Annotated in this window: 54 protein-coding genes, 1 rRNA gene and 1 riboswitch (1 of these 56 only partly in view); of the genes, 36 read left to right on the top strand and 19 right to left on the bottom strand. The window is 71.5% G+C overall.

Going from position 1 to position 56,721, the window contains the following annotated elements:
• The first annotated feature begins 3 nt into the window (after positions 1-3).
• Positions 4-120 (top strand): 5S ribosomal RNA (gene rrf, locus G6039_RS12715).
• 540 nt (positions 121-660) lie between these two features.
• Here rrf and G6039_RS12720 read toward each other — a convergent pair.
• Together G6039_RS12720 and G6039_RS12725 are read right to left on the bottom strand one after the other, a co-directional pair.
• Positions 661-1,041: a hypothetical protein gene (locus G6039_RS12720; RefSeq protein ID WP_029540694.1), complete on the bottom strand. Its 381-nt coding sequence runs from the start codon at positions 1,039-1,041 to the stop codon at positions 661-663.
• 235 nt (positions 1,042-1,276) lie between these two features.
• Complete coding sequence (locus G6039_RS12725) at positions 1,277-1,618, bottom strand: YciI family protein (RefSeq protein WP_006930444.1); 342 nt, start codon at positions 1,616-1,618, stop codon at positions 1,277-1,279.
• 325 nt (positions 1,619-1,943) lie between these two features.
• On the opposite strand from G6039_RS12725, the gene G6039_RS12730 reads away from it, so the two are divergent.
• Positions 1,944-2,585, top strand: coding sequence for a GntR family transcriptional regulator (locus G6039_RS12730; protein WP_006930442.1), 642 nt, complete (start codon positions 1,944-1,946; stop codon positions 2,583-2,585).
• Positions 2,586-2,668: 83 nt separating this feature from the next.
• A complete protein-coding gene (locus G6039_RS12735) occupies positions 2,669-3,850 on the top strand; it encodes an MFS transporter (RefSeq protein WP_235194018.1) in 1,182 nt (393 codons plus the stop codon).
• Positions 3,851-3,854: 4 nt separating this feature from the next.
• Here G6039_RS12735 and G6039_RS12740 read toward each other — a convergent pair whose 3' ends face one another.
• Both G6039_RS12740 and G6039_RS12745 read right to left on the bottom strand, forming a co-directional pair.
• Entirely contained in the window at positions 3,855-5,216 is a 1,362-nt protein-coding gene (locus G6039_RS12740) for a M1 family metallopeptidase (RefSeq protein ID WP_006930439.1), read from the bottom strand.
• On the bottom strand, positions 5,213-9,127 hold the full coding sequence (locus G6039_RS12745) for a Pls/PosA family non-ribosomal peptide synthetase (protein ID WP_051359163.1): 3,915 nt from the start codon (positions 9,125-9,127) through the stop codon (positions 5,213-5,215). The genes G6039_RS12740 and G6039_RS12745 overlap by 4 nt, the downstream gene beginning before the upstream one ends.
• Before the next feature lie 248 nt (positions 9,128-9,375).
• Positions 9,376-9,491: riboswitch (SAM riboswitch) on the top strand.
• 66 nt (positions 9,492-9,557) lie between these two features.
• Between G6039_RS12745 and G6039_RS12750 the strand changes: the two genes are divergently transcribed.
• On the top strand, positions 9,558-10,877 hold the full coding sequence (locus G6039_RS12750) for an aminotransferase class V-fold PLP-dependent enzyme (RefSeq protein WP_029540699.1): 1,320 nt from the start codon (positions 9,558-9,560) through the stop codon (positions 10,875-10,877).
• Positions 10,878-10,932: 55 nt separating this feature from the next.
• On the opposite strand, the gene G6039_RS12755 is transcribed toward G6039_RS12750, so the two are convergent.
• The gene (locus G6039_RS12755; RefSeq protein WP_006930436.1) at positions 10,933-11,406 is read right to left on the bottom strand and encodes a YbaK/EbsC family protein; all 474 of its coding nucleotides are present in this window, start codon (positions 11,404-11,406) and stop codon (positions 10,933-10,935) included.
• A 65-nt stretch (positions 11,407-11,471) separates the two neighbouring features.
• Positions 11,472-11,993: a 2-oxo-4-hydroxy-4-carboxy-5-ureidoimidazoline decarboxylase gene (locus G6039_RS12760; RefSeq protein WP_006930435.1), complete on the bottom strand. Its 522-nt coding sequence runs from the start codon at positions 11,991-11,993 to the stop codon at positions 11,472-11,474.
• A 147-nt stretch (positions 11,994-12,140) separates the two neighbouring features.
• On the opposite strand from G6039_RS12760, the gene G6039_RS12765 reads away from it, so the two are divergent.
• Positions 12,141-12,971: a crotonase/enoyl-CoA hydratase family protein gene (locus G6039_RS12765; RefSeq protein ID WP_006930434.1), complete on the top strand. Its 831-nt coding sequence runs from the start codon at positions 12,141-12,143 to the stop codon at positions 12,969-12,971.
• 11 nt (positions 12,972-12,982) lie between these two features.
• Complete coding sequence (locus tag G6039_RS12770; RefSeq protein ID WP_043797634.1) at positions 12,983-14,092, top strand: SRPBCC family protein; 1,110 nt, start codon at positions 12,983-12,985, stop codon at positions 14,090-14,092.
• A gap of 54 nt (positions 14,093-14,146) precedes the next feature.
• Here G6039_RS12770 and G6039_RS12775 read toward each other — a convergent pair whose 3' ends face one another.
• Positions 14,147-14,638, bottom strand: a complete 492-nt coding sequence (locus G6039_RS12775; protein ID WP_043797631.1) for an inorganic diphosphatase — start codon at positions 14,636-14,638, stop codon at positions 14,147-14,149.
• Positions 14,639-14,808: 170 nt separating this feature from the next.
• Between G6039_RS12775 and dacB the strand changes: the two genes are divergently transcribed.
• Genes dacB through hpt form a run of 4 tightly spaced genes read left to right on the top strand, consistent with a single transcriptional unit; the run spans position 14,809 to position 18,822 of the window.
• The gene (dacB, locus tag G6039_RS12780) at positions 14,809-16,215 is read left to right on the top strand and encodes a D-alanyl-D-alanine carboxypeptidase/D-alanyl-D-alanine endopeptidase (protein ID WP_029540702.1); all 1,407 of its coding nucleotides are present in this window, start codon (positions 14,809-14,811) and stop codon (positions 16,213-16,215) included.
• Complete coding sequence (locus G6039_RS12785; protein WP_006930430.1) at positions 16,206-17,246, top strand: zinc-dependent metalloprotease; 1,041 nt, start codon at positions 16,206-16,208, stop codon at positions 17,244-17,246. Before dacB ends, G6039_RS12785 begins: the two co-directional genes overlap by 10 nt.
• 2 nt (positions 17,247-17,248) lie before the next feature.
• Entirely contained in the window at positions 17,249-18,247 is a 999-nt protein-coding gene (gene tilS / locus G6039_RS12790) for a tRNA lysidine(34) synthetase TilS (RefSeq protein ID WP_006930429.1), read from the top strand.
• A gap of 20 nt (positions 18,248-18,267) precedes the next feature.
• On the top strand, positions 18,268-18,822 hold the full coding sequence (gene hpt, locus G6039_RS12795; RefSeq protein ID WP_006930428.1) for a hypoxanthine phosphoribosyltransferase: 555 nt from the start codon (positions 18,268-18,270) through the stop codon (positions 18,820-18,822).
• Here the strand turns inward: hpt and G6039_RS12800 are convergent.
• Positions 18,810-20,978 (bottom strand): protein kinase domain-containing protein, encoded by a 2,169-nt coding sequence (locus G6039_RS12800; protein ID WP_029540708.1) that lies wholly within the window; start codon positions 20,976-20,978, stop codon positions 18,810-18,812. The two genes, hpt and G6039_RS12800, sit on opposite strands and share 13 nt — an antisense overlap.
• 224 nt (positions 20,979-21,202) lie before the next feature.
• Between G6039_RS12800 and ftsH the strand changes: the two genes are divergently transcribed.
• The 16 genes from ftsH to G6039_RS12880 all read left to right on the top strand — a co-directional run bounded on the left by ftsH (position 21,203) and on the right by G6039_RS12880 (position 37,738).
• On the top strand, positions 21,203-23,509 hold the full coding sequence (ftsH, locus tag G6039_RS12805; RefSeq protein WP_029540710.1) for an ATP-dependent zinc metalloprotease FtsH: 2,307 nt from the start codon (positions 21,203-21,205) through the stop codon (positions 23,507-23,509).
• 32 nt (positions 23,510-23,541) lie between these two features.
• On the top strand, positions 23,542-24,195 hold the full coding sequence (folE, locus tag G6039_RS12810) for a GTP cyclohydrolase I FolE (RefSeq protein WP_006930424.1): 654 nt from the start codon (positions 23,542-23,544) through the stop codon (positions 24,193-24,195).
• A gap of 32 nt (positions 24,196-24,227) precedes the next feature.
• Entirely contained in the window at positions 24,228-25,049 is an 822-nt protein-coding gene (gene folP, locus G6039_RS12815) for a dihydropteroate synthase (protein ID WP_044475554.1), read from the top strand.
• Positions 25,046-25,414, top strand: coding sequence for a dihydroneopterin aldolase (gene folB / locus G6039_RS12820; RefSeq protein WP_006930416.1), 369 nt, complete (start codon positions 25,046-25,048; stop codon positions 25,412-25,414). The genes folP and folB overlap by 4 nt, the downstream gene beginning before the upstream one ends.
• Positions 25,411-25,935, top strand: coding sequence for a 2-amino-4-hydroxy-6-hydroxymethyldihydropteridine diphosphokinase (folK, locus tag G6039_RS12825; protein WP_029540712.1), 525 nt, complete (start codon positions 25,411-25,413; stop codon positions 25,933-25,935). The genes folB and folK overlap by 4 nt, the downstream gene beginning before the upstream one ends.
• Complete coding sequence (locus G6039_RS12830) at positions 25,935-26,399, top strand: DUF3180 domain-containing protein (protein ID WP_037200442.1); 465 nt, start codon at positions 25,935-25,937, stop codon at positions 26,397-26,399. Before folK ends, G6039_RS12830 begins: the two co-directional genes overlap by 1 nt.
• A gap of 124 nt (positions 26,400-26,523) precedes the next feature.
• The gene (locus G6039_RS12835; protein WP_029540713.1) at positions 26,524-27,348 is read left to right on the top strand and encodes a DUF6779 domain-containing protein; all 825 of its coding nucleotides are present in this window, start codon (positions 26,524-26,526) and stop codon (positions 27,346-27,348) included.
• A gap of 129 nt (positions 27,349-27,477) precedes the next feature.
• Positions 27,478-28,413 carry a Rossmann-like and DUF2520 domain-containing protein gene (locus tag G6039_RS12840; RefSeq protein WP_006930399.1) on the top strand — a complete coding sequence of 312 codons (936 nt, stop codon included), beginning with the start codon at positions 27,478-27,480 and terminating at the stop codon, positions 28,411-28,413.
• Positions 28,406-29,347, top strand: a complete 942-nt coding sequence (panC, locus tag G6039_RS12845; RefSeq protein WP_006930397.1) for a pantoate--beta-alanine ligase — start codon at positions 28,406-28,408, stop codon at positions 29,345-29,347. The genes G6039_RS12840 and panC overlap by 8 nt, the downstream gene beginning before the upstream one ends.
• Positions 29,348-29,379: 32 nt before the next feature.
• A complete protein-coding gene (panD, locus tag G6039_RS12850) occupies positions 29,380-29,817 on the top strand; it encodes an aspartate 1-decarboxylase (protein ID WP_029540720.1) in 438 nt (145 codons plus the stop codon).
• Between the two features lie 2 nt (positions 29,818-29,819).
• Entirely contained in the window at positions 29,820-30,662 is an 843-nt protein-coding gene (locus tag G6039_RS12855; protein WP_029540725.1) for a type III pantothenate kinase, read from the top strand.
• A gap of 87 nt (positions 30,663-30,749) precedes the next feature.
• Complete coding sequence (locus tag G6039_RS12860; protein ID WP_006930391.1) at positions 30,750-31,193, top strand: rhodanese-like domain-containing protein; 444 nt, start codon at positions 30,750-30,752, stop codon at positions 31,191-31,193.
• A gap of 126 nt (positions 31,194-31,319) precedes the next feature.
• Entirely contained in the window at positions 31,320-32,828 is a 1,509-nt protein-coding gene (gene lysS / locus G6039_RS12865; protein WP_006930389.1) for a lysine--tRNA ligase, read from the top strand.
• A gap of 102 nt (positions 32,829-32,930) precedes the next feature.
• Positions 32,931-33,287 carry a histone-like nucleoid-structuring protein Lsr2 gene (locus tag G6039_RS12870; protein ID WP_006930387.1) on the top strand — a complete coding sequence of 119 codons (357 nt, stop codon included), beginning with the start codon at positions 32,931-32,933 and terminating at the stop codon, positions 33,285-33,287.
• A gap of 238 nt (positions 33,288-33,525) precedes the next feature.
• Positions 33,526-34,956 carry a phospholipase D-like domain-containing protein gene (locus G6039_RS12875; RefSeq protein WP_043797627.1) on the top strand — a complete coding sequence of 477 codons (1,431 nt, stop codon included), beginning with the start codon at positions 33,526-33,528 and terminating at the stop codon, positions 34,954-34,956.
• A 256-nt stretch (positions 34,957-35,212) separates the two neighbouring features.
• Positions 35,213-37,738, top strand: coding sequence for an ATP-dependent Clp protease ATP-binding subunit (locus tag G6039_RS12880; protein ID WP_029540728.1), 2,526 nt, complete (start codon positions 35,213-35,215; stop codon positions 37,736-37,738).
• 70 nt (positions 37,739-37,808) lie between these two features.
• On the opposite strand, the gene G6039_RS12885 is transcribed toward G6039_RS12880, so the two are convergent.
• On the bottom strand, positions 37,809-38,402 hold the full coding sequence (locus G6039_RS12885) for a TIGR03086 family metal-binding protein (protein WP_029540731.1): 594 nt from the start codon (positions 38,400-38,402) through the stop codon (positions 37,809-37,811).
• 93 nt (positions 38,403-38,495) lie between these two features.
• On the opposite strand from G6039_RS12885, the gene G6039_RS12890 reads away from it, so the two are divergent.
• On the top strand, positions 38,496-39,443 hold the full coding sequence (locus G6039_RS12890) for a helix-turn-helix transcriptional regulator (protein WP_006930367.1): 948 nt from the start codon (positions 38,496-38,498) through the stop codon (positions 39,441-39,443).
• Positions 39,444-39,452: 9 nt separating this feature from the next.
• Here G6039_RS12890 and G6039_RS12895 read toward each other — a convergent pair whose 3' ends face one another.
• Complete coding sequence (locus G6039_RS12895; RefSeq protein WP_043797624.1) at positions 39,453-40,217, bottom strand: PIG-L deacetylase family protein; 765 nt, start codon at positions 40,215-40,217, stop codon at positions 39,453-39,455.
• A 106-nt stretch (positions 40,218-40,323) separates the two neighbouring features.
• On the opposite strand from G6039_RS12895, the gene G6039_RS12900 reads away from it, so the two are divergent.
• The gene (locus G6039_RS12900) at positions 40,324-41,523 is read left to right on the top strand and encodes an acyl-CoA dehydrogenase family protein (protein ID WP_043797622.1); all 1,200 of its coding nucleotides are present in this window, start codon (positions 40,324-40,326) and stop codon (positions 41,521-41,523) included.
• Between the two features lie 24 nt (positions 41,524-41,547).
• Here the strand turns inward: G6039_RS12900 and G6039_RS12905 are convergent, their stop codons facing one another.
• Positions 41,548-44,406, bottom strand: coding sequence for an ATP-binding protein (locus tag G6039_RS12905; RefSeq protein ID WP_043797620.1), 2,859 nt, complete (start codon positions 44,404-44,406; stop codon positions 41,548-41,550).
• A gap of 48 nt (positions 44,407-44,454) precedes the next feature.
• The gene (locus tag G6039_RS12910; RefSeq protein ID WP_006930360.1) at positions 44,455-45,072 is read right to left on the bottom strand and encodes a YrhK family protein; all 618 of its coding nucleotides are present in this window, start codon (positions 45,070-45,072) and stop codon (positions 44,455-44,457) included.
• A gap of 209 nt (positions 45,073-45,281) precedes the next feature.
• On the opposite strand from G6039_RS12910, the gene G6039_RS12915 reads away from it, so the two are divergent.
• The gene (locus G6039_RS12915; RefSeq protein ID WP_006947898.1) at positions 45,282-45,722 is read left to right on the top strand and encodes an OsmC family protein; all 441 of its coding nucleotides are present in this window, start codon (positions 45,282-45,284) and stop codon (positions 45,720-45,722) included.
• Positions 45,723-45,801: 79 nt separating this feature from the next.
• Here G6039_RS12915 and G6039_RS12920 read toward each other — a convergent pair whose 3' ends face one another.
• The gene (locus tag G6039_RS12920) at positions 45,802-46,305 is read right to left on the bottom strand and encodes a DUF1990 family protein (protein WP_043797619.1); all 504 of its coding nucleotides are present in this window, start codon (positions 46,303-46,305) and stop codon (positions 45,802-45,804) included.
• Between the two features lie 10 nt (positions 46,306-46,315).
• Positions 46,316-46,642, bottom strand: a complete 327-nt coding sequence (locus G6039_RS12925; protein ID WP_006947900.1) for an antibiotic biosynthesis monooxygenase family protein — start codon at positions 46,640-46,642, stop codon at positions 46,316-46,318.
• Positions 46,643-46,674: 32 nt separating this feature from the next.
• On the opposite strand from G6039_RS12925, the gene G6039_RS12930 reads away from it, so the two are divergent.
• The gene (locus tag G6039_RS12930; RefSeq protein WP_006947901.1) at positions 46,675-47,415 is read left to right on the top strand and encodes an alpha/beta fold hydrolase; all 741 of its coding nucleotides are present in this window, start codon (positions 46,675-46,677) and stop codon (positions 47,413-47,415) included.
• On the opposite strand, the gene G6039_RS12935 is transcribed toward G6039_RS12930, so the two are convergent.
• Positions 47,416-48,306, bottom strand: coding sequence for an HhH-GPD family protein (locus G6039_RS12935; protein WP_029540757.1), 891 nt, complete (start codon positions 48,304-48,306; stop codon positions 47,416-47,418). It abuts the gene before it with no gap.
• A gap of 95 nt (positions 48,307-48,401) precedes the next feature.
• Here G6039_RS12935 and G6039_RS12940 point away from each other — a divergent pair, with 95 nt between their 5' ends.
• Together G6039_RS12940 and G6039_RS12945 are read left to right on the top strand one after the other, a co-directional pair.
• Positions 48,402-49,028, top strand: coding sequence for a carbonic anhydrase (locus tag G6039_RS12940; RefSeq protein ID WP_006947904.1), 627 nt, complete (start codon positions 48,402-48,404; stop codon positions 49,026-49,028).
• A 58-nt stretch (positions 49,029-49,086) separates the two neighbouring features.
• Positions 49,087-49,863: a hypothetical protein gene (locus G6039_RS12945; RefSeq protein WP_006947907.1), complete on the top strand. Its 777-nt coding sequence runs from the start codon at positions 49,087-49,089 to the stop codon at positions 49,861-49,863.
• A 42-nt stretch (positions 49,864-49,905) separates the two neighbouring features.
• Here G6039_RS12945 and disA read toward each other — a convergent pair whose 3' ends face one another.
• Complete coding sequence (gene disA, locus G6039_RS12950; protein WP_006947908.1) at positions 49,906-50,991, bottom strand: DNA integrity scanning diadenylate cyclase DisA; 1,086 nt, start codon at positions 50,989-50,991, stop codon at positions 49,906-49,908.
• A gap of 97 nt (positions 50,992-51,088) precedes the next feature.
• Between disA and G6039_RS12955 the strand changes: the two genes are divergently transcribed.
• Positions 51,089-51,649, top strand: coding sequence for a PaaI family thioesterase (locus G6039_RS12955; protein WP_006947909.1), 561 nt, complete (start codon positions 51,089-51,091; stop codon positions 51,647-51,649).
• A gap of 9 nt (positions 51,650-51,658) precedes the next feature.
• On the opposite strand, the gene dinB is transcribed toward G6039_RS12955, so the two are convergent.
• The 3 genes from dinB to G6039_RS12970 form a co-directional block, all read right to left on the bottom strand.
• Positions 51,659-52,906, bottom strand: a complete 1,248-nt coding sequence (gene dinB / locus G6039_RS12960; RefSeq protein ID WP_006947910.1) for a DNA polymerase IV — start codon at positions 52,904-52,906, stop codon at positions 51,659-51,661.
• Between the two features lie 25 nt (positions 52,907-52,931).
• Entirely contained in the window at positions 52,932-54,350 is a 1,419-nt protein-coding gene (gene radA / locus G6039_RS12965) for a DNA repair protein RadA (RefSeq protein ID WP_043797668.1), read from the bottom strand.
• A gap of 92 nt (positions 54,351-54,442) precedes the next feature.
• Positions 54,443-55,081: a copper chaperone PCu(A)C domain-containing protein gene (locus tag G6039_RS12970; RefSeq protein ID WP_006947912.1), complete on the bottom strand. Its 639-nt coding sequence runs from the start codon at positions 55,079-55,081 to the stop codon at positions 54,443-54,445.
• A 287-nt stretch (positions 55,082-55,368) separates the two neighbouring features.
• Here G6039_RS12970 and carD point away from each other — a divergent pair, with 287 nt between their 5' ends.
• The 3 genes in view from carD to ispF are tightly spaced (at most 27 nt apart) and all read left to right on the top strand, a layout consistent with a single transcriptional unit that may run on beyond the window.
• A complete protein-coding gene (gene carD / locus G6039_RS12975; protein ID WP_003935974.1) occupies positions 55,369-55,857 on the top strand; it encodes an RNA polymerase-binding transcription factor CarD in 489 nt (162 codons plus the stop codon).
• Between the two features lie 27 nt (positions 55,858-55,884).
• The gene (gene ispD / locus G6039_RS12980) at positions 55,885-56,577 is read left to right on the top strand and encodes a 2-C-methyl-D-erythritol 4-phosphate cytidylyltransferase (protein ID WP_006947915.1); all 693 of its coding nucleotides are present in this window, start codon (positions 55,885-55,887) and stop codon (positions 56,575-56,577) included.
• Positions 56,578-56,721: the beginning of a 2-C-methyl-D-erythritol 2,4-cyclodiphosphate synthase gene (gene ispF / locus G6039_RS12985; protein ID WP_006947917.1), read on the top strand. The gene runs 333 nt beyond the window's last position; the window shows 144 of its 477 coding nt (coding positions 1-144); its start codon is at positions 56,578-56,580; its stop codon lies off the right edge, out of view.

A 56,721-nucleotide genomic window follows, 5' to 3' on the forward strand; every position in this document is an offset into this window, starting at 1 on the left:
AGTTACGGCGGCCATAGCGGAGGGGAAACGCCCGGTCCCATTCCGAACCCGGAAGCTAAGCCCTCCAGCGCCGATGGTACTGCACCCGACAGGGTGTGGGAGAGTAGGACACCGCCGAACACCCGTTACCGGAAGCCCCCCAACCTCGTTGGGGGGCTTCCGGCATTTTTCGTGTCTATTCCGGGGCGTCGCCATTCCCTTCCGGAAACCTGCGTTCACGGCCGTGACCGGGCCCCGTGAACTGCTCCGTTTCGTGTGAGAGTCGGTCATTGCGGTGCAGGCACCAGGTTGTACCGCTGGTAGCCCACGGGCATTGCCTCCTCGAGTTCCACTCGATGAGGGGACGGGCCGCCGTGCGCGGTGTGTCGGTGTTCGCCGGCTGGTTCGGGATGCTGAACGACGAATTTCTCCTGCCCTGGAGGTCTATCTCAGCGGAACAGCCCGGCGGGCTGGAGGCGAAGGCGACAGGAGTGGAGCGCACCCATGGTCATCGTTGCAGGACACCTCACCGTCGAGCCGTGGCGGCGCAAGTCCTACTGAAGCACAGGCGATAGGTGCCCCAGTCGGTGAGAGTCGATCAGGGAGAGGTGCGGGTTGGCGCGTAGACCGCCGGCGGCTACCTGCCCGGGTGCAGCGTGTCGACGACCTTCTCCAGTCCGATCAGCCTGCCAGTGCCTCGCGCCGCCGCCACAGCCGGGCAACCGTCCATGGCCCGAACACGAGCGAGATGATGTTGATCCCGGTCTCGACCGCCATGTCCGCAGTCATGTGCCGGTAGCTGCCGTGCTCGAGGTTCCACAGCGTATCCATGGCCCCGAGGAATGTCATCGCGCCGCCGGCCGCGATCCCCAGCGGGATGGCGACCGCTCGTCCCCTTGTCAGGTGCCAGGCACTCGTTGCGAAGCTCGCGGCCATCAGTCCGTCGGCGGCCGGAAAGGCGTTCTCGAACGCGATATAGGCGGCATCGTCGGACGACCTGACATGTCCGGCAGTGAAGTAGTCGAGCCAGTACGCCGCGACGCCGCCGGCGACGCTGCCCATCGCAACCGCGTGCAGCCGATCGCCCCACGTCGGCGGTGGTTTCATCACGCTCCCTTCAATGCATCCGAGTATGGCGGCTGCTCTTCGCAGTTGAGGGTGTAGGGCTGGTCGGCGCGTCGGTGGCCGGGTCGGCCGGCGAGGTGCCGCCGGTCGGGGTCACCCGCCCTGTGCGCTGCTGCACGCCTTTCATTATGGGCGCGCGACGCACGACCGGCTCCGGCTGGGGTTGCCCTCGTCAGCGGGCCGGGTCGTCCTGGAACTGCCGGACCTCTTGCGAGCAGCGGCAGGCGACGGCGATCTTCGCGGCCCACTCGAGTGCCGCCTCCCGCGAGGGCAGCTCGAGAACGGTGTAACCGCCGTTGGGCACCTTGTGGCCGGGGTACGTGCCCTCGGTGACGGTGCCGTCACCGGCCACGAGCACCGGGTCTACGTCCTCATCGATCCCTCCGGCGAAGACGTACACGCCCGCCGCCTTGGCCTCGTCGATGACGGCATGGGAGGCTTCGACCACCGCCTCGAAGTCCTCCTCGGGGAACACCATGGCCTCGCCAGGGAACGAGATCAGGTACTTCGCCATTCGAGGACTCCTCTGCTCCTGCCGCGTCATCCGCCGGCTCTTCTCTACGGCACCGCTCGAATGCCCAGCCCGATTGTGGCTCCGGCGCCCGACATGTGCTCGAGGTAGGGCGTCGCGACGGACCCGCAGAACCTCCTCGACGCTCTCCCCACGACCGCTTTCGCCTGTTGCGATGGACGGGTTCACCGGATTCGAGGCCGCCGCCGCGAAGAGCTCCCCGAGGCGGTCGCGGTCATGGCTCCCTTCCACCTTGCCCTCCTGGGCAAGCCGGCAGGGCCGCGTGGTGCCCCACCGTCGGCCTACGGTATAAATACATCTTGTGTCTATGTCGTATTCAGCCGCCGAGGCGGCCTACCGCGAGGTCAAGGAGCTGATCCTCTCGGGTGAGCTGCCCGGCGGGGATCTGATCAGCGAAGGGGAGATCGCCGCACGGATGTCGTGCAGCCGCACCCCGGTGCGCGAGGCCTTCCTCCGGCTCGAGGCGGAGGGCTGGATGCGCCTGTACCCCAAGCGGGGCGCGCTCGTCGTCCCGGTGGCGGACGGGGAGGCCGAGCACGTCGTCGATGCGCGACGGCTGCTGGAAACGCACGCCGTGCGCGCCGTCGCGTCGGCTCCGCAGGCGCGGGAACGGCTCGAGCGCACGTTGCGCGAATGCCTGGACACCCAGCGGGAGCTGGCCGAGCGCGGGGACGTCGGCGCCTTCAGCGGCGCCGACGCGGACTTTCACCGCAGCATCGTCGCGGCGGGCGGCAATCCGCTCCTCGACAACTTCTACGCAAGCCTGCGTGAACGCCAGCGACGGATGACGGCGCGTTCGGTCGCTCGTGATCCGGCGCAGCTGCAGAAGATCATCGCCGACCACACGCACCTGGCGGATCTCGTCGCCGCCGGGGATGCCGACGCGTTCGACGAGGCGCTTCAGGTGCACATGCGTGAGGTGCACGGACTCGGAGGGGGACGACTGTGACCGCTACTACCACCGACCCCGGTCGGCTGCCGACACTTACGGAAACGGTCCCGCGCGGGACGTGGCTGCTCGTGGCCGCCGCGATGTTCACCGTCGCGTGGGGTGGCAACGAGTTCACGCCGCTGCTCGTGATGTACCGGCTCGAACACGGTTTCGCGCCGGTCGTCGTCGACCTGTTCCTCTTCGCGTACGTCCTGGGCATCGTGCCGGCCCTGCTCGTCGGCGGCCCGCTCTCCGACCGGCTCGGGCGGCGACCGGTCATGGTGCCCGCGCCGTTCGTCGGCCTGGCCGGTTCCGCGGTGCTCGCCCTCGGGGCGGACTCCGCGCCGCTGCTCATCCTCGGTCGCATCCTCTGCGGGATCGCCCTCGGTCTCGGCATGGCCGTCGGCGGCAGCTGGCTGAAGGAACTGTCCGATCCGCGCTGGGATCCGCGCGCGACTCCCGGTGCCGGTGCGCGACGGGCCGCGATGAGCCTGACCGCCGGCTTCGGGGTCGGGGCCGGGGTCGCGGGGGCCCTCGCGCAGTGGGCGCCGATGCCGAGCGCCCTGACCTACCTCGTGCACATCGGGCTGAGCGTCGGCACCGGTGCGGCGCTGCTCCGGACGCCGGAGACCCGCCCGGCGCAGCCGGAGGTGGAACGGACTCCGCTGCGGGAGGATCTGAAGATCCCGGCGGCCGGGCACGCCCGCTTCCTGTTCGTGATCGCCCCCGTCGCCCCCTGGGTGTTCGGTGCCGCGAGTTCGGCCTACGCGATCATTCCGGCGCTGATGACCGGGCACAGCGGCGACGCGCCGGTCGCGTTCTCGGCACTGCTGTGCGTCGTGGCCCTCGGTGCCGGTTTCGCGATCCAGTCGCTGGGCCGCCGGATCGACACGCCGGGCAACGCCCGGGCCGTGGTGGTGGCGCTGACGCTGCTCGTGGTGGGGATGGTCACGGCGGCGGTCGCGGCCGCGGCACTGACCGTGCCGCTGGCGCTGCTGGCCGCGGTCGTCCTGGGGTGCGGCTACGGCATGGCACTGGTGTCGGGTCTGCAGGAGGTGCAGCGCATCGCCGGCCCCGACGACCTCGCCGGGCTCACCGCGGTGTTCTATTCGCTGAGCTATCTCGGTTTCGCGGTGCCCGCCGCCATGGTGTACCTGTCGCAGACGTACCCGGTCCTGACCTACCCGGCGATGTTCGTCGTGGGCGCCGTCGCGGCGGCCGCGTGCCTGGTGCTCGTCCTGGTCAAGTGGCGGGCGCACCTGCCGGAGCGAGCACAGGCCTGACGCCTCACGGCTCGGGCATCGGCGGCAGTGCCTTCTCGGCGAGCCACGCGTCCCACAGCGGACGCAGCGGTGCATCCGCGAACCGCGCCGCCAGATCGGTGAACTGCTCGGTGGTGACGGTCCCGTGCCGGTGCTCGGCGGTCCACTGCCGCAGCAACGCGAAGAACTTCTCGTCGCCGAGGCGCAGGCGCAGCGCGTGCAGGGTCAGGGCGCCGCGCTTGTAGACGCGGTCGTCGAACATCAGCTCCGGACCCGGGTCGCCGAGGAGGAGGTCCTGGGGTTTGCGGCCGAGCCCCCGGTGCGCGTCGGCGGCGATCGTGTGCGCCGACGGGCCGTCGGAGTTCTCCGACCACAGCCACTCCGCGTAGCAGGCGAAGCCCTCGTTCAGCCAGATGTCGCGCCACCGCGACAGGGTGAGGCTGTTGCCGAACCACTGGTGGGCGAGCTCGTGCGCGACGAGCCGCTCCTCGCCGCGGCTGCCGTCGCAGTGGTTCGCGCCGAAGATCGACAGGGTCTGCGCCTCGATCGGGATCTCGAGCTCGTCCGCGGTGACGACGACGCTGTAGTGCGTGAACGGGTAGGGCCCGAAGAGCCGGGAGAAGACGTCCATCATCTGTGGTTGCCGGCCGAAGTCCCGGTCGAAGTTCGCCTTCAGGCGCGGGGGATGCACCGCGTAGAGGGGCACCGGCCCGTCGGACACCCTGCGGGTCTCGTAGTTTCCGATCTGCACGGTGGCCAGGTAGGTCGCCATCGGTTCCGGCTGTTCGTACTCCCAGGTGGTCTGGCTGGCCCTCGTCGTCCTGCGCACCAGCGTGCCGTTCGCGATCACCTGGAAGGGCGAGTCGGCGGTGACCGTGATCCGGTAGCTGGCCTTGGCGCCGGGATGGTCGTCGCAGGGGAACCACGATGCGGCGCCGTTGGGCTGACTCGCGACGAGCGACCCCTCCTCGAGTTCCTCCCAGCCGACCTCGCCCCAGGGGCTGCGGATCGGTTTCGGTGTTCCGTGATAGTGAACGACGATCGTCAGGACCCCGCCCACGGGAATCTTCCGGGCCGGGGTGACGACGAGCTTGCCGTCGCGCTGGGCGTACTTGGCGGGCCGGGATCCGTTGACCGACAGTTTCGTCACCCGCATCGTCGGTGCGAGGTCGAGCGCGAACTTGCCGCGTGCGTCGGTGGTGGTGGCGATGACGGTGGCCGTGCCGGTGAGCCGGTTGGCCACCACCCGGTAGGTCAGGTCGAGCTCGTACCGCGACACGCGGTACCCGCGGTTGCCGCTCCGCGGCAGGTACGGATCGATCGGGGCGTCCGGCTTCGCGGTCCTGCCGTTGTCGCGCGACTTCTTCGGGTCGTTCCCCGGCTTCACTGCGGGGACCAATCGCTCGGGTGTGACCACGGTGCGATCGGATTGCCTTGCCATCTGCTCGAATCCGGAACGACGTCGCCGCGCATCACCAGCGAGGCGGGACCGACGGTGGCGCCGGCTCCGATTCCGGCCGCGGGCAGTGCGACGCACTGGGGGCCGAGGGTGGCGCCGGCGCCGAGCGTGACGGTGTCCATGGACATGATCCGATCATGGAACAGGTGCGTTTGCACAACACATCCGCGTTCCACCGTCGCGCCGTCGCCGAGGGTCACCAGGTCGGCCTCCGGCAGCCAGTAGCTCTCGCACCACACCCCGCGGCCGATCTTCGCGCCCAGGCCCCGCAGCCACAGGTTCATCACGGCCGTTCCGGTGGCGGGCCGGGCGAACCACGGCGCCGCGACGGTTTCGACGAACGTGTCGGCCACCTCGTTGCGCCACACGAACCAGCTCCACAGGGGGTGCTCCTCGCGGCCGATGCGCCCGACGGCCACCCACTTGGCGGTCACGGACACGATGCCGGCCACGGCGCCGGCAAGGATGAGCACGAGGCCGCTCAGCGCCGCGGCCGGGCCGTATCCCGCCGCGCCGGCCAGCGCCTGCAGGGCGAACAGGACGCCGAGGCCGATGCCGAACGTGACGATCATGGGGAGCAGGCGGAAGGTCTCGACGAAGCCGCGTGCCACCCGGAGCCGCAGCGGGGGCGCGAACGTGCGGCTCGAGTCGCCGTCGTTCGCGGCGCGGCGCAGCCGCACCGGTGGGCTGCCCAGCCACGAGGAACCCGACTTGGCCTTCGACGGGGCAGCGGAGAGCACGGCGACGAGCCCGTACTTGGGCACCCGGCGCCCGGGGGCGGCCATGCCCGAGTTGCCGAGGAACGCGCGCTTGCCGACCTTGGCCCGGGAGATATACAGCCAGCCGCCACCGAGTTCGTAGCTGGCGACCATGGTGTCGTCGGCGAGGAAGGCGCCGTCGGCGACGCGGGTGAACTTGGGCACCATCAGCACGGTGGAGGCTTCGACGTCCTTGCCGATGTCGGCGCCGAGCAGCCGCAGCCAGCCGGGGGTGAGCATCGAGGCGTAGAGCGGGAACAGGAACGTGCGCGAGCTGTCCATCAGGCGCTCGGTCGCCCACACCTGCCAGCCGACGCGGCTGCGGACGGGGTGGTGGCCCTCGATCATGCCGAGGGACAGGGCGCGCACCGACAGCACCGTGAGCGCGGCGAACACGAACAGGGTCAACAGTGCGGCCACCGGCAGGATCGCTGCGCTGCGGAGCAACGCGTCGGTCAGGTCGGCGGTGTCGCGGATCCACCATCCGACCAGCGTGAGGCCGGCGGCGATCGAGACGATCGGCAGCGAGGCCAGCGCCACCGACGTGAGGCCGAAGACCGGCACCCACCACGCGGCGCGGCGCGGCGGCTCGTCGGGCCACGGATGTACGGCTTTGCCGACCTTCCGCGCAGGGGAGCCCGCCCAGTGCTGGCCGGCCTTGACCCGGCCGAAGACGGCGGAGCCGGCCTCGACCTCGGCGTTCTTGCCGATCTTGGCGCCCGGGGCGAGCGTCGAGCGGGCACCGACGGTGGCGCCGGCGCCGATCCGGATGGTGCCGATGTGGACCTCGTCGCCGTCGACCCAGTGGCCGGACAGGTCGACCTCGGGTTCGACGGAACAGCCGTCGCCGAGTTCGAGCATGCCGGTCACCGGCGGCAGGCTGTGCAGGTCGACGCCCTGACCGACCTTCGCGCCGAGGGCGCGGGCGTAATACAGCATCCACGGCGCCCCGGACAGGTTCACCGCGCCGCTGGCCTCCGACAGCCGCAGCGCCGTCCACAGCCGCAGGTGTTCGCTGCCGCCCCTCGGATAGGTGCCGGGTTCCAGGTTGCGCAGCAGCAGCCGCGTCCCGGCGACGGCGACGGACATCCGGCCGAGCGGGGTCAGGAACAGCAGGATGCCGAGCGCCACCCACCACCACGACACCGGCGCGAGCCACGGCAGGTCGACGAACAGCGCGAAGACGTTGTTCGCCGTCGCCAGCCATGTCACCCATTGCAGTCCGGTCAGGGTGGTGAGCGGCACCGTGATGGCCAGCTGCAGCAGCTGCGTCCGGCGTGGGACGGGGGCCACCTGCCGCGGCGCGACCACCGCGGACGGTGCGAGGTCGTCGAGGTACCCGGCCAGCGAGCCGAGCCGCGGATGGTCGTACAGTTCGGCGACGGTCATCGCGGGGTAGCGCTCGCGCAGGGCGGTCACCAGCTGGGCCGCGGAGAGGGAGCCGCCGCCGAGTTCGAAGAAGTCGTCGTCGATGCTCTCGATCGGGGTGCCGAGGATCGACACCCACAGTCCGGCGACCCACTCGGCGGTCGGGTCGAGACCCAGGGCCTCGGCGGAGTCTGCCTCGGCGCCGGGCAGCGGCCACGGCAGCGCGTTGCGGTCCACCTTGCCGGAGGTGCGGGTGGGCAGCTCGTCCACCAGCGCCAGCCGCGGCACCAGGGCCGCGGGCAACTGCTCGCCGAGCAGGTCGCGCGCGGAGGCGAGATCGAACTCCGGGTCGGTGCTGGCGATGTACCCGACGAGGATCGAGTGCCCGGCCGCGGTCTTGCGCACGGCGGCCGCGCCGCCGGCGACGCCGGGCAGGTTCTGCAGAGCGTTGTCGACCTCGCCGAGTTCGATGCGCCGACCGCCGATCTTGACCTGATCGTCGGCGCGTCCCTGGAACAGCAGGCCCCTGCGGTCGAGGGTGACCAGGTCGCCGCTGCGGTACGCGCGGTCCCAGCCGAGGGTGGGCATGGGGGCGTATTTCTCGGCGTCCTTGGCCGGGTCGAGGTAGCGAGCCAGTCCGACGCCGCCGATGACGAGTTCGCCGGTACCGCCCTCGGGCACGGGCCGGCCGTCGGCGTCCACCACGGCGAGGTCCCAGCCGTCGAGCGGCAGACCGATGCGGATCGGGCCCTTGCCGTCCATGGTTGCCGCGCATGCGACGACGGTGGCCTCGGTCGGCCCGTAGGTGTTCCACACCTCGCGACCGGGCACGGCCAGTCGCTCGGCGAGGTCCGGCGGGCAGGCCTCGCCACCGAAGATCAACAGCCGCACCGCTTCGAGCGCCTCGGCGGGCCACATCGCCGCGAGGGTGGGGACGGTGGAGACGACGCTGATGTCGCGGGAGACCAGCCACGGCCCGAGGTCCATCCCGGACCGCACGAGCGAGCGGGGCGCCGGCACGAGGCACGCGCCGTGCCGCCACGCCAGCCACATCTCCTCGCAGGAGGCGTCGAAGGCGACCGACAGTCCTGCCAGTACGCGGTCGCCGGGCCCGATCGGGTTCTCGCGCAGGAACAGCCGGGCCTCGGCGTCGACGAAGGCGGCGGCGCTGCGATGGCTGACCGCGACGCCCTTGGGGGTGCCGGTGGAGCCGGAGGTGAAGATGATCCAGGCGGCGTCGTCGAGGCGCGGGCCGCGCAGCTGTGGCGCGGGCGACGGCGGCGCGGTGCCCGGGCCGATGCCGTCGGCGGTGACGACGGCGGTGACCATCGCCTCCCCGAACACGAGTTCGGCGCGTTCGTCGGGGTCGTCCGCGTCCACCGGCACGTAGGCCGCGCCCGCCGCGAGGATGCCCAGGATCATCACGTACAGGTCCTTGGAGCCGGACGGCATGCGCACGCCGACGCGGTCACCGGCGCCGACTCCCGCGTCGGCGAGCCGGTACGAGCAGGCGATGACCTCTTCGACGAGTTCGGTGTAGCTGAGAGTGACGGTGCCGTCGTCGACGGCCGGGGCGTCCGGGTGGGTGTCGGCGGTGGCCCGCAGGATGTCGACGAGGGTGCGGGGGGCCGGGGCGTGGGAGGAGCGAACGAACTCCTCGGGGATGCGATACGACCGATCCGGATCCGTCGTGGGCTGGGCAGGCAATCGCATGTCCTTCTCTCGGCCTGGTGATGCGTTCGTCCGGTTATCTCACGGTCAGATGGACGGAGGGTGAACATCGGGTGTGTCGGTGCCCACTCCATCGGTGGAATCTCCCGCTCGACCCGACGTCGCGCTCCGCGGCGCGGCGTCCGATTCCGCTCGAAAAACCTTATCTCCCTGAAACTTCCGTTTGCGGGACGACGGCCGCCGCGATTCCGGTTTGACATCCGTGCGCGCTCCTGCAATCCTCTTCGGCAGGTCACGAGAACCAGCGACAAGCCCCGGCTAGCTGGTCGGCAACCCTCCTCCGCGGTGGGGTGCTCCGGGTGACGACCAGGCCGTGTTTCCACACCGGACACGGCAAGCGCGGATTCGGACCGTGATCGCACTCGGGCGACGAGGCGACCACCGGCGAATCCCTGAACGACGAGGGAACGTCATGACTGCTGCCGTACTGACCGCCGACACCTGCATCGCCCCGTTCGCCCGGGTCACCGGATGTGACCTGCAGGTACCCCTGGTCCAGGGTGGTACCTGCACCTACGCCAACTTCGACTACGCGGCGAGCGCGCCCGCCCTCGAAGCGGTCACCGAGCGGATCGCCGAGCTCCTGCCGTACTACGCCAGTGTGCACCGCGGTGCCGGTTACGCCTCCCGGATCTCCACCTCGAGCTACGAGCAGGCTCGTGAGTCGGTGGCCCGATTCGTGTGCGCCGCAGACGATCAGGTGGTGGTGTTCACCCGCAACACCACCGACTCCCTCAACCTCCTGGCCGGAGCCGTACCCGGCGACGTCGTGGTGCTCGACGTCGAGCACCACGCAAACCTGTTGCCCTGGAAGAATGCCCGCGTCGTCGAGGCCGCGGACACCGTCGCCGAGACGGTCCGCCGGCTCGTCGCCGAGCTGTGCAGCAAGCCCGCCGCGCTGCTCGCCGTCACCGGCGCCTCCAACGTGACCGGCGAGGTCCTCCCGATCGCCGAACTCGCCGACGTGGCGCACGCCTGCGGCGCCCGGATCCTCGTCGACGGAGCGCAATTGGTGCCGCACCGGCGGATCGACCTCACCGCTCTCGGCGTCGACTACCTCGCGTTCTCGGGTCACAAGCTCTACGCCCCGTTCGGTGCCGGCGCTCTGGTCGGACGCCGGGACTGGCTCGACGTCGCGGAACCGTATCTCGCAGGGGGCGGTGCGGTCCGCGAAGTGCGTCTCGGTCACACCGAATGGGCGTGCGCCCCGGCGCGGCACGAGGCCGGCACGCCGAACGTGCTCGGCGTCGCGGCCCTCGCCGCGGCGTGCGACGCGCTCGCCGGTTTCGACGCCGACGCCGTCGCCGAGCACGAGGAGGCGCTGTGCCGGCGCCTCCTCGGCGGGCTGCGCGACCTCGACGGCGTGGAGATCCTGCGGCTGTGGAGCGACTCGCCGGACTCGGTCGGCATCGTCACCTTCACGGTCTCCGGATTCGAACCCGGCGAGGTGGCGTCGTACCTGTCCGCCGAGCACGGAATCGGTGTGCGCGACGGCCGGTTCTGCGCACACCCGCTGCTCGCGCGGGTCGGCCTGCCCGGCGGTGCGGTGCGCGCCTCCCTGGGGCTCGGCAGCTCGTCCGCCGACGTGGACCGCCTGCTCGACGCGCTGCGCGGGCTCGTCGACGCCGGTCCCGGCTGGACCTACGCCAAGACCGACGGCCTGTGGGGACCGTCGCCCGAGACCCGTCCGGGCCTGGTGGAGTCCACCGCCGGCGCCGCGCAGTGCAGCTGACCGATTCCCGGGCGGACCGCCGGACAGGCACTGCCCGCCGGTCGAGCCGGCAGGTCTAGTCGACGTCGACGTCGACGGCCGCCGTGATGCGCATCAGCTCGCGGAACGTCGTGCGGAACAGCGTGCGCGGATGCCCGCCGGAGGCCCACAGCTCGGGGAAAGCGGCCAGGGCGGTGTCGACGTACGTGGTCAGGTTCGTCGGATGCCCGAGCGGTGCCACCCCGCCGACGGGCTGCCCGGTGACCTCGGTGACCACGTCCGGGGGCGCCGCAACGAGCGCACCACCGAGGCGTTTGCCCGTCCGTTCCGGGTTCACCCGATGCGCACCCGAGACCAGCAGCAGCACCGGTTCGTCGTCGAGCAGGAACACCAGCGACTTGACGATCGCACCCACGTCGACCCCGAGTGCGGCCGCCGCCTGCTCCGCGGTGTGCACCGACTCCGGCTGGGTTGTGATCAGCCCGTGATGACCGCGCGCGATGAGCGTGTCGGCCACCCGAGCGGCATTCGGATGCAGTGTCCCGGACATGGTTCCAGCCTAGGAGCCCACCGCCGTCCGTGGCCCCGATCGACAGGGCTGCCCGCAGTCGGCGGTCAATACAGGGGAAAGCCGTCCTCCGGTCCGAGCATGCGCTCGAGCCGGGTACGGGTGATCTTGGCCAGTTCCTCCGTGCACGCTTTGCGCTCCGCCTCGGGTTCGTGCGCGAGGCGGTGGTGAAGATCCGTCAGCAGTTCCCCCGGCCCGCGTCCCTGGGGGCACCACAGGTAGCGGTAGCCGAAGCGCTCCTCGTAGGCGGCCGCCGCGGCCGTGATCGCGGTCATCAACGCCTCGTCCTCGTCCCACAGCGAGCACTGCTCGAGCCGCGAGGCGGTGCTGCCGCGCCGGCGTCCCACCACCGGGTGGCAGTCGAGGGCCTCCGCGATCTCCGCGTCGCCCAGCGAGAACAGGGCGGCGTCGGCTCGGGCGAACAGTTCCGAGTAGCTCGCGTAGGGCCGCCCGGCCGCCACCGACTGGGCCCAGGTCAGCGACGCGCAACACTCGTACAGCGCGTGGGTGGCGCCCCGCCGGGACAGGGCATTGAAGGCGCCCAGACCGATGCCCTGATGCATCAACATGGCAGTCGCTCCTTTGCGAGTCGGACCGTTCGTGTCCTCAGGATCCGTCCGGTTCGCGGCGGTCACCAGTGGGGTAGCAGGGAATTTTCGAGGCTGTAACGAGCGGCCCTCGTCGGCCGTCCGAAGCGCAGACATTACTGTTGAGTAATGACTGCAGATTCCCGCTGGAAAGCGTTCACCGTCGACGTCGCCGACCACGTCGCCCGCGTCACGCTGGTCGGGCCCGGTAAGGGCAACGCGATGGGTCCCGACTTCTGGACCGAGCTGCCCGTGCTGTTCGGCGAGCTCGACGCCGATCCGGACGTGCGCGCCGTCGTGCTCGCCGGCGCCGGCAAGCACTTCTCCTTCGGCCTCGACCTGCCCGCCATGAGCGGCGACCTGGGCAAGGTCCTCGCCGACAAGGCGCTGGCCGCCCCGCGCACCGAGTTCCACGAGATGGTCAAGCGGATGCAGGCGGCGATCACCGCGGTCGCGGACTGTCGCAAGCCGGTCGTCGCGGCCGTGCAGGGCTGGTGCATCGGCGGCGGCGTGGACCTGATCTCGGCGGCCGACATCCGCTACGCCAGTGCCGACGCGAAGTTCAGCGTCCGCGAGGTCAAGGTCGGGATGGTCGCCGACGTGGGTAGCCTCGCCCGCCTGCCGCTGATCATCGGCGACGGGCACCTGCGCGAACTCGCCCTCACCGGCAAGGACATCGACGCGGCACGTGCGGAGAAGATCGGTCTGGTCAACGACGTCTTCGCCGACGCCGACGCCGTTCTGGCGGCCGCGCAGGCCACCGCCGCCGAGATCGCGGCGAACCCGCCGCTGGTCGTGCACGGCATCAAGGACGTCCTCGACCACAGCCGCTCGGCGCGCGTCGACGACAGCCTGCGCTACGTGGCGGCCTGGAACGCGGCGTTCCTGCCGTCGGAGGACCTGACCGAGGCCATCACGGCAGTCTTCGAGAAGCGGCCCCCGGAGTTCCGGGGGCGGTAGAGGATGGACGGGTGCGACGGCATCCGGCCCTGACGTGGGGCGGCCGGCTGGTGCCGGTCGTCCCACTGTTGTATCTGGCGGTCTATCGGCCGTGGCAGCTGCGCTGGGGTGCGACCAGGACCGAAGTGGCTCAGCGGGTTCCGGGTGATGAGATCGTGCCCGGTCCGCACTGGTCGGCGACCCGTGCGGTGTCGATCGCGGCCGACCCCGAGGACGTGTGGCCCTGGCTGGTCCAGATGGGGGCGGGGGACCGTGCCGGCTGGTACAGCTACGACCTCGTCGACAACGGCGGGAAGCCGAGCGCCGGCGAGATCCGGCCCGAACTGCAGCGGCTCGAGGTCGGCGACCCCGTCCGGCTCATCGCGGGTTCTCCGGCCGCCTTCCGGGTGGAGTCGATCGACCCCGGACGTTCGCTCGTGTATGCCCACTCGCACGACGGTGGCACGGTCACCGCCGTGCTGGTGCTGCGCCCGGACGGTCCCGGCCGTAGCCGGCTGGTGCATCGCGTGCGATTCCGCATCCCTCCGTCGCCGTTCGCTGTCGGCTGGGCCGCCCTCATGGACGCGGGGGACTTCGTGATGTCCCGGCGGATGCTGCTCGGCATCCGGGACCGGGCCGAACGGCATGCCCGACGGCGCCGGGGCGGGCCGCCGCCTGTCGACGAAAGTCATGGGGTCACAATGGATTTCCGGCTCATGATCCCGGTGCGCCGACCGCCCGGTGCGGCGTTCGCGCTGCTCGCCGACGTTCAGGAACACGTGGGTGCACCGGCGCGCACGGGCGTCCGGATGAGCAAATCTCCACTCGGTCCGACCGCCGAGGGCACCCGGTGGCACGAGCGGGTGCGGCTCGCGCCGGGCTGGTGGATGTCCGTCGACAGCGTCGTGACCGCGATCGAGGAGCCGGAGCTGCTCGGGATGGACTTCCGGAGCGCCTGGTTCACCGGTCACCTCGACTACCGGATCGAGCCCACCCCGGGGGGATGTCTCCTGCGGCAGCACTTCGTCATGCAGTTGCCGCGCCCGCTGCAGTCGTGGTCGGCGCGGGTGGACGCCCGGCTCCGCCCGCGCCTGCTCGATCGGCTCGCCGAGGTCCGGGACGCGATCGAGCAGGGCGTGTGAGAACGCGTTCGGGCTCCGCAGCCGGCGGCCGCGGAGCCCGAACGATGCGTGGTGTCAGTGCCCGCCGTCGGCCTTCAGGCGCTCGATCGACGCGGAGACCTCGGCCTCGGCCTCGGCGCGGCCGACCCAGTCCGCGGCCTCGACGTGCTTGCCCGGCTCGAGGTCCTTGTAGTGCACGAAGAAGTGCTTGATGGCGTCCAGTTCGAACTGCGAGACGTCGCTGATGTCCTTGACGTGGTCCCAGCGCGGATCGTCCGCGGGCACGGCGAGGACCTTGTCGTCGCCCCCGGCCTCGTCGACCATCTTGAACATGCCCACCGGGCGGGCCTCGACGATGACGCCGGGGAACACCGACTCGGGCAGCAGCACCATGCAGTCCAGCGGGTCGCCGTCCTCGCCGAGGGTGTTCTCGATGTAGCCGTAGTCGGCGGGGTAGCCGAACGAGGTGTAGAGGTAGCGGTCCAGCTTCACACGGCCGGTTTCGTGATCGACCTCGTACTTGTTGCGCTGTCCCTTGGGGATCTCGATGGTGACCTCGAACTCCACGCCGTGTCCTCACTTGTAAGTCGATACGACTGCCGTATCTGCGGTGATGGTCCGCACAGAGGATAACGGGTCGGCGCTAGGCTGGTGGCGCAGGTGCCGGACCAGCGGGGCGGCCACCAGGGCGCGGGTTTCGCCGGAGCGGACGCCGCGGGATTCGACACAGCGGAGGCGTGTTGGCGGGGCAGGGCAAGAAGAAGCTGGGCACACTGGCGGGACGGCGCCGCCGGAACCTCCGGATCCTGTTCACCATCTGGGGAGCGGGAACCGTCGCGCTGCTCGTGGGGGGAGCCTTCGCGCTCTCCGACGTCCGCAGCGGGGAGGCCGCCGCCGCGATAGCGCCCGCGCCGGCGCCCGTCACCGCAACCCCGCAGGTGGCGCCGGTACCCGCCGACGCGCTCGCCCCCACTGCTCCCGCGCTGGCGGCCACGCTCGCACCGGCGCTGGGGAACGCGGGACTCGGCAACTTCACCGGCTCGATCACCGACGCCGCCACGGGCACCGTGCTGTGGTCGAAGGATCCCGCCCGGCCGATGATCCCGGCGTCGACGACGAAGGTCCTCACCGCCGCTGCGGCGCTGCTCGCCCTGCCGGCCGAACACCGCGTCACCACCAAGGTCGTCGAGGGTGGCCGGCCGGGGGAGATCGTGCTCGTCGCCGGCGGCGATCCCACCCTCACCGCCCGGCCCGTCGGCGAATCCGGCTTCTACGCCGGCGCCCCGCGCATCGCCGACCTGGTGCAGCAGATCCAGCGGAGCGGCACCGTCGTCGACACGGTGCTCGTCGACGCCGGTGCCTACGCCGGCGACCCTCTGGCCCCCGGCTGGTTCCCGGCCGACATCGCCGGCGGTTCCGTGGCCCCGATCGAACCGGTGATGCTCGACGGCGGCCGCCTGAACCCGCTCGAGGACGAGTCGCCGCGCACGCCCACCCCCGCCCTCGACGCCGGTCGGGCCCTCGCCGCAGCACTCGGCGCCGACCCCGCCCGGGTCGCCGCCGGCACCGCCCGGCCCGGAGCAGCCCCGCTGGCCGCGGTCCAGTCGGCGCCGCTGCGCGACCGGCTCGGGCAGATGATGGGCTACTCCGACAATGTCCTCGCCGAGGCCGTCGGCCGCGAGATCGCCGCGGCCGAGGGCGCCGAGCCGTCGTTCCGCGGCGCGGTCGACAGCGTCTCCGCGGTCCTGCGCGAGGCCGGATTCGACCTGACCGGGCTCACCCTCCACGACGTGAGCGGGCTGTCCGTCGACAACCGGATTCCCGCGCAACTGCTCGACGGGGTGATGGCCGCCGCCGCCGGAACCGAACAGGCGTCGCTGCGCCCGATGCTGGACTACCTGCCCGTCGCCGGCGCCACCGGCACCCTCTCCGAGCGCTACGCCTCGACCAATCGCGACGGGGCGGGTTGGGTCCGCGCGAAGACGGGCACTCTGTCACAGGCGAGCGGCCTGACCGGATTCGTCGTCGACACCGACGGACGGGTGCTGACGTTCGCCCTGTTGTCCAACGACCGTCCGCCGGGCGAGAGCCGGCCGGCCCTCGACGCGGTGGCGGCGACCCTCCGAGGATGCGGATGCCGATGACCGACCAGGACCGGACGCTGGGTGACGCGATCGACTGGAAGCTCGCGGCCGGGATCGGGGCGCGCCTGACCCGACCGGGCCCGGCGATGTCGCGCTACACCGCCGAGACCGTCTCCGCCGAGCTGGCGTCGGCCGCCGACCGCGCCGAGCCGCCGGTGCGGGAGCTGACCGGACTCGGTGACGGGCGGGACGTGCCGCCCGCCGCGGTCGTCGACCGGTCCGGCTGGGTGCACGCCGCCGCCAGGTCGATGGCAGACCTCACCGGTTCCGGGCCCGCCGACGGCCGCTGGGTCGGCAAGCCCGCCGGCGTGCAGGCCGGTGCGATGCTCGCGTACCTTTCCTCCGCCGTGCTCGGTCAGTACGACCCGTTCTCACGGTCGCTGCTGCTCGTCGCGCCGAACGTCGTCGCGGTCGAGCGGGCGCTGCGGGTGCCCACCGCCGACTTCCGGCTGTGGGTGTGCCTGCACGAGGTCACCCACCGCGTGCAGTTCGCCGAGGCGCCGTGGATGGCAGATCTGATGCGCGAGGCCGCGGCGGAGCTGGGCCGGACCGCGGAAGAGTCGTTCACCGACCTGGCCGGCCGGATCACCGGGGTCCTGCGCGATCGCCGGCCGGGCGAGGAGAAACCCATGGCCGAGCGCGGCGTGCTCGGTCTCGTCCGAGCGGTGCAGTCCGAACCCCAGCGCGCCGCACTCGACCGCATGCTGGCCCTCGGCACCGTGCTCGAAGGCCACGCCGACCACGTGATGGACGCGGTCGGGCCCACCGTGGTGCCCGCCGTCGCGCAGATCCGCCGGGCGTTCGACAACCGCCGGCGCCGGGCCGTGAACCCCGTCCACCGCATCATCCGCGCACTGCTCGGGATGGACGCCAAGATGGCCCAGTACGTGCAGGGCAAGAAGTTCGTCGACACCGTCGTCGAGCGGGCGGGCATGGCCCGGTTCAACGTCGTCTGGAGCGGTCCGGACGCGATGCCGACCCTCGCCGAGATCGACGACCCCCACGCGTGGATCGCGCGGGTGCTGGGCTGACGGTGTCGTCCGAGCGGCCGCTCCTGCCCGAGACCCCTGCCCTCCACGAGGTGCGCCTGGCCGTGCGGCGGTGGGTCGCGGCCCACGGCCGGTCCGTCGCGGTCGGCCTGTCCGGCGGCGCCGACTCGTCGGCCCTGACCGCCGCCGCCGTCGCCGAGGCGGATTCGGTGCGGGCCGTCGTCGTCGACCACGGCCTGCAACCCGGCTCCGGCGACGTGGCCGCCCTGGCCGCGGAGTTCGCGCGATCCGCCGGGTGCGGATCGGTGCAGGTCGTCCGCGTCGCGGTGACCGGCCCCGGCGGACTCGAGGCGGCTGCGCGCGCGGCCCGCTACCGGGCGCTCGGCGAGGCCCGGGCGGGGTTGCCCGTGCTGCTCGGGCACACGCTCGACGATCAGGCCGAGACGGTGCTGCTCGGGCTGGGCCGCGGTTCCGGTGCCCGGTCCCTCCGCGGCATGTGCGAGTTCGACGATCCGTGGGGCCGCCCCCTGCTCGGGGTGCGCCGCGAGGTCACCCGCCGGGCATGCGCGGAACTGGGGTACGCGCCCTACGAGGACGCGCACAACAGCGACCGGCGCTTCACCCGGGTGCGGCTGCGTGAGGAGGTGCTGCCGCTGCTCGAGGAGGTGCTCGGGGGTGGGGTCGCTTCGGCCCTGGCGCGCACGGCCCGGCAGTTGCGCGAGGACGAGGACGCATTGGAGGAGCTGGCCCTGCAACTGCTCGCGGAGGCCCGGGCCGGGACCGGCCTGGCCGTGGACGCCCTCGCCGGCACTCCCGTGGCGGTGCGACGGCGGGTCCTGCGGCGATGGCTGCTCGACTCGGGGGCGTCGGCGCCGACGGACCGCACCCTGCGGGCCGCCGACGAGCTGATCGGCCGGTGGCGCGGGCAGGGCGCGGTGGCCGTGGGCGGCGGGCCGGAGCCCGGCGTCAGGTTGGTGGTCACGCGTCGGCGTGGCAGGCTGATCGTCGAGTTCGTCGGCCGGCGACAGGGCGCGGACGACTGAGGGAAGGCAGGAAGAACCCGGTGTACGAGAACGACATCGCGTCGGTACTGATCTCCGAGGACCAGATCAAGCAGCGCACGAAGGAGCTGGCCGAGACCATCGCCACGCGCTACCCGGTGGGCGCACCCGAGGGTGACCTGCTGCTCATCGGCGTGCTCAAGGGCGCGATCTTCTTCATGACCGACTTCGCGCGGGCACTGCCGATCCCCACCCAGATGGAGTTCATGGCGGTCAGCTCGTACGGGTCGTCCACGTCCTCGTCCGGTGTGGTGCGCATCCTCAAGGACCTCGACAAGGACATCGCCGGCCGGAACGTGCTGATCGTCGAGGACATCATCGACTCCGGCCTGACGCTGTCCTGGCTCATGCGCAACCTCTCCTCGCGCAACCCGGCGTCCCTCGAGGTGGTGACGTTGCTGCGCAAGCCGGAGGCCGTGAAGGTCGACGTCCACGTCGCCGACGTGGGATTCGACATTCCGGACGAGTTCGTCGTCGGCTACGGCCTCGACTACGACGAGCGCTACCGCGATCTGCCGTACATCGGCACCCTCGACCCGAAGGTCTACACCGGCTGATCCGAGGTCGGCCCCACCGGATCGCGCGTCGACCGCGTCGGGGCCATGCCGCGCTGCAGCGCCCGCAGGTCGTCCTCCATGATGCGGAACAACCAGTACACGAGCACGAACGCGGCGATGCTGCCCACCGCCAGCACCCGGACCGCGACGAGAACCTGCTGGATCTCCTCGGGCGAGAGATACGTCACGCCGGCGACCCCGACGAGCGGCACGGCCGCCGCGAGCGCCAGGTAACGCACACTGCGCCGGTGCAGCCCCTCGAGTTCGCGGGCGTCCGTGGCGTCGGTCGCCCCGTGCGGCAGGAACGCCGGATACAACGATCGCACCATGTAGAAGGCGACCAGGAAGAACGGGTAGGCGACGGCGATCGCGCCGCACACCAGGATCGACGTGAGGAAGTGCGCGGCCGAGGGGCCGTCGATGTTGCCGCCGACGAAGTGCAGCGCGACGGGGAACGCGATGCCCGCGACCGTCCACAGGGTCATCACCACCGCGGCGACGCGGTCGCTGATCAGCAGCGCGTCGTGCCGGGCCCGGGCGAGTTCCACCGCGTTGTAGCTGCGGCCGCGGTGGAGGCCGCGCGGCACGGTGATCAGCCGTCGGCACAGGTACACGATGATCACCGTGCCGAGGGGGAAGGAGATCCCGTTGATGATCAGCGCGAGCTGTTCGAACTCGCGCTGGGTGTCCGGTGGGAGCCGGTCGACGATCAGGTTCGCGTTGTGCTGGTAGTTGTACAGGGCGGCCAGCACGTTCGGGATCGCGATCGCGGCCGTGAGGATCGGCACCACGGGGCGGCGCAGCCGGGCCCGCCAGCTGTGCGGCGGCGGGTCGACGAGGTCCCGGGCCCGCGGATCGAGGCATAGGTCGAACTGCTGGGCCAGCTCCGCGCCCGACGCCCACCGGTCCGCCGGATCCGGCTCGAGGCACTTCGCGAGCACCCGGAGCAGGGTCTGGGGGCAGTCGGCCGGGACCCGCTCGCGTGCAGCCGCGGTCAGTCCCGTGCGGCGCCGCGCGAGCATGGTCTCGAGCGCGGGCAGGGTCTCGGCGCCCAGATCGTCCTCGCTGTTGGGCCGGCCGCCGGTGAGCAGTTCCCACAGCATCACCCCGAGCGCGTAGATGTCGCTGCGGGTGTCCATGTCCGCGGCGGTGCCGGGCAGCCCGGGATGGCACGCCTCGAGTTGTTCGGGCGACATGTAGGCCAGGGACCCGCCGAGGTACGCCACGGCGGACGTGCCGCCGACGGACTCGGCGAAGCTGATGTTGAAGTCGGCGAGCTTGGGCACGCCCTCCGCGGTGAGCAGGACGTTGGCCGGCTTGACGTCGCGGTGGAGCACGCCGCGCCGGTCGGCGTAGTCCAGCGCGGAGGCGAGCCGGCGGCCGAGCCACGCGACGGTCTCGGGCCAGGTCAGGCTCTCGAGCCGGCTGCGCACGGTCGACTCGGCGGGCCGGATCTCACCCTTCTCGGCGAGGGTCTCGTCGACGACGTCGAGCAGGAGCCGGCCGCTGCGCTGCTCCGGCGGGGTGGTGCGCACCCGGTGCAGCACCCGCAGCAGCGTCCCGCCCGGCAGATACTGCATGTACAGCAGCCGCAGGCCGTGTTCCGGCAGGATCCGCTGGTCGAAGACGCGGACGATGTAGTCGTGGTCGAGCTGGGCGAGGGTCTGCGCCTCGGTGCCGCGGTCGGGGGAGATCTTCACCGCGACGAGCCGCTGCATCGAGTGCTGCCGGGCGAGGAACACGCGGCCGAAGGCGCCGCGGCCGAGGTTGGTGAGCAGGTCGAAGTCGTCGATCCGGTTCCCGGCCTCGACGTCGTCGATGCCGGCGGGGACGCGGACCGGGAAGGGCTCGGTCGTCGCCTCGCCAGGAAGGACGGCCGCAGCCGTGCGGGTCGGCTCGGTGGTCGCATCGGCCGTGCGCGTGAGGTCAACAGGTGCGGTACGGGTGGGATCGGCCGCAACCGTGCGGGTCGGCTCGGCCGCAGCCGTGCGGGTCGGCTCGGCCGCAGCCGTGCGGGTCGGCTCGGCCGCAGCCGTGCGGGTCGGCTCGGCCGCAGCCGTTCGGGTCGGCTCGGCCTCGGTGATCCGGGTCGGCTCGGCCTCGGTGATCCGGGTCGGGTCGGCCTCGGTTGCAGCGTCCGGCTCCTGCATGGCCATGCGAAATGATAACCACGTCGTGGCCCGTGACCGCAGGCACCTGACGCGACCGGGAACCCCCGGGTGGTCCCGGACGTTGATCCTTCGGACCGTGCGGCCGCGCGAGGGCAACGCTGCGCGTCCACGCGGTAACCTTGCGGTGTCCGGTTCGTCGCCGGACTCCTCGGGACGACCACGATGATGACCGCACTATCGAAAGGACCGGCCGGCCGGGCCGAACCTGTATGAACCGCAAGACAGTGTTCCGTAATCTGGCGATCGTCGCCGGCATCCTGTTGGTCATCTACGCCTTCAGCTACTTCGGCGACGACACCCGCGGTTTCGCCAAGGTGGACACGTCTGTCGCGATCGCCCAGCTCGACGCGAACAACGTCAGCCGGGCGCAGATCGACGACCGCGAGCAGCAGGTCCGCCTGTGGCTGAAGAGCGGCAACGAGGCGACCGGAGACAACACCGAGATCCTCGCGAAGTACCCGGAGTCGGCGTCCGAGCAGATCTTCGACAAGGTCGCCGGCGCGGGCCTCGAGAAGTTCGACACCACCGTCACCCAGGAGAGCTGGCTGACGTCGATCCTGCTGTTCGTGCTCCCGATGATCATCCTGCTCGGGGTGTTCTTCTTCGTGATGAGCCGCATGCAGGGCGGTGGCCGCGGCGGCATGATGGGCTTCGGCAAGTCCAAGGCCAAGCAGCTGTCCAAGGACATGCCCAAGACCACGTTCGCCGACGTCGCCGGTGCGGACGAGGCGGTCGAAGAGCTGTACGAGATCAAGGACTTCCTCCAGAATCCGGCGCGCTACCAGGCCCTCGGCGCGAAGATCCCGAAGGGCGTGCTGCTGTACGGACCTCCCGGTACGGGCAAGACGCTGCTCGCCCGCGCGGTCGCCGGCGAGGCCGGTGTCCCGTTCTTCACCATCTCCGGTTCGGACTTCGTGGAGATGTTCGTCGGTGTCGGCGCGTCCCGCGTGCGCGACCTGTTCGAGCAGGCCAAGCAGAACAGCCCGTGCATCATCTTCGTCGACGAGATCGACGCGGTCGGCCGCCAGCGTGGCGCCGGCCTCGGCGGTGGCCACGACGAACGTGAGCAGACGCTCAACCAGCTGCTCGTCGAGATGGACGGCTTCGGGGACCGGCAGGGCATCATCCTCATCGCCGCCACCAACCGTCCCGACATCCTGGATCCGGCCCTGCTGCGTCCGGGCCGGTTCGACCGGCAGATCCCGGTCAGCAATCCCGATCTCGCCGGGCGCCGGGCGATCCTGCAGGTGCATTCCAAGGGCAAGCCGCTCGACCAGAACGCCGACCTCGAGGGGCTGGCCAAGCGCACGGTCGGCATGTCCGGTGCCGACCTGGCCAACGTCGTGAACGAGGCCGCGCTGCTCACTGCGCGCGAGAACGGCACCGTCATCACCGAGGCCTCGCTCGAGGAGTCGGTGGACCGCGTGATCGGCGGCCCGCGGCGCAAGAGCCGCATCATCAGCGAGCACGAGAAGAAGATCACCGCCTACCACGAGGGCGGGCACACGCTCGCCGCCTGGGCGATGCCGGACATCGAGCCGGTCTACAAGGTGACGATCCTCGCCCGTGGCCGCACCGGTGGTCACGCGATGACCGTCCCCGAGGACGACAAGGGCCTGATGACCCGCTCGGAGATGATCGCCCGCCTGGTGATGGCCATGGGTGGCCGCGCCGCCGAGGAACTCGTGTTCCACGAGCCGACGACGGGTGCCTCCTCCGACATCGACCAGGCCACCAAGATCGCCCGGGCGATGGTCACCGAGTACGGCATGAGCGCCCGCCTCGGCGCCGTCCGCTACGGGCAGGAACACGGCGATCCGTTCCTCGGCCGCTCGATGGGCGTGCAGTCCGACTACTCGCACGAGGTGGCCCGCGAGATCGACGAGGAGGTACGCAACCTCATCGAGGCCGCGCACACCGAGGCGTGGGCGATCCTCAACGACTACCGCGACGCGCTGGACCTGCTCGCCGGTGAGCTGCTCGAGCACGAGACCCTCACCCGCAAGGACCTCGAGCGGATCCTCGCCTCCGTCGAGAAGCGGCCACGGATCACCGAGTTCAACGACTTCGGTGGACGCACGCCGTCGGACAAGCCCCCGATCAAGACGCCGGCCGAGCTGGCGAAGGAACGCGGCGAGCCGTGGCCGCCGGAAGCGGTGCGCCCGTCCTTCACCAAGCCCGCCCAGCCGCAGCCGCAGCCCGCGGCACCGACGAACGGGCATCCGGCGCCGGTGCCGGCGCCCGCCTCGGAGCCCCTGCCGGGCTTCGGGCAGCCGCCGCACCCGGGTGGGCCGCGTCATGCGACCCGGCCCGACTACGGCGCGCCGGCCGGCTGGTCGGCACCCGGTTGGCCGCCGGCCGAGTCCGAGCAGCCGCCGCAGAGCACCTATCCTGGGTATCCGCAATGGACCCAGCCCGCGCGCCCGGCCGACGACGACGAGCGGCAGGCCGGTAGGAACGTGGCTCCCGAGCCACCGCCGACACAGCCGTGGGAGGGGCCGACCGGTCCGCGCTGAGCCCGAGTCAACGAGAGTGGAGGTACGGTCTGGTGTCGGTGAATCACCTGGATTCCGAGACGGATTCCGCGTCGATCGGCGGTGACGGCGAGGTCCTGCGCAGCCTGGAATCGGGCCGGGTCTTCGATCAGGCCCGCGCGGAGGCGGCCGTCCGGGAACTGTTGATCGCGGTGGGGGAGGACCCCGAGCGCGAAGGTCTGCTCGACACCCCGGCCCGCGTCGCGCGGGCGTACCGGGAGATGTTCGCCGGCCTGTACACCGACCCGGACTCGGTCCTCGACAAGACCTTCGACGAGGGCCATCAGGAACTCGTCCTGGTGCGTGACATCCCGATGTACTCCACGTGCGAGCACCACCTGGTCTCGTTCCACGGGGTCGCGCACGTGGGCTACATTCCCGGCCGCACCGGCCGGGTGACCGGGTTGTCGAAGCTGGCGCGGGTGGTGGACCTGTACGCCAAGCGCCCGCAGGTGCAGGAGCGGCTGACCAGTCAGATCGCGGATGCGCTCGTGCGCAAGCTCGATCCGGTCGGGGTGATCGTCGTCGTCGAGGCCGAGCATCTGTGCATGGCCATGCGGGGCATCCGCAAGCCCGGGGCGAGCACCACCACCTCGGCGGTGCGGGGGCTGCTGCAGTCCAACTCGGCGTCGCGCGCCGAGGCTCTGGATCTGATCCTCCGCCGGTGAGCGCGCTCCCGAACCCCGGGCGCCCGGTGGTGATGGGCGTGCTGAACGTGACCCGGGATTCGTTCTCGGACGGTGGCCGGTACCTCGACCGCGACGCGGCGATCGCGCACGGTCTGGAACTGCGCGACCTCGGCGTGGACATCGTCGACGTCGGCGGCGAATCCACCCGTCCCGGAGCGGCCCGGGTCGACCCGGAGGTCGAGGCCGGGCGCGTCGCGCCGGTCATCGCCGCCCTGAGCGCCGCCGGCATCCCCACGAGCGTCGACACCATGCGCGCGTCCGTGGCCGAGGCCGCGATCGAGGCCGGCGTCACCATCGTCAACGACGTCTCGGGTGGGCGCGCCGACTCCCGCATGGCCGCGGTCGTGGCGTCGGCAGGCGTGCCGTGGATCCTCATGCACTGGCGGCCTGCGGGCGGCTTCGTGCACGCCGGCGGGTCCACCCACTACGACGACGTGGTCCGGGAGGTCCGCGATGAGCTGATGGTGCAGGTGGATGCCGCGCTCACGGCAGGCGTGGAGCCGGCGAACATCATCCTCGATCCCGGACTCGGTTTCGTGAAGGACGCCGACCACAACTGGGAACTGCTGCACCGGCTGCCCGAGCTGACCGAGCTCGGCTACCCGGTGCTGATCGGCGCGTCGCGCAAGCGGTTCCTCGGGTCCCTGCTCGCCGCCCCCGACGGCACGATCCGGCCACCCGGCGGCCGCGAGGTGGCCACCGCGGTCGTGTCGGCGCTCGCGGCGGAGCGCGGGGCCTGGGGGGTGCGCGTGCACGACGTGCGGGCGTCGCTCGACGCCGTCGCCGTCGTCGGCGCGTGGCAGCGCGGCAGTGCGGCGGGAGGACCGGCGTGAGCGACCGGATCGAACTGCGCGGACTGCGCGTACGCGGCCACCACGGCGTGTTCGACCACGAGAAGCGCGACGGTCAGGACTTCCTGATCGACATCGTCGCGTGGCTCGATCTCGCGCCGGCCGCGGCGAGCGACGCCCTCGACGACACCCTGCACTACGGCATCCTTGCCGAGCGGGCCGCCGCGATCGTCGCGGGCCCGTCGCGGGACCTCATCGAGACCGTCGCCGGCGAGATCGCCGACGACGTCCTCACCGATCCGCGGGTCACCCGGGTCGAGGTCACCGTCCACAAGCCGTCGGCGCCGATCCCGCTGACCTTCGCGGACGTAGCGGTGGTGGTCGATCGCACCCGGAGCGGCTCGTGAGCCGGGTGGTGCTGTCCATCGGGTCGAACATCGGGGACCGGCCGGCGCACCTGCGCTCGGTCACCGAGGCCCTCGCCGACCGGATCGTGGCCGTGTCGCCGGTGTACTCGACCGCGCCGTGGGGCGGGGTCGAGCAGCAGGACTTCCTCAACGCGGTCATCGTCGCGGAGGACCCGTCACTGGACTGCCGCGGCTGGCTCGAGCTGGGCCGGCAGCTCGAGGCCGCCGCCGACCGGGTCCGGGAGCAGCGGTGGGGCCCGCGCAGCCTCGACGTCGACGTGGTCACCTGCCACGACTCGGACGGCAGCGAGGTGCTCAGCGACGATGCCGAACTGACCCTGCCGCATCCGCGCGCCCACCTGCGCGCCTTCGTGCTCGTCCCGTGGTGGGACGTCGAACCCCAGGCGACGCTGACGGTCGACGGCACGCGACGACCGTTGACGGAGTGGCTCGCCGCTCTCGACGTCGACGAACGCGAAGGGGTGCGCCGCACCGAGTACCGGCTGGAGCCGCCGCGGTGATGAAGGCGACGCGTATCCGGGACCTGCTGGCGCTGGCGGTGCTCGCCGCCGTCGCGGCGTGGTTGCTGGCGCGCGGCCTGTACGGCACGTTGCCGCCGATCCCCGTCTACGCGGGGGCGTCGCTGTACCCGGTGGCGATCGTCGAGGTGGTGCTGGCGTTCATGATCCGTTCCCGGGTGGGCAAGCACGAGATCGGCGACGGGCCGCACCAGTTGCATCCCATCACGGCGGCCCGCGCGGTGGCGCTGGCGAAGGCGTCGGCTCTGGTCGGGGCGGCCAGCGCGGGCATCTGGGCAGGATTCCTGCTGTACCTGGTTCCGCAGCGGCCGGTGCTGCAGGCCGCAGTCGAGGACAGCGCCGGGGTGATCGTCGGGCTGCTCGCCGGCGTGGCGCTCGCGGCTGCCGCGCTGTGGCTCGAACACTGTTGCCGGACACCGGAAGACCCGGACGAGCCCGCGACCTGACCGGGGCGGCGAATCCTGTGCGCTCGACTCTCGGGACCCGGCGGCCGCGCCCAGTAGTCTGGAACGCATGGGGACTCCGGTGCGAACGAGGAAGGGCCGTCGGTCACGGCGCAGCGCGAGTTCTGTGATCGTGGCGGCGCTGCTCGCCCTGGCGTTGATCGCGTCGCTGTTCCTGGTCTTCAGCGACAGCGTCCAGCTGCTGCGCGTCGGTCTGGTCGTCGCGTTGTGGGCCGCCACCGTCGGCGCGATCGCGATGACGAAGTACCGTCGCGAGTCGGCGCTGGACCGTGCCAAGGTCCGGGATCTGCAGACCGTGTACGAGTTGCAGCTCGAACGGGAGATCGCGGCGCGGCGGGAGTACGAGCTGACCGTCGAGGAGAAGGTCAGGTCGGAGCTGCGGATCGATGCCGACCAGATGGCGGCCCTGCGCGCCGAGCTCGGTGCCCTGCGCCGCAACCTCGAGGTGCTCTTCGAGGGCCGGCTGCCCGAGGACCGCGCGGCGTTGTGGGCGGGCCGGGGACAACTGCAGGAGCTCGGCGGCGGGAACTTCCGGGTGACGGCCGCGCCCCGTCCGGCAGGCCCGTTCTTCGCCTCGCCCGACGACGAGCCGGTGACCGCCGAGACCACGGTGGTCACCGACGGCGACACGCCGACGGCCGTGCCCCGCCGGCCGGCGGGCGCGACGGCCGCTCCCGGCGGATCCGAGGACACGGAACGGCGGGACCGGACCGAGCCGGAGGAACCGGCCGAACCGGAGGGCCGGGCCGAGTCCGGGTCGCAGCCGGAGGAACCCGAGGAGCAGGCCGAGGCCCCCGAGGCGGACGACGACGCCGAGCCCACGGGCCGACGCGCCCGGCGACGGCGGCCGGACGGTGCCGGCGGCGAGGGGGCACACAGCCAGGGCCGCACGGTCGCGGAGATCCTCGCCGCCCTGTCCGCCGAGCGCTGAGCGTTCGCCGCGCCGGGTGAGGCGCAGATCACGTTCCCCGGCCATGGCCGGGGTTGCTCGGGCCGCGCTATTGTCGGTCGGAACGTCTGGTACCCGCCGAGCGGGACTGGAACGAACGAGAGGACTCCCGTGACCTCCTTCGGGATCACAAACGAGCCTGCGCCTGCACGACTGACGGTCGGAATCGTTTCCGCCGGGCGGGTGGGCACAGCGATCGGCGCGGCACTCGAACGCGTCGGCCACCTGGTCGTGGCCTGTTCCGCGGTATCCGAACTGTCCAAGCACCGCGCCCGCACCCGGCTTCCGGACACCGAGGTTCTCCCCGTCGACGAGGTCGCCGCCCGCTGCGACCTGCTGCTCCTCGCCGTTCCGGACTCGGAACTCGGCTCGCTCGTCCGCGGGCTCGCCGCCACCGGCTCCGTCTCGCGCGGCACGATCGTCGCCCACACGTCCGGCGCGAACGGCGTCGGCATCCTCGCTCCGCTCACCGAGCAGGGCATCGTGCCGCTCGCCATCCACCCGGCGATGACCTTCACCGGCCACGACGAGGACACTGCCCGGCTCGCCTCGGCGTGCTTCGGCATCACGGCCGCCGACGACATCGGCTACGCGATCGCCCAGTCCCTCGTGCTCGAGATCGGTGGCGAACCGGTGCGCGTCCGCGAGGAGCGGCGCGCGCTGTACCACGCCGCGCTCGCGCACGGCAGCAACCACCTCGTCACCCTCGTGGTGGATGCGGTGGAGGCGCTGCGGGTGGCGCTCGAGGGCGACGAACTGCTCGGCCAGCAACTCGTCGACGACGCGCCCGGCGGTGTCGCCGAGCGGGTGCTGCAGCCGCTGTTGTCGGCGGCCCTCGACAACGCGTTGCGCCGCGGGCCGTCCGCGCTGACCGGACCAGTCGCCCGCGGCGACGCACAGGCCGTGGCCACGCACCTGCGGGTGCTCGGGGAGGTCGATCCCCGGATCGCTGCCGGATACCGCGCGATGTCCCTCCGATCCGCGCAGCGCGCCGGAGCGAAACCCGAACTGATGGAGATCCTCGAAGGGGCTGATCACGGTGAGTGAATCGCAACAGGGCGGCTACGTGCGCGGCGAACTGACCGTGCACCACGACCCCGCCGCCCTGACCAAGGTCACCAAGGCGCTGCGTGGTGTCGGCCGCACGGTCGCCCTCGTGCCGACGATGGGCGCCCTGCACGCCGGTCACCTGGAGCTCGTGCGGCAGGCGAAGCTCACCGGTGCCGTGGTGGTGGTGTCCGTCTTCGTCAATCCGTTGCAGTTCGGGGCCGGTGAGGATCTCGACGCCTACCCGCGCACCCTCGACGCCGACCTGGAGCTGCTGCGGGAGGCCGGCGTCGAGCTGGCGTTCGTGCCGTCGGTGTCCGCGATGTACCCGAAGGGCCGGCGGACCGTGATCCACCCGGGGCCGCTGGGGGCGGAGCTCGAGGGTGGCAGCCGCCCGACGCATTTCGCGGGGATGCTCACGGTGGTGGCGAAGCTGCTGCAGATCGTCGCCCCCAATGTCGCCTTCTTCGGCGAGAAGGACTACCAGCAGCTCGCCCTGATCCGGCAGATGGTGGAGGACCTCAACTTCGACGTCCGCATCGTGGGCGTGCCCACGGTGCGTGAGCAGGACGGGCTGGCGCTGTCCTCACGCAACCGCTACCTGGATCCGGAACAGCGCCGGGTCGCCACCGTGCTGTCCGCGGCGCTGGTCGCCGGGGCGCACGCCGCCGCCGGCGGTCCCGAGGCGGTGCTCACCACCGCGCGCGAGGTGCTCGCCGCCGCGCCCGAGGTGGAGCTGGACTACCTCGAGCTGCGCGGCGTGGACCTCGGGCCCGCGCCGGAACGCGGCGACGGCCGGCTGCTGATCGCCGCGCGGATCGGCACCACCCGGCTCATCGACAACGTCGGTGTCGCGATCGGCACCGGATTCCTCGAACGCGAGACCGGCCCGGTCGACGCGTCCACCCCCGACGACCTGCTCACCCGCCGATAGCGCGACCGGCCCGAAAAAGCTGAGGAGACACCATGTTCCGCACGATGATGAAGTCGAAGATCCACCGCGCCACGGTGACCCACGCCGATCTGCACTACGTGGGTTCGGTAACCGTCGACCAGGACCTGATGGACGCCGCCGACCTGCTCGAGGGCGAGCAGGTCGCCATCGTCGACATCGACAACGGCAACCGTCTCGAAACCTATGTCATCGCGGGCGAGCGCGGCTCCGGCATCATCGGGATCAACGGTGCGGCAGCGCGTCTCGTGAGTCCCGGTGATCTCGTCATCCTCATCGCCTACGGCGTGATGAACGAGCAGGAGTGCCGCGACTACGACCCGCGCGTGGTGTTCGTCGACGCGGACAACCGGCAGGTCGAGCTCGGCAACGATCCGGCGCACGCGCCGGAGGGTTCCGGCCTGATCACCCCGCGCATGCTCGCCACTCTCGACTCCGGTTCGTTGGTGTAGCAGTGCTCCTCGCTGTCGACGTTCGGAACACGAACGTCGTCCTGGGCCTGTTCACCGGCAGCGGCTCGCACGCGAAGCTGTTGCGGGACTGGCGGATGCGCACCGATCCGCGCATGACCGCCGACGAGCTCGCGCTCATCTTCCGTGGTCTGCTCGGCGGGTACGCCGACCAGATCACCGGCGTGACCGCGTTGTCCACGGTGCCGTCGGTGCTGCGCGAGATCCGGGTGATGCTGAGCCGCTACTGGGAACACGTGCCGCACGTGGTCGTCGAGCCGGGTGTGCGCACCGGGGTGCCGCTGCTCGTCGACAACCCCAAGGAGGTCGGCGCCGATCGCATCGTCAACAGCCTTGCGGCACATCACTTCTACGACCGGCCGTGCATCGTGGTCGACTTCGGGACGTCCACGTGCGTGGACGTGGTCTCGGCGAAGGGCGAGTTCCTCGGCGGCATCATCGCCCCCGGCATCGAGGTGTCGATGGACGCGCTGGCCTCCCAGTCCGCGGCGCTGCGCAAGGTGGAACTGCTGCGCCCGCGCGCCGTGGTCGGCAAGAACACCGTCGAATGCATGCAGTCCGGTGCGGTTTTCGGATTCGCCGGGATGGTCGACGGGCTGGTGCGCCTGGTGCGTGCCGAGCAGCGCGGATTCGAGGGTGACGACGTCGCGGTCATCGGGACCGGCGACCGTGCGCCGTTGATCATGCCGGAGTCCGAGACGCTCGAGCACCACGAACCGGACCTGACGCTGGAGGGCCTGCGCCTGGTGTACGAGCGCAATCTCGCACGGCGCGGCGCCCGATCTGCCGCCGTGGGTTCCGCCCGCCGCGATCCTGTGCAAGAATAGTCGCCGTGATCCGCTGCATGAGCGCCCAGGAGTGTTGTCGAGGCTGACGTCCGCCTCGATCGTTCACACATACCTGGAGTCACCCTCATGCGCACTGCGCTTGCTGCATCCTTCGTCGCCGCACCCGTTCACACTCTCCCGCTCACCACCGAGCGCACCTATCCGGCCGGGCTGGCCGCGACCGTCGCGCGCGGCGCGGTGGTCGTCGACATCCGCACCCACGCCGAACGCGCCGTCCAGGGCACCCTGCCCGGGGCGCTGGCCATCTCCGCCGAGCTGCTGCCCCGGCGCCTGCATCCCACCAGCGACGAGCGTCTGGCGGTGGCCGTCGACCGCGACGTCGAGTGGGTCGTGGTCTCGGCCTCCGGCGCCGAGACCGACGCCGTCGTCGCCGCGCTGCAGGCGCTCGGGCTGCGCCGCGTCACCGGCCTCGTCGGCGGGTACGCGGCTCTCGCGGCGGCCGGGGCGACCGATGCGATCGCCGCGGCCCCGCACGTCGAGGACGACGTGGCGCGCGTCACCGCGCACTGACCCGGCGGGCGCCGGCGCCCCGGGCACCGCTGGTCCTGCGCAGCCGCTGGTCCTGCGCAGCCGCTGGTCCTGCGCAGCCGCTGGTCCTGCGCAGGCGCTCGAGGCGGTCCGATAGTCTGGTCACCCGTGAGTGATGCACCCGTTCAGCAGTCCGACGACACCCCCGAGCAGATCCGCATCCGCCGCGAGAAGCGCGAACGGATCCTGGCGCAGGGCAAGGACGCGTACCCCGTCGTCGTGCCCCGCACTCACACCCTCGCGGAGATCCGGGAGAAGTATCCGGACCTCGAGCCCGACACGACGACCGGGGAACAGGTCGGCGTCGCGGGCCGGGTCATCTTCTTCCGCAACACGGGCAAGCTGTGCTTCGCCACGTTGCAGGAGGGCGACGGCACCCAGTTGCAGGCGATGATCAGCCTCAACGGCGTCGGCGAGGAGTCCCTTGCGGCGTGGAAGCACGACGTGGACCTGGGCGACTTCGTGTTCGTGCACGGCGAGGTGATCAGCTCTCGGCGCGGCGAGCTCAGCGTCATGGCGGACTCGTGGCAGATGGCCGCCAAGGCCCTGCGGCCGCTGCCTGTGGCGCACAAGGAGATGAACGAGGAGACCCGGGTCCGGCAGCGCTACGCCGACCTGATCGTGCGTCCCGAGGCCCGCGCCAACGCCCGCATGCGTGTCGCGGTGGTGCGCGAGTTGCGCAACGCGCTCGAGCGGCGCGGCTTCCTCGAGGTCGAGACCCCGATGCTGCAGACCCTGCACGGCGGCGCGACGGCCCGTCCGTTCGTCACCCATTCGAACGCCCTCGACATGGATCTGTATCTGCGCATCGCGCCGGAACTGTTCCTCAAGCGCTGCGTGGTGGGCGGCATCGAGAAGGTCTTCGAGATCAACCGCAACTTCCGCAACGAGGGTGCCGACTCCACGCACTCGCCCGAATTCGCGATGCTCGAGACGTACGAGGCGTACGGCACGTACGACGATTCGGCGACGATGACCCGGGAACTCATCCAGGAGGTGGCGATGGCGGTGTTCGGCACCCACGTCGTCACCCTCGCCGACGGCACCGAATACGACCTCGGCGGCGAGTGGAAGACGATGGAGATGTACCCGTCGCTGTCGGCGGCCATCGGAACCGAGGTCACGCCCGACACGTCGCTGGAGGAGCTGCACGCCCTCGCCGATCGGGTGGGTCTCGAGGTCCCGGAAGGCAAGGGCTGGGGCCACGGAAAGCTCGTCGAGGAGTTGTGGGAGCACCAGTGCGGCGACCAGTTGCACGAGCCGACGTTCGTGCGGGACTACCCCGTCGAGACCTCGCCCCTCACGCGGCAGCACCGCAGCAAGAACGGCGTGACCGAGAAGTGGGATCTGTACGTGCGTGGTTTCGAACTCGCCACCGGTTACTCGGAACTCGTCGACCCCGTGATCCAGCGGGAGCGGTTCGTCGACCAGGCGCGGCTCGCCTCGGCCGGTGACGACGAGGCGATGGTTCTCGACGAGGACTTCCTCGCGGCGATGGAACAGGGTATGCCTCCGACGACCGGAACCGGCATGGGAATCGACCGTTTGCTGATGGCGCTGACGGGCCTCGGAATCCGGGAAACAATCCTGTTCCCAATTGTTCGCCCGGCGAGGTAATTGATCGCATTCGTTTTCCGTATTGCCATGAATTGATTCCCGGGTATTGTTGTCTCGTACCGCGGGGGGCCGCGCTTCTTCATTCGAGAGGATTTGCAGCACATGGCAAAGAAGGTCACCGTTACCCTGATCGACGACGTGGACGGGGAGACGGCGGCGGACGAGTCCGTGGAATTCGGGCTCGACGGAGTCACCTACGAGATCGATCTGTCGGAAGACAACGCGGCCAAGCTCCGGGAGGAATTGGAGTTCTGGGTCACTCATGCCCGCAAGGTGGGTGGTCGTAAGCGCGCGAAGGTCGTGCCCACCGCGCCCGCTCCCCGCAAGTCTTCTCGCGGCGGCACGGACCGGGAACGTACCGCGGAAATTCGGGAATGGGCCCGCAACAACGACATGCCCGTCTCGGCCCGAGGCCGTATCTCCGCCGAAATCATCGAGGCTTACAACAAGGCGCACTGAGCCGGAAGCGTCGGCTTCCGTCCGACCGAGGCGATATCCGCGACAACTGTCGCGGATATCGCCTCGTCGTCGTACCCCGCGGAATTCTTTGCTATTCGTTCGAGAAAAGAAACGGTCGGTCGGAACGGGGCGCCGCCGGGAAGCGGAGACAGTCGGGAATCGGAGACAAGGGTCACACCCGCTCGGTATCCCGTCCGTCGCGGCGGAAACGGCGGTATCCCCGGGTAGCGTGTCGGCCATGGGAGAGCGGATTGCCGTCCCGGGTGAGACGTGCTGGCGGGTCGATCGTGCCGATCGCCTCGCCTGCATTGTCGACGCCGCCGACTATTTCCGATACGCCAAGTCGGCGATGCTGCAGGCACGGCGGCGGATCCTCCTGATCGGGTGGGACTTCGACACGAGGATCAAGCTCGAACCCGACCGGAAGACCCTCGAAGGCCCGAACCGGCTGGGCGCATTCCTCAAGTGGCTGCCGCACCGGCACCCGGATCTCGAGGTGTTCCTGCTGAAGTGGAACATCGGCGCATTCGCAGCCATCGGGCGCGGGATGACACCGGTCTTCGTGCTCAACTGGATGAGCGACCCGCGGCTCCGGCTCGAAATCGACGGCGCCCATCCCGTGGGAGCGGCACACCACCAGAAGATCATCGTGATCGACGACGCCGTCGCGTTCTGTGGGGGCATCGACATGACCGTCGATCGCTGGGACACCAGCGAGCATCCCGACCACAGCCGCTACCGGCGGGAGCCGAACGGCCGTCGGTACGGACCGTGGCACGACGTGACGACCGCGGTGGACGGCGCGGCCGCCCGCGCGATCGGCGAACAGGCTCGCACCCGGTGGAAGGCGGCAACGGGGGAGGACCTCGAGCCGGTCGACACCGGGCACACCATCTGGCCCGACGGGCTGCGCCCGGCCCTGCGCGACGTCGATGTCGCCGTCGCACGGACCCTCCCCGAACTCGGCGACCGGGCGGAGGTGCGGGAGATCGAGGCCCTCTACCTGGCGGTGATCGCCGGCGCCCGCCGCACGCTCTACCTGGAGAGCCAGTACCTCGCGTCCCGGACCCTCGCCGAGGCCCTCGCGAAGCGGCTGCGGGAACCGGACGGCCCGCAGATCGTACTGGTGCTGCCGCGCAACGCCGAGGGCTGGCTCGAGCAGAAGGCGATGGACGGCGCCCGCCGCAAGCTGCTGCACCTGCTGTGGAACGCCGACGTCCACGGCCGGTTCGCCGCCTACTACCCCGTCACCGCGGGTGGGGCGCCGATCTATGTGCACGCCAAGGTCGTCGTCATGGACGATGTGCTGCTGCGCATCGGCTCGTCGAACCTGAACAACCGGTCCCTGGGCTTCGACACCGAGTGCGATCTCTTCGTCGAAGCGGACCACGAGGGCGACCACATCAGCCGCGCGGTGGTCGAGATGCGGGAGCGCCTGCTGTCCGAGCACCTCGGGGTGTCCCCGGCCGACGTCGCGTCCGCCGTCCGGTCCGAAGGTTCGCTCGTCGCCGCGGTGGAGCGGCTGCGCGGACCCGGTCGGACCCTCGCGCTCTTCGAGCCGGGCACCGTCGCCGACGAGGACAGCCCCCTCGCGGAGAACGAACTCGTCGACCCGGAACGCGCCCCGCAGCGCATCGGACGGCGCATTCGCCAGCTGATGCCCCGCTGAACAGCGTGTTCGCTGCTGGCGTACACGGAGGCGGGAACGCCGTGCCGACGTGCAGCGTTACCCCTCGTGACCGGAGTTGCCGCCGGCGCCGATCGGGTGGAGGGGCAGCGCCTCGAAACGGCGGCAACTAGAGTGTCAAGTGGGGTCGTGGAACCTGGTTCCACTCGACGACTCGAGTGCCGGAGCGAAACGCGGCAGCCGGGTCCGGAACGATCCGCGTACCGGACCTGTCGGCCGGAGAGTGTGAGGGAGTGCGATGTTCGAAAGGTTCACCGATCGCGCGCGGCGCGTCGTCGTCCTGGCTCAGGAAGAGGCCAGGATGCTCAACCACAACTACATCGGCACGGAGCACATTCTCCTGGGCCTCATTCACGAAGGCGAGGGCGTAGCGGCCAAGTCGCTCGAATCTTTGGGGATCTCCCTCGAAGGCGTCCGCAGCCAGGTCGAGGAGATCATCGGCCAGGGACAGCAGGCCCCGTCGGGCCACATCCCGTTCACGCCCCGTGCCAAGAAGGTGCTCGAGCTCAGCCTGCGTGAGGCGCTGCAGCTCGGACACAACTACATCGGTACCGAGCACATCCTCCTCGGCCTCATCCGCGAGGGCGAGGGCGTCGCGGCACAGGTGCTCGTCAAGCTCGGTGCGGACCTGAACCGGGTGCGCCAGCAGGTCATCCAGCTGCTCTCCGGGTACCAGGGCAAGGAGCCCCAGGAATCCGGCACCAGCCGTGGCGAGGCCGGCACCCCGTCGACGTCGCTGGTGCTCGACCAGTTCGGCCGCAACCTCACGCAGGCCGCGCTCGAGGGCAAGCTCGACCCCGTCATCGGTCGCGCCAAGGAAATCGAGCGCGTCATGCAGGTCCTGAGCCGCCGCACCAAGAACAACCCGGTGCTCATCGGCGAGCCGGGCGTCGGCAAGACCGCCGTCGTCGAAGGCCTGGCGCAGGCCATCGTCAACGGCGAGGTCCCCGAGACGCTCAAGGACAAGCAGCTGTACACCCTCGACCTCGGTTCGCTGGTCGCGGGCAGCCGCTACCGCGGTGACTTCGAGGAACGCCTGAAGAAGGTGCTCAAGGAGATCAACAGCCGCGGCGACATCATCCTGTTCATCGACGAGCTGCACACGCTCGTCGGCGCGGGTGCCGCCGAGGGCGCCATCGACGCGGCGTCGATCCTGAAGCCGAAGCTGGCGCGCGGCGAGCTGCAGACCATCGGTGCCACCACCCTCGACGAGTACCGCAAGTACATCGAGAAGGACGCCGCGCTCGAGCGCCGGTTCCAGCCGGTGCAGGTGGGCGAGCCGACGGTCGAGCACACCATCGAGATCCTCAAGGGCCTGCGCGACCGGTACGAGGCGCACCACCGCGTGTCCATCACCGACAAGGCGCTGGTCGCCGCGGCGAGCCTGGCCGACCGCTACATCAACGACCGCTTCCTGCCGGACAAGGCGATCGACCTCATCGACGAGGCCGGTGCGCGCATGCGCATCCGCCGGATGACCGCGCCGCCGGACCTGCGCGAGTTCGACGACAAGATCGCCGACGCGCGCCGGGAGAAGGAGTCCGCGATCGACGCGCAGGACTTCGAGAAGGCCGCGAACCTGCGCGACAAGGAGAAGCAGCTCGTCGCGCAGCGCGCCGAGCGCGAGAAGCAGTGGCGCGCCGGTGATCTCGACGTCATCGCCGAGGTCGACGAGGAGCAGATCGCCGAGGTCCTCGCCAACTGGACCGGTATCCCGGTGTTCAAGCTCACCGAGGAGGAGACCACCCGTCTGCTCCGCATGGAGGACGAGCTGCACAAGCGGATCATCGGCCAGGAGGACGCCGTCAGGGCCGTCGCCAAGGCGATCCGGCGTACCCGCGCCGGCCTGAAGGACCCGAAGCGTCCCGCCGGTTCGTTCATCTTCGCCGGCCCGTCCGGCGTCGGTAAGACCGAGCTGTCGAAGGCGCTCGCGAACTTCCTGTTCGGCGAGGACGACGCGCTCATCCAGATCGACATGGGCGAGTTCCACGACCGGTTCACCGCGTCGCGGCTCTTCGGTGCCCCTCCGGGCTACGTCGGCTACGAAGAGGGCGGCCAGCTCACCGAGAAGGTGCGCCGCAAGCCGTTCTCCGTGGTCCTGTTCGACGAGATCGAGAAGGCCCACCAGGAGATCTACAACACCCTCCTGCAGGTCCTCGAGGACGGCCGCCTCACCGACGGCCAGGGACGCACGGTCGACTTCAAGAACACCGTGCTGATCTTCACCTCGAACCTCGGTACCGCCGACATCTCGAAGGCGGTCGGCCTGGGCTTCACCAAGGGCTCCGGCGCCGAGTCGAACTACGAGCGGATGAAGCTCAAGGTCAACGACGAGCTGAAGAAGCACTTCCGGCCCGAGTTCCTCAACCGCATCGACGACATCATCGTCTTCCACCAGCTCACGCAGGATCAGATCATCCAGATGGTGGACCTGATGATCGGCCGCGTCGAGGTGCAGCTGAAGAACAAGGACATGGGCATCGAGCTCACCGAGAAGGCGAAGTCGCTGCTCGCGAAGCGGGGCTTCGATCCGGTCCTCGGCGCCCGGCCGCTGCGCCGCACGATCCAGCGCGAGATCGAGGACCAGCTCTCGGAGAAGATCCTCTTCAACGAGATCGGCCCCGGCCAGATCGTCCTGGTCGACGTCGAAGGCTGGGACGGCGAGGGTGCCGGGGAGAACGCGAAGTTCACCTTCACCCCGAGCGAGAAGCCGGCCGCGGTGCCCGACACCCCGGCGGTGGCCCTGGCCAAGGACGCCGAGTAGTCCTGCTCCGACGAACGCCGACGGGCGGCACCCACTGCGGGTGCCGCCCGTCGGCGTTGGTGTGTCGGGATCAGCGCCGCCAGGCCGCGGTGTCCCGCCCGGACCAGTTCGCGAGCCGCTCGACGGGGCTCGCGTCCGGCGCCGGCTCGACGGCCGCGCCGAAGGGAACCCGTCCGCCGCGCACGGAGGCGGGGATCTTGCTGCGCGCGACGACGAACGCGGCCTCCACGAGCACCGGATCCGGCTCGGCCGGCAGTCCCGTGGCGACGGCGAGATCCCAGCCGTGCACGAGGGCCTCGTTGAGATTGCTCAGCACCGCGGCGCGGCCGGGCACCGTTCCCCACGGCGCGACGACGGGCCGGTCGAGCAGGTCGTCGTCGCTCCACACCTTCCGGTAGTGGGCCTGCGCCCGCTCGAGTTCGGCGCGCCACGCGTCGTCGGGCACGCCGGTCAGGAACTCCGGAACGCTCAGCGGGTCGCCGTCGCTGCCGATCACGCGGCCGCGATCGACGGTGGCGACGAGGTGGCCGAGCAGCGCGCGCACGTCGTAGTCCGGGCAGGGCGTCGGGTCGGTCATCTGCTCGGGGCGGACCTCGTCGATCAGCGTGGCCACCCACGCCAGGGCGTCGCGGTAGAGGGGACGGGGGTCGGACGCGGTGCTCATATCGGGCCTTTCGGTCGTGTGGTTGCTGCCGGACACGATCCTGCGCGCGAAACACGACACCTTCTGTCATGTATTTCTGGGAGAGTTCGGCAGGTGCGAGCCGATCGGTTGCTGTCCCTGGTCCTGCTGCTGCGACACCGCGGCCGGATGACCGCGCCCGCGATCGCCAGGGAACTCGAGGTCTCGGTGCGCACCGTGCTGCGCGACGTCGAGGCCCTGTCGGCGGCCGGGATCCCCGTCTACGCCGAACGCGGACGCGACGGCGGTTTCGCGCTGCTCCCCGGCTTCACCACCGACCTGACCGGCCTGACCGTCGACGAGGCGACCGCCCTGCTCGCGGCGAGCGCGTCGGCCACCCCCGACTCGCTCGGCATGGCCTCCGCGTTCGCCTCGGCGATGCGGAAGGTGACCGTCGCGCTGCCCGAGGCGCAGCGCACCGCCGCCGCGCGGGTCGGGGAGCGGATCGTCGTCAGCTCGTCGGGGTGGGTGGTCGATCACCGGCGGGACGAGCACCTCGGCGTCGTCCAGCAGGCCGTGTTCACCGATCGCCGCCTGCGCATCCGCTACCGCTCCCGTGGCGCCGAGGCGCGGTGGCGGACGGTCGACCCGCTCGGGCTGGTCAGCGCGGCGGGCCGCTGGTATCTGGTGGCGCTGCATCGCGGCGCCGAACGCACCTACCGCCTCTCCCGCATGGAACGGGTGCAACCGCTCGACACCGCGGCTCACCGCCCACCCGACGTCGACCTCGCCCGGATCTGGCAGCGGCGCCGCACCGAGTTCCGGGCCGGTCTGGGCACGGTCACCGCCGCGGTGCGGATCCGGGACCGGCGTCGGGAAGACCTCGCGGCGATCGCGATCCGCGTCGTCGCGCAGCGGCCCACCGGCGACGGCTGGTGGGAGGCCGAGGCGGAGTTCGGCGGGGCCACCCACGCCGGCGCCGCGATGTGGCAACTCGGCGACGACGCCGAGCTGCTCGGGCCGCCCGAACTCCGGGAGCAGGTCCGGTCGTCGGCCGAGCGCCTCGCCGAGCGGCACCGGTAGCCCGGCCCGTCACCGCGCCACTGCGGTTCTCGTCGCCGCATCGCCGCGGTCCGGGACGCGAGGGGCGGCGACGAACGCCTCCTCCGCGATCTGGGCCGCGTAGACCGCCGGGTCGATCCGCGCGACGAGGTCGGCGGTCTGGGTCGCCATGGCCCGCAGCGCGGTGAGTTTGCGGTCGAGCGTGAGCCCGTGCAGCCGGACGTGGACCGCGAGCCGCTCTTCGCGCACGCCCGTGGGGCGCTCGTCGCTCATGTACATGCCCCATTCCTCGTAGAGGTCCCGGAACCGGTCGAGATGCTCCACGGTGGGGGTGGCATACAGCAGCCGGGAACGGCAACCGCGGTCACGCCAGGCCCGGGTGACCCAGCGGTGCACGGCGGTGTGGTCGGGGTGGTAGGTCATCCCGTCGGCACCGAAGGTCAGGATCGTGCCGGGGCGGACGTCGTCGAGGAGCCGTCCGGCCCACGCGAGACCGGTGTCCTCGTGCTCGGCGAGGGCACCGTCCGGCAGGCCGAGGACGTGGTGCTCTTCGACACCGAGGACGGCCATGGCGGCGGCCGCTTCCCAGCGGCGGACCCGGCCCAGCCGCTCCGGAGGCCACGAGCGGGGGTCGGCGGTTCCGTGCTCGCCGGCGGTGGCCGAGGCGCACACGACGCGCCGGCCGTCGTCGCGGGCGGCGGCCATGACGCCGGCGGCGAGGTAGGTCTCGTCGTCGGGGTGGGCCCAGATCGACAGGATCGTCCCGGACAGGGGCAGGGATGTCGTCGCGTTCATGCCTCTCACGGTCCGTGCGGGCCCTGCCCCGGCGCTCCCGCGCGCTCTCGGCGCGCTGGGATCCGGTGGGAGCGCGGTGAGAGCAGGCGGGCGCATCGTCGTGGCCATGGACACCACACTCACCCTGAACCCCACCCGGAACCGGACCGCGGCCGAGTTGCCGACCGAGATGCTGGAGCGGTTCCGATCCCGTGCCGGCGAACTCGACCGGTCCAACTCCTACTTCGACGAGGACCTCGCCGAGCTGCGGGCCGCCGGCTATCTCGGCGCCGCCGTACCCACCCGCTACGGGGGATGGGGCCTCGATCTGGCCCGGCTGGCCGCGAGCCAGCGGCGCCTCGCCCGCTACGCCCCGGCGACCGCGCTGGCGATGACGATGCACTCCTACTGGATCGGGATCGCCACCGAACTGGAACGCACGGGCGACACGTCGCTCCGCTGGATCCTGGAGGCCGCGGTGGCCGGCGACGTGTTCGCCGCCGGACACGCCGAGACGGGCAACGACATCCCGGTGCTGCTGTCGACGTGCCGGGCGCAGCGCGTGGCGGGCGGCTACCGGCTCACCGGCCGCAAACAGTTCGGCTCCAACGGTCCGGCGTGGCGGTGGCTCGGCGCGCACGCCGTCGACGCGGACGCGGCGGGCGGGCCGCACATCGTGCACGCCTTCGTCGAACGGCGCAGCGCGGGGGTGAAGGTCGTGGAGACGTGGGACACCCTCGGCATGCGGCCGACGCAGAGCCACGACACGGTTCTCGACGACGTCTTCGTGCCCGACGACCGCATCGGGCGGGTCGTCCCCGCGGGCGACGGCAGCGACCCGTTCCTCGTGGCGATGACGATGTGGCCGCTCTCGCTCATGGCGGCGGTGTACCTGGGGATCGCCGACCGCGCCCTGGAACTCGCCGTCCGCAGCGCCCGGCGCAAGACCTCGGTGGCGATCGAGCGGGGCGCGTACGCGTACAACCCGTTCGTGCAGCACCAGGTCGCGGAGATGTATCTCGAGCTGGACGCCGCCTCGGCGACGCTCGACCGGTTCGTCGCGGACTGGGTGGCCGGCACGGACCACGGCGACGAGTGGGTGCCCAAGGTGTATGCGATGAAGTGGCGGGCGGTGGAAGCGGCCAAACGGGTCGTCGACATCGCCCTCGACGTGGCCGGTGGCGCCGGCATGTTCACCGGGAACGAGCTCGAACGCCTCTACCGCGACGTGCGGTGCGGGGGATTCCACCCCGGCAACGACGCGCTCACCCACGAACTCGTCGGCAAGTCGCTGCTCGGCATTCTCGGCGAACAGCCCAGGTGGTGAGGTCGCGGCTCCCGGCCCGGGCGGTCACAGCGCGCGGAGCGCATGCTCGGCGGCGGCCTCGCCGTCGAGCATCGCGCCGTGTCGTCGCGCCGCCTCGTACGCGTCGTCGCCGAGCGCGGCGCGCAGTCGCGCGCCGAGCTCGTCCAGGGCCACCTCGTCGGCGCCGAAGATGCGATGACCGGCCGCGGTCGCGCGCACGGCCCCCTCGAGCACCGCGGCGTCGCGGTAGCGGTCCAGGCGTTCGAGAAGCCCGGCGATCGAGCGCAGCATCGTCCACTGCGTCGACCACATCCCGGCGCGCCGCCAGTGCGGGATCAGGCGCCGGTACTCGTCGGCGGCGGCCGCCGGGTCACCGATCCGGGCGTCGATGGACGCCTTCGACGCGCCGGCGAGACCGGTCACGAACGAGGCGTTCGTCTGTTCCGCGATGTCCAGTGCCCGAGCGAAGCGCGCGCGGGCCCGTTCGACGTCGACTGCCAGGTCCGCCTCCCCGGCGCAGTGCCAGACATACGCGGCGTGCGGGGTGCGTGCGTCGGCGACCTCGGCGAGGAGTGCCTCGGCCTGCTCGACGGCGGCCGGTTCACCCGCATAACCCAACGGCAGCAGCTCGGTGGCACGCGCCATGAGCCGCTGCGCCGGGTCGTTCGCGGCGGCCGCGGCGGCCCGCCGGTACCAGGCGGCGGCCTCGTCGAGATGCCCCTCGAACAACTCGTAGCTCCCGCGAACGGTCATCGCCTCCGCCGCCGGCTCGGTCTTCGCCCGCTCGACGGCGCGCAACGCAGCGGCGCTGAGCCGGCCCGTCTCGGCCACGTCGCCGGACATCCATGCCGCGTAGGCGGCCACCACCCGCACGCGCGCGGCGAACGGGCTCCGGCCCTCCGGATCGGCGTCGATCACCAGCCGCGCCCAGCCCAGCACGTCCGGTCGCAGCCGGAAGATCCCGTAGTCCAGCAGGGCATTGACGAGACGACCCGCGAGCGCGACCTCGTCGTGGTCGAGCAACCAGCCGAGCGCGCTGCGCAACTCCGGTACGGCGGCATCGATCTGCGCCAGGACCGGCTCGCCCGGCTGCAGCAGTCGTGAATCCGCCCGGTCGACCCAGTCGGCCAGGTGCCGGGCGTGCCGTTCCGCGACGAGGTCGACCCGGCCCTCGCGGGTGAGTTGTTCGGCGCCGAACGCCCGCAGCGTCTCGAGCAGCATGTACCGGCGGCCGGGTATCCGCATCACCAGCGAGCGCTCCACGAGGTGTGTCAACGCCGCGGTGACCGTCCCCGGATCCGTGCCGCAGACCGCCGCGGCGTCGGCCGCGTCGAACGAGCCCGAGAACACCGACAGTTCCGCGAAGGTCCGCTGCAGATCCTCCGCGAGCAGCCCGAACGACCACGACACCGCCGCGGCCAGCGACCCGTGCCGCGGCGACGTGCGGTACCCCGACGCCAGCAGCTCGAAGCGGTGGTCCAGGCCCGCGGCGACCTCCGCGACCTCGTGGGTGTGCAGGCACGCGGCTGCCAGCTCGATCGCCAACGGCAACCCGTCCAGGCGCCGCACGATCTCGGCGATGCAGGCGAGTTCTCGCCCGTCCGGCTCGAAGCCCGGGACGACGGCCCGCGCCCGCTCCTCGAACAACCGCACGGCCGGTGCGTCCTCGCCGTCGTACGACAGCGTCGGCACCTGGCGGACGTGCTCGCCTACGACTCGGAGCCGCTCCCGGCTCGTCGCCACGATCCGCACGTGCGCGCAGGTGGCGAGCAGGCGTTCGACGACAGCGGCGATCGGATCGAGCACGTGCTCACAGTTGTCGAGCAGCAGCACGAGCTCGGTGTCGCCCAGCACGTCGGCCACCCGCTCGGCGAGGGAGGTGCCGGGACGGGCGTCGATCCGCAGGGCGGCGGCGGCCACGTCGACCGCGGAGTCCGGGTCGGCAGTGGCCAATTCGCACAACACCACCGGCCGATCCGGTCGGGCGGCCCGGAGCCGGTGCCCGACCTCGAGGAGCAACCGGGTCTTGCCGACCCCGCCCGGACCGACCAGGGTCACCAGGCGCCCGGACTCCGCCAGCTCGGTCACCGCCACCGCCAGGGCGTCCCGGCCGACGAGCGACGTCGCCGGAACCGGCAACCGGCCCACCGGCGCCCACACCCGGTCGGCGGCACCGGCGAGCAGTTCCGCGTGGTGAGCCGCCAGTGCCGGCGACGGTTCGATGCCCAGCTCGTCGCCGAGCAGCCGCCGGAAGTCGTCGTAGACCCGTAGCGCCTCGGCCCGGCGTCCGGTCGCCGCGAGCGCCGTCATCAGCAGCGCGCGCGGCCGTTCCCGCAGCGGCTGCGCGTCGGCGAGCGCCACCAGTTCGGCAACGAGGCCGTCGGTGTCGCCCCGTCCGAGCCGCACCTCGGCCCGGACCTCGTGGGCCCGGGAACGCAGCTCCTCCAGCCGCGTCGCCTCGGCCCGGGCCTCGTCCACCTCGTCGAGTTCGGGGTAGGCGGGGCCCTGCCAGCGCGCGAGCACGGCGTCGATCTCGGCCGGCACGCCCGCATCCCCCGTCGCCCCCGCGCTCAGGGCCACCACGAGCCGGTCGGCGTCGACCTCGATACCGGCCGGATCGAGCCGATAGCCCTCACCGACGGACTCGATCAGGCCGTCGGGCAGACCACGGCGAAGCCGGAACATGTGGTTCTGCAGGGCGGCGGCCGGATCCGCCGGTCGCCTGGACGGCCACAGGGCATCGACGGCGGAGTGCGCCGGCACCACCCGGCCCCGCCGGAGCACCAGCAGTGCCAGCAGGCGTCGCTGCAGCAGCCCGTCGGGAGTGATGTCGCGCCGATCCGCATCCAGCACGCGGAGCGGGCCGAGTACCTCGACTCGCGCCCGGTCGCCACCCGTGACCACGGAACCATTGGACCACTCCCGCCGGTCTCCTGCCGAGACCCGGGGCCTTCACGTGCGATGCGGTTCCGGCGGATCGGCGGGCCGCATCCACAGCGCCGCGACGAGGAAGCACACCGCCCCGACGAACGTGCCGAGGTCCGCGAGCCGCGGCGCGAGTGTTTCGCCGGCCGGATCGATGTGGGCGCCGACGGCCGAGGCGCCGAATGCGAGCGAACCGAGCATGTTCAGCCACGTGCTGCGCCAGTTGCGGGCGTGTGGATCCCACAGCGCATCGGTGTCGGTGGTGGCCACCACCGCCAGTGCGCTGCTGACGAGGAAGCACACCGACCCGACGGCGTCGGGCCGCCACACCAGGTTCCGCTCCTCGGACGCCGTCAGGCCGGCGACGAGCGCGAATCCGGTGCTCACGTTGAACGCGAGTGTGCCCGCCCACTGCACCGCGGCCGACCACCAGTCGTACCGGTCCACTCGCGTCGCCGCGGGCGGGCGGTGCGTCAGCAGCAGTTGCACGGTCGCTGCCGCGGTGAAGAACCACGAGCCCACGAAGTAGAGCAGATTCGAGGTGGCGGCGGGGAGGACGAGCACGCCGCCGGAACCCGCGGCGAACAGGGCGGAGCCGATGACGAACAGCCGCGACTCGCGGCGCAGCGTCGGCCGGGTGAACACACCCGCGAACCTAGCGGGCGCGGCCCGCCGCCGTGCAGCAGGGGCGGCCCGCCGCCGTGCAGCAGGGGCGGCCCGCCGCCGTGCAGCAGGGGCGGCCCGCCGCCGTGCAGAACCGGAGCCGGCCCGCCGCCGTGCAGAACCGGAGCCGGGCCGCGCGACGTGGCGTAGGTTCGGCGGGGGAGGACACCCCACGACGAAGGGACCGATCGATGCCCACACGTACCGCTCGCACCGCCTGGAACGGTGGCCTGCAGGACGGCGCCGGACAGGTCGAACTCACCAGCTCCGGCCGCGCCACGTTCGACGTCTCGTTCCCCAAGCGGGCCGCCGAGGACGCCGGCGGCACCACCAGTCCGGAGGAGCTCATCGCCGCGGCACACTCGTCGTGCTACGCGATGCAGCTCTCGGCGCTGATCGCCGAGGCCGGCGGCACGCCGCAGAGCCTCGACGTCACGGCCGACGTCTCGCTCGGCCCCGACCCGGACGGCGGTTTCCGGCTCACCGGCATCAAGCTGACAGTGCGCGGCGAGGTCGACGGCCTCGATGCCGACGGGTTCGCGAAGGCCGCGCAGGGGGCCAAGGAGGGCTGCCCGGTCAGCAAGGCACTGACCGGGGTGGACATCACGCTCGACGCGGCACTCGAATCCTGAGCGATTCCACCACCGCGGGTGCGCACCCGCTGCGGCGACGACCGTGTCGTCCCCGGCACCCGCGCACCCGCGGTGTGGGTCACCGTCCGGCGAGCGCGTCGAGGTAGCGGCCCATCATCCACCGCTGAGCGAGCGGCAGGACCGGCGCGCCGAGGCGGGTGAACCATCGGCCGGGGCGGGAGACGGCGCTGATGTGGCCGAACACCGCGCCGTCGGGCCGTCGCTCGACGACGAACGCCTCCTCACCGCTGACGGGGTGACCGTCGAGGGTGCCGTACGCGAAACCGCGGCGATCCGGCTCGTCGACGACGTAGATCACGCGGCACCACGCACCCCAGCGCGCCGGACCGAACCGTGGATCCAGCCGTACCTCCAGCCCCGCCCGCGGCCGCGGAGTATTCGCATCGACGCGAAACCCCGCATGCCGCTGCATGTTCCAGCTTTCCAGTGCCCGAACGGCGGTACGGAACGCGACGTCGCCCGAGCCGAGGCGGCGGGTGAGGTGCGCGTGCCGGAACCCTGCCGGAACCCTGCCGCGCGTGGCGCCGACGTGCGGGTAGTTGAACGAGCGCTGCGCGTTCACGGCGGCGCGCTCAGCCCTGATCGGTGTCCTCGCCGGCGGCCTTCACGTCGAGCACGACCTCGAATTCGAGCAGCGACGCCCCCGACGCGACCGGCCGCTTCGCCTCACCGGCGTGCGCCTGCCGGGCCGGGCCGTCCCGCCACGCCGCGAACGCCTCCTCCGACTCCCACTGGGTCACCACGAAGTAGCGCGTCTCGCCCTGCACCGGCCGCAGGAGCTGGAAACCGAGGAAACCGGGCGAGTTCTCCACGGTGTGCGCGCGGTGCGCGAAGCGCGTCTCCAGTTCCGGGCCCGCGCCCTCGGGGACCTCGATTGCATTGATCTTCACCACTGCCATGGCGGCGAGCGTACTCCGCTACCTTGGCGGTTGTGTTGCACGACGAAGGTGGTTCCGGGCGGCCGATCCTGCTGCTGCACGGCCTGATGGGCAGCTCCCGCACGTGGCGCCGGCAGTTGCCGTGGCTGCGCGCGCACGGCCACGTCCACACCTTCGACGCCGCCGGCCACGGCCGTCCCGCCCCGGATCGGCTCACCACCGAGGCGTTCGTCGCAGACCTCGCCGCGCACCTCGACGGCATCGGTGAACCGCTGGTGGTGATCGGGCACTCGATGGGCGCCCTGCACGGGTGGTGCTTCGCCGCCGCGCACCCCGGCCGGGTGGCCGCGCTCGTCGTCGAGGACATGGCCCCCGACTTCCGGGGCCGCACCGCGGCGGACTGGGCCGCGATGATCGCGCGGTGGCCGCAGCCGTTCCCGGACGAGGAGGCGGTCGTCGGTTACTTCGGCGACGTCGCCGGCCGGTACTTCCTCGACTCCTTCGAGCATCGGGCCGACGGCTGGTACCTGCACGGCGAGGTGGCCACCTTCCGCGACATCTCCGAGGAGTGGGGCGCCCGGCACTTCTGGGACCAGTGGCGGTCGATCTCGGTGCCTGCCCTGCTCGTCGAGGGGGAGTTCACCATCACCCCGGATGGACAGATGCGGCGGATGGCCGACGAGCACCCCGGGGCCCGGTACGCCCGGATTCCGGGCGCAGGGCACCTGGTGCACGACGAACGCCCCGACGAATACCGCGCCGAGGTCGAACGATTCCTCCGTACCCTCGCCTGATCACGCCTGGCCGGCGAGGCCTTCGCCGGCGAGCGCGAAACGTCCGTCGTCGGTCTGCTCCACGAGACCGTCCACGAGCAGCGAGTGCAGCGCCCGGTCGCGCTGCCCCGGATCCGTGAGCCACACCCGGTCCAGCACCGGCCGCTCGACCGGGACGTCGCTCTCGCGCAGTACGGCCATGAGCTTGCCCCGCACCTGACGGTCGGTGCCCGTGAACTTCTGCACCCGTCGCGGCGGGCCGTCGTGGGCGGGCCGGCCGGCCTCCACCCATGCGCACCGCGGCAGCGGGCACCGGGCGCAGTCGGGCGAGCGGGCCGTGCAGATGGTCGCACCGAGTTCCATCAGGGCTGCGGAGAACGTCGCCGCCCGCTCGCGGGTTCGCGGCAGGAGCGATTCGACGTCGGCCAGGTCCCGGGTGACCGACGGATTACCGGGTTCGGCGGCACCGTGCACCGCCCGCGCGACGACGCGACGGACGTTCGTGTCCACCACCGGGACGCGCCGGCCGTACGCGAAGCAGGCGACCGCCCGCGCCGTGTACGCGCCGATGCCCGGCAGCGACAGCAGCACGTCCACGTCGGCAGGGACCACGTCGCCGTGCTCGGTGGCCAGGACCCCGGCGCACTCGTGCAGCCGCAGCGCCCGGCGCGGATATCCGAGCCTGCCCCAGGCGCGCAGGACGTCGGCCTGGCTCGTCGCGGCCATCATCGACGGCACCGGCCACCGCTGCACCCACTCCAGCCAGATCGGTGCCACGCGGGCCACCGGCGTCTGCTGCAGCATCACCTCGCTCATCAGGATCTGCCACCCGGTGACGCCCTCCTCGCGCCACGGCAGATCCCTCGCCTCGGCGGCGTACCAGCGCAGCAGGGCGGTCGCGTCGACCGGCATCTCTCACATCCTCCCGTCCCGTTGTCGGCCCGATTTAGCCCCGCGGTAACTCCACCGAGCGGGATGCGTCACAGTAAGGGATGGATAATGCCCTTATGCCTAACTCCAACCCCATATCCGCGTGGAAGGCCCTGACCGAGGGTAACCAGCGTTTCGTCAGTGGTACCCCGCTGCACCCCAGCCAGGGCATCGACCACCGTGCCACCCTCGTCAACGAGCAGCACCCCATCGCGGTGCTCTTCGGATGCGGCGACTCGCGGGTGGCCGCCGAGATCATCTTCGACCAGGGCCTCGGCGACATGTTCGTCGTGCGCACCGCCGGACACGTGATCGACAGCGCGGTGCTCGGTTCGATCGAGTACGCGGTCGGCGTGCTGAACGTGCCGTTGATCGTCGTGCTCGGTCACGACAGCTGCGGCGCGGTCAAGGCCACCCTGGACGCCCTCGACAAGGGAGACATCCCGCCGGGATTCATCCGGGACATCGTCGAGCGCGTCGCGCCGTCGATTCTCATGGGCCGCAACGACGGGCTGTCCACGGTCGACGAGCTCGAGGGCCGCCACGTGGTGGAGACCGGGAAGTTGCTCAGCCAGCGGTCCCAGATCATCGCCGAGCGCATCGCCAAGGGGCAGTGCGCCATCGCGGGCGTGACCTACAAGCTCTCCGACGGTCACGTCCAGTTGCAGGGACACGTCGGCGACATCGGTGTGACCGTCGACTGACGCGACACGCCGACTTCGGTGCGGCGACGCCTCGCCGGTGGCACATACCGTGTGAGGCGTGCTTGAACCGACCGGGCCGCTGCCCCCCGAGATCTACTGGCGTCGACGCGCGCTCGCCGTGGGTGTCGGCGTGGTCGTGCTCGCGCTCGTCGTGTGGCTCGTCCTGTCCCTGACCGGCGGGGGCGACGACCCGGAGCCCGACCCGGCGGCCGCCGGCGTCCTGACGTCCGAGACCAGCACCACCCGCACACCCACCAGCAGCACCGGGAGCGAGGAGGCCGACGGCGTCGCCGCCGCCGGCCCCGGCGGGTCCTCCGGAGGCTCCGATTCGGGGTCGTCGCAGTCGGGGTCGTCGCAGTCGGGGTCGTCGCAGTCGAGCACGACGTCGGGGTCCGCCGGGTCCTCGAGTTCCGCGGCGGCGAGTGCGTCCGCCGTCGCGGCCGGGCAGTGCCCGGACCAGTCGCTCGCCGTGCGGGTGACCGCGGACCGGCCCAACTACCAGGTGGGCGAGGAGCCCGAGTTCACCATCGTCATCACGAACATCGGCACGGCCGCCTGCGAGCGCGACCTCGGCGCGGGCCTGCAGCAGGTGCTGGTCTACTCGCTCGACGGCAGCCGGCGGTTGTGGGCGAACACCGACTGCTTCCCCGAGTCCACCGCCGATGTGCGCAAGCTGGCCCCGGGTGACCAGGCCGCCTTCGCGGTGAAGTGGTCCGGAACGACCTCCGAGCCCGGTTGCCAGGCACCGCGGGAGCGGGTTCCGGCCGGGGCCTACACGGTGGTCGGCCAGCTCGGGGGCCTGCGCAGCACGCCGGAGCCGTTCAACATCGCCTGACCGGCCGACACCGCCCGACCGGCGCGCCGCCGTGCTCGCGGATCAGTCGTACGGGCCGCTGATGGACGATTCCGCCAACCGCGACAGCCCTTCGCGGATGTAGCGGGCCCACAGCCCGCCGATGCCCTCCACGGACTGCAGGTCCGCCGCCGTCGCCGCCAGCAGGCCCTGCAGGCTCCCGAACGAGCCGACCAGCCGATGGATCTGCGACGACTGCAGTCGCGGCACCCGATGCAGCACGCGGTAACCGCGCGGACTCGTCGCCGCGTCCAGCGCCTCGATCGTGCCCGGATACCCGAACACGCGCGCCAACGTCGTCAGATCCAGCAGATCGACGTCGGTGAGCCGGTCCAGCGCGGCGAGGGTCTGCTCGACGGCGACGAGCTGCGGCGCCTCGGTGCCGGCCAGATAGTCCCGCACGATCAGCTGCCGGGCCAGGTCGTTGTCGCCCACCAGCTCCTCGAGCTGCAGTGCCAGCTGCCGCCCGTCGGTGCCCAGTTCGAGCACCTCCTGTTCGATCTCCACCGAGACGCGGCGCACCATCTCGAGCCGCTGCGCGACGGTGAGCGCGTCGCGCAGCGTCACGAAGTCCTCGATCTCCACCACCGACAGCTGCCGGGTGACCTCGTCCAGCCGCGACTTGTAGCGCTCGAGCGTCGCGACGGCCTGGTTGGCGCGGGAGAGAATGGTCGCCGAATCGTTGATCACGTGCCGCTGGCCGTCGACGTAGACGGTCACGATGCTCATCGACTGGCTCACCGACACCACCGGGTAGCCCGTCTGGATCGCGGTGCGCTCGGCGGCGCGGTGCCGCGTGCCGGATTCGACGGTGGGGATCCGGTGATCGGGTACCAGCTGCACGTTGGCCCTGACGATGCGGCCGCCGTCGGTGGACACCACGACCGCTCCGTCCATCTTCGACAGCTCCCGCAGCCGGGTGGGGGCGAACTCCACGTCCAGCTCGAAGCCGCCGTCGCACAGCGCTGCCACGTCGTCGTCGAACCCGAGAACGATCAGGCCTCCGGTGCGGCCGCGCAGGATGCGCTCGAGTCCGTCGCGCAGGGCGGTGCCGGGCGCGAGCCGGGCGATGGTCTCGCGCAGCGTCACGGACGGTGCCACATCGGTCATCGATGGATCCTTCCCGTGTCCGGCCGGTGCGGCGAACGTCACTTCGTGTCGGTCCGCCGGGTGGAGCCGACCGAACCGCCGACTAGATTACTGCCCCATGAGCGGTACCTGGACCCTGCCCGACGACCTCACCCTTCCCAAGCTTCCCGACGACCATCCCGGGGCAGGCGCGCCGATTCCGTCCCATTGGAGCAAGTGCTTCGGCTGCGGCGACGACCAGCCCGCGGGAATGGCGATGCAGTTCACGTTCGGCGAGGGTCTCGAGATCACCGGCATGCTCGACGTCGCGAACCGCTACCAGGGCGGTCCCGGCTTCATCCACGGCGGGATCCTGAGCACGGCGTTCGACGAGGCGCAGGGCATGGCATGCATGGTGCTGCGCCGGCCCGTCGTCACCGGCCACCTGCAGATCGACTTCGCCAAGCCTATCCCGCTCGGGTCGGTGCTTGAGCTGCGCGCCCGGATCGACGGGACGGTGCGCCGCAAGGTGTACACCAGCGCGGAGGCCCGCATCGTCGAGGGACCGTTCGCCGACCCGGACGTCGTCGTCGCGACGTCGCGCGGGTTGTTCCTCACCGTCGGCGCGCAGCACTTCGACAGGGCCAAGGACTTCGTCGACGGGATACCCAGGTCGCCGCACGGCACCTCGTCCGTGTAGCCGCCCCGGTCACTCCGGCAGGAGGGGCACGGCCGGGTGCGGACGCCGGCCGAGCAGCGAGGCCGACGTGAGCGCCCGCGTGCCGAACCGGCCGTGCACGTCGTCGAGCACGGCGTCCAACGCGTGGCGGTCGACGGGCGGATGGCCGGCCGCCGCACCGTCGGAGGCCGGTTCGTCGAACGGCAGCTCGAGCTGTTCGGTGTCCGCGGAGTCGAGATTCGACACGGCCACGCCGATCAGGGTCAGCCCCCGATCGGCGACCAGCGGCCCCGCTTGCGCCAGCAGTTCCCGCGCGGCGCCGAGGACGACGTCCGTCCGGGCGGTGGGTCCGCGCAGCGTGTGCGACCGCGTCACCCGCGTGTAGTCGGCGAAGCGCAGGCGCAGCACCACGGTGCGACCGGGCCGCCCGGCCGCGCGCATGCGGCCGGCGACCCGTTCCACCAGCATCCGCAGCGTCCCGTCGACCTTCTCGGGATCGTGTCCGGCGGCGCTGCGGGGCCGGCCGAGGGCGTGCTGCGCGCCCATGGACCGGCGCCGGTGGTGGGGGCGGACCGGTCTCGGATCGTGCCCGTGCGCGAGCGCATGCAGGTGACGTCCCATGGACGTGCCGAGCAGGGCGACGAGCTCGACCTCGCTCTCCCGCACCAGGTCGGCCACGCGACGGATGCCGTGCGCGTGCAGGGTCACGGCGGTGACCTTGCCGACGCCCCACAGGCGTTCGACAGGCAGCGGGTGGAGGAACTCGAGTTCCCGGTCGGGAGGCACCACCAGCAGCCCGTCCGGCTTGGCGACGCCGCTCGCGACCTTCGCGAGGAACTTGGTCCGGGCCACCCCCACCGTGATCGGCAGCCCCACCTGTTCGGCGACGTCGCGCCGCAGCCGGGCCGCGATGTCGGCCGGGGTGCCGCCGATTCGCCACAGCCCGGCGACGTCGAGGAAGGCCTCGTCGATGGAGACGGCCTCGACGAGCGGCGTGGTCTGCTCGAACACCGTGAACACGGCGCGGCTGGCCCGCGCGTACGCGTGCATGCGCGGAGGAACGACGATCGCCGCCGGGCACAGGGCGCGGGCGGCGCGCCCGGGCATGGCCGTCGCGACGCCGCAGGCCTTGGCCTCGTAACTGGCGGCGAGTACGACGCCACCCCCGCCCACGATCACGGGCCGGCCGCGCAGGCCCGGGTCGTCGCGCTGCTCGACGGATGCGTAGAACGAGTCGAGATCGGCGTGCAGGATGGTCGCGTGACCGGACACGAACACATGTTCGCATCCGGTTCCGACACGTCTACATGCCCAGCGCGGCGAGCGCCTGGCCGACGTTGCCGACCTCGATCGGATCCCCGGCGGAGGCCGGGGACCGCGACGTGCGGCCACCCACCGGGGCCGCCGCGGGTTCGTGCGGCACGATCGCGCGGGTGAATCCGAGCCGCCCCGCCTCCGCGATGCGCCGCCCGACCCCGGTGACCCGGCGGACCTCGCCGGCGAGGCCGACCTCGCCGAGCAGCACCGTGCCCGGCGGCAGAGGGCGCTCACGTGCGGCCGACGCGACCGCCAGGGCCAGGGCCAGGTCCGCGGCCGGATCGGTGATGCGCATGCCGCCGACGGTCGAGGCGTAGACGTCGCACTTGCCGAGCGGCAGCCGGCATCGCCGCTCGAGTACCGCCAGCACCATCGCGACCCGTGCCGCATCCAGGCCGCTGACCGCGCGCCGGGGTGCGGGGTTCTGCGTCGGCACCACCAGCGCCTGCAGTTCGCCGAGCAGCGGCCGCTTGCCGTCCATGGTGACGGTGACGGCCGTGCCGGCCACTTCCTCGGTCCGATGGTGCAGGAACAGGCCCGACGGGTCGCTGACACCGACGATGCCGCCCTCGGTCAGTTCGAAGCAGCCCACCTCGTCGGCGGCACCGAAGCGGTTCTTCACCCCCCGCACCATGCGCAGGGTGGAGTGCTTGTCGCCCTCGAAGTGCAGCACCACGTCGACCAGATGCTCGAGCGAACGCGGACCCGCCACCGCACCGTCCTTGGTGACGTGCCCGATGAGCAGCACCGGGACGCCGCTGGCCTTGGCGAGCGAGGTCAGCGCGCTGGTCACCGCCCGGACCTGGGTGACGCCGCCGGACACGCCCTCCACGTCGGCGGCGAGCATCGTCTGCACGGAGTCCACCACCAGCAGCGTCGGCTTGACCTGCTCGATGTGTCCGAAGATGGTCGCCAGATCCGACTCGGCGGCGAGGAAGACGCGTTCGTGCACCGAACCCGTGCGGTCGGCGCGCAACCGTACCTGTCCCGCCGATTCCTCCCCGGTGACGTAGAGGGCCCGGTCGTCGCTGCCGCGCCGCGCCCAGCGGTGGACCACCTCGAGCAGCAGGGTGGACTTGCCGACGCCGGGCTCCCCGGCGAGCAGCACCACCGAGCCGGGAACGACGCCGCCGCCGAGCACCCGGTCGAGTTCCTCGATGCCGGTGGGCTTCGCGTGGGTGGTCCGGCTGTCGACGAGGGTCAGCGGCGTGGCCGGGGTCGTGGGGAGAAGTGCCGCGGCCCCGGCGCGGGCGAGCGAGGTGCCGGGCCGCGACGCCACCGCGGCAGGCAGGGCCGGCGCCTCGTCCATCGAACCCCACGTCCCGCAGTCGGGGCAGCGGCCGACCCATTTCGCGACGGTGTGCCCGCAGTCGGTGCAGCGGTAGATCGACTTCGTCTTTGCCACCACGTCAGCCTAGGGCCGGGGGCCGACACGAGAACGGGGCCCGGGGCGAGCGGAGTGCTCGCCCCGGGCCCCGGGTGCGTCGGGGGTGCCGGTCAGTGACCCTCGCCCTCGACCGGCGACTTCTCGGAGACGTTGCGCTCGACGTCCGTGCCGGCGTCGACCGGGACCTGCATGGTGACGTCGCCGGCCTCGGCGAAGGTGAACGTGACCGGGATGGTCAGGCCGGGGCGCACGCCCTCCTTCAGTCCGGTGAGCTCGACCTGGGCCACGGACGGGGTGTCGGAGGACTCGGCGGCCTCGGCGGGGCGCGGGGACTCGTCGGTCGCGGCTTCGGCGGTCGCGTCCTCGGCGAGGGTTTCACCGGTCAGGCCGGCCGAGATCGAGGCCTGCGGCTCGATGCGCAGGCCGGACACGCCGGTGGCGGAGGACGCGAAGTCGGTGGTGATGCGGGTCAGCTCGTCGGGGGTGGTCTCGCTCAGGTTGACCACGGTGAAGCCGAGCGCGGCCTTGCCGCCGGGTTCGAGGCTGTACTCCTCGGAGTCCGGGTAGATCACGTGCACGTTGCGCAGCGCGATGTTTCCGAGCTCGGCGCTGTTGCCGTTGACCGCGGCCACCTGGGTGGCGGTCTGGCTGATCTGACCGGCGCCGCAGGCGGACAGCGTGAGCGCCGCACCCGCGGCCAGGGCGAGAGCGGTCGCGACTCGGCGAGTCGGCGCTTTGGGAGCAGTCACGGGTTGTCCTCCACTCGAGTAAGGCTCGCAATCCACTAGGCAGAGTAGTAGTCGAAGGGCGCCGAGTCTGCGCCGGGGGCGGAAGTCGGGGCTTTCGTCCCCCTCGGGCCGCGTCCGCGGGGCCGCGAAGGGCCGCTCCGGGCGGTGTGTCGAACATCACCGGATGCACGTAACCGGTTGGCTGTCAAGTCCTACGCGCACGCGTCTGTGCCCCTGACCTGCGCCGTTGATGAGAGCCGGACGTAAGCACGTGTTAAACTCGAAGAATCGAAAGGGGCACGGGACACATGATTTTCAAGGTCGGAGATACCGTCGTATACCCCCATCACGGTGCGGCGCTGATCGAAGCTATCGAAACGCGCACCATCAAGGGTGAGCAGAAGGAATATCTGGTTCTGAAAGTCGCCCAGGGCGACCTGACGGTTCGGGTACCTGCGGATAATGCAGAATACGTCGGCGTTCGCGACGTGGTCGGGCAAGAAGGCCTCGACAAGGTTTTCCAGGTGCTGCGCGCACCGCACACCGAAGAGCCGACCAACTGGTCGCGGCGGTACAAGGCCAACCTCGAGAAGTTGGCCTCCGGAGACGTGAACAAGGTCGCCGAGGTCGTGCGCGACCTGTGGCGGCGGGAGCAGGACCGCGGCCTGTCCGCAGGTGAGAAGCGGATGCTGGCCAAGGCGCGGCAGATCCTCGTCGGCGAGCTCGCGCTCGCGGAGGGCACGGACGACGTCAAGGCCGACAGCCTGCTCGACGAGGTGCTCGCCGCCGCTTCCTGAGCGGCCGCGCGAACTGCAGAATTACAGATGAGCGATCGCAACGGGCCGGTCGTCGGAATCATTCCGGCGGCCGGCCGTGGTGTACGTCTGGGCGAATCGCTGCCCAAGGCGTTCGTCGAACTCGACGGGCGCACGATGCTGGACCGGGCAGTGGAGGCCATGCTGGCCTCGGCGGTGGTCGACCGCGTGGTCGTGGTGGTGCCGCCGGAGCTGGTGGCGTCCGTCGCGGCCACGGCGCCGGCGCGGGTGTGCGTGGTGGCGGGCGGCGCGGAGCGCACCGATTCGGTGCGCGCCGGGCTGGCGGCGGCGGAGGACGCCGCCTACGTCCTGGTGCACGACGCCGCACGCGCCCTCACTCCGCCGCGGTTGTTCGCCCGGATCGTGGTGGAACTGCGCGGCGGACGGTCCGCGGTGATCCCCGTGCTGCCGGTCGCGGACACCGTCAAGAGCGTCGACCGCGACGGCCGTGTCACCGGCACCCCCGACCGGTCCGTCCTCCGGGCGGTACAGACCCCGCAGGGATTCGAGGCCGGCCTGCTGCGCCGCGCCAACGCCGGCGCCGGGGACGCGACCGACGACGCCGGTCTCGTCGAGCGCCTCGGCGAGGGCGTGTACACCGTCCCGGGCGAACCGCTCGCCTTCAAGATCACCACACCGCTCGATCTGGTCCTGGCCCGTGCCGTGCTCGCGGCCGGGGCCCCCGTCGGACAGGAGAGCTGAGTGCGCGTCGGGATCGGAACCGATGTCCATCCGATCGAGCCCGGACGGCCGTGCTGGCTGGCCGGTCTGCTGTTCGAGGACGCCGACGGGTGTGCGGGGCATTCGGACGGTGACGTCGCGGCCCACGCGCTGTGCGACGCCCTG

The organism is Rhodococcus aetherivorans (assembly GCF_011058165.1).
GTDB classification, from domain to species: Bacteria; Actinomycetota; Actinomycetes; order Mycobacteriales; family Mycobacteriaceae; genus Rhodococcus; species Rhodococcus aetherivorans.

Bases quoted from the DNA above. Each gene is read 5' to 3' on its own strand.
- G6039_RS12730 (WP_006930442.1), top strand. From the start codon at position 1,944: ATGTCGTATTCAGCCGCCGAGGCGGCCTACCGCGAGGTCAAGGAGCTG.
- G6039_RS12720 (WP_029540694.1), bottom strand. From the start codon at position 1,041: ATGGGCAGCGTCGCCGGCGGCGTCGCGGCGTACTGGCTCGACTACTTC.
- ispD (WP_006947915.1), top strand. From the start codon at position 55,885: ATGAGCGATCGCAACGGGCCGGTCGTCGGAATCATTCCGGCGGCCGGC.
- panD (WP_029540720.1), top strand. From the start codon at position 29,380: ATGTTCCGCACGATGATGAAGTCGAAGATCCACCGCGCCACGGTGACC.
- G6039_RS12725 (WP_006930444.1), bottom strand. From the start codon at position 1,618: ATGGCGAAGTACCTGATCTCGTTCCCTGGCGAGGCCATGGTGTTCCCC.
- G6039_RS12870 (WP_006930387.1), top strand. From the start codon at position 32,931: ATGGCAAAGAAGGTCACCGTTACCCTGATCGACGACGTGGACGGGGAG.
- ftsH (WP_029540710.1), top strand. From the start codon at position 21,203: ATGAACCGCAAGACAGTGTTCCGTAATCTGGCGATCGTCGCCGGCATC.
- G6039_RS12880 (WP_029540728.1), top strand. From the start codon at position 35,213: ATGTTCGAAAGGTTCACCGATCGCGCGCGGCGCGTCGTCGTCCTGGCT.
- G6039_RS12925 (WP_006947900.1), bottom strand. From the start codon at position 46,642: ATGGCAGTGGTGAAGATCAATGCAATCGAGGTCCCCGAGGGCGCGGGC.
- G6039_RS12935 (WP_029540757.1), bottom strand. From the start codon at position 48,306: ATGCCGGTCGACGCGACCGCCCTGCTGCGCTGGTACGCCGCCGAGGCG.
- G6039_RS12760 (WP_006930435.1), bottom strand. From the start codon at position 11,993: ATGTTGATGCATCAGGGCATCGGTCTGGGCGCCTTCAATGCCCTGTCC.
- G6039_RS12885 (WP_029540731.1), bottom strand. From the start codon at position 38,402: ATGAGCACCGCGTCCGACCCCCGTCCCCTCTACCGCGACGCCCTGGCG.
- G6039_RS12895 (WP_043797624.1), bottom strand. From the start codon at position 40,217: ATGAACGCGACGACATCCCTGCCCCTGTCCGGGACGATCCTGTCGATC.
- G6039_RS12875 (WP_043797627.1), top strand. From the start codon at position 33,526: ATGGGAGAGCGGATTGCCGTCCCGGGTGAGACGTGCTGGCGGGTCGAT.
- G6039_RS12955 (WP_006947909.1), top strand. From the start codon at position 51,089: ATGAGCGGTACCTGGACCCTGCCCGACGACCTCACCCTTCCCAAGCTT.
- G6039_RS12755 (WP_006930436.1), bottom strand. From the start codon at position 11,406: ATGTCCGGGACACTGCATCCGAATGCCGCTCGGGTGGCCGACACGCTC.
- carD (WP_003935974.1), top strand. From the start codon at position 55,369: ATGATTTTCAAGGTCGGAGATACCGTCGTATACCCCCATCACGGTGCG.
- G6039_RS12900 (WP_043797622.1), top strand. From the start codon at position 40,324: ATGGACACCACACTCACCCTGAACCCCACCCGGAACCGGACCGCGGCC.
- G6039_RS12830 (WP_037200442.1), top strand. From the start codon at position 25,935: ATGAAGGCGACGCGTATCCGGGACCTGCTGGCGCTGGCGGTGCTCGCC.
- G6039_RS12745 (WP_051359163.1), bottom strand. From the start codon at position 9,127: ATGCGATTGCCTGCCCAGCCCACGACGGATCCGGATCGGTCGTATCGC.
- disA (WP_006947908.1), bottom strand. From the start codon at position 50,991: ATGACCGATGTGGCACCGTCCGTGACGCTGCGCGAGACCATCGCCCGG.
- G6039_RS12915 (WP_006947898.1), top strand. From the start codon at position 45,282: ATGCCCACACGTACCGCTCGCACCGCCTGGAACGGTGGCCTGCAGGAC.
- folP (WP_044475554.1), top strand. From the start codon at position 24,228: ATGGGCGTGCTGAACGTGACCCGGGATTCGTTCTCGGACGGTGGCCGG.
- G6039_RS12750 (WP_029540699.1), top strand. From the start codon at position 9,558: ATGACTGCTGCCGTACTGACCGCCGACACCTGCATCGCCCCGTTCGCC.
- G6039_RS12940 (WP_006947904.1), top strand. From the start codon at position 48,402: ATGCCTAACTCCAACCCCATATCCGCGTGGAAGGCCCTGACCGAGGGT.
- G6039_RS12735 (WP_235194018.1), top strand. From the start codon at position 2,669: ATGTTCACCGTCGCGTGGGGTGGCAACGAGTTCACGCCGCTGCTCGTG.
- G6039_RS12785 (WP_006930430.1), top strand. From the start codon at position 16,206: ATGCCGATGACCGACCAGGACCGGACGCTGGGTGACGCGATCGACTGG.
- G6039_RS12765 (WP_006930434.1), top strand. From the start codon at position 12,141: ATGACTGCAGATTCCCGCTGGAAAGCGTTCACCGTCGACGTCGCCGAC.
- G6039_RS12860 (WP_006930391.1), top strand. From the start codon at position 30,750: ATGCGCACTGCGCTTGCTGCATCCTTCGTCGCCGCACCCGTTCACACT.
- G6039_RS12800 (WP_029540708.1), bottom strand. From the start codon at position 20,978: ATGGCCATGCAGGAGCCGGACGCTGCAACCGAGGCCGACCCGACCCGG.